At 62.4% G+C, this 55,594-nt stretch carries 51 protein-coding genes and 1 pseudogene (2 of these 52 running past the window's edge); 27 read left to right on the top strand and 25 right to left on the bottom strand.

Features of this window, described 5'->3' with window-relative positions; all coding sequences use genetic code 11:
* On the top strand, nucleotides 1-272 hold the 3' end of the coding sequence (locus ACF8SD_RS17175) for an MOSC domain-containing protein (RefSeq protein WP_392484818.1). The gene continues 532 nt to the left of window position 1, outside the view; 272 of the gene's 804 nt are visible here — the last part of the coding sequence; the start codon falls outside the window, past its left edge; it ends in the stop codon at nucleotides 270-272.
* Between the two features lie 66 nt (nucleotides 273-338).
* On the opposite strand, the gene ACF8SD_RS17170 is transcribed toward ACF8SD_RS17175, so the two are convergent.
* A complete protein-coding gene (locus ACF8SD_RS17170; protein ID WP_173890512.1) occupies nucleotides 339-2,264 on the bottom strand; it encodes a transglycosylase SLT domain-containing protein in 1,926 nt (641 codons plus the stop codon).
* 222 nt (nucleotides 2,265-2,486) lie between these two features.
* Here ACF8SD_RS17170 and ACF8SD_RS17165 point away from each other — a divergent pair, with 222 nt between their 5' ends.
* Nucleotides 2,487-4,415, top strand: a complete 1,929-nt coding sequence (locus tag ACF8SD_RS17165) for an ATP-binding cassette domain-containing protein (RefSeq protein ID WP_392484817.1) — start codon at nucleotides 2,487-2,489, stop codon at nucleotides 4,413-4,415.
* A gap of 125 nt (nucleotides 4,416-4,540) precedes the next feature.
* On the opposite strand, the gene ACF8SD_RS17160 is transcribed toward ACF8SD_RS17165, so the two are convergent.
* A complete protein-coding gene (locus tag ACF8SD_RS17160) occupies nucleotides 4,541-4,981 on the bottom strand; it encodes a universal stress protein (protein ID WP_392484816.1) in 441 nt (146 codons plus the stop codon).
* 110 nt (nucleotides 4,982-5,091) lie between these two features.
* On the opposite strand from ACF8SD_RS17160, the gene ACF8SD_RS17155 reads away from it, so the two are divergent.
* The 7 genes from ACF8SD_RS17155 (at nucleotide 5,092) to ACF8SD_RS17125 (ending at nucleotide 13,696) form a co-directional block, all read left to right on the top strand.
* Entirely contained in the window at nucleotides 5,092-5,529 is a 438-nt protein-coding gene (locus tag ACF8SD_RS17155; protein ID WP_173890507.1) for a hypothetical protein, read from the top strand.
* 884 nt (nucleotides 5,530-6,413) lie between these two features.
* Nucleotides 6,414-8,561, top strand: coding sequence for a fatty acid oxidation complex subunit alpha FadB (fadB, locus tag ACF8SD_RS17150; RefSeq protein WP_029887012.1), 2,148 nt, complete (start codon nucleotides 6,414-6,416; stop codon nucleotides 8,559-8,561).
* A 31-nt stretch (nucleotides 8,562-8,592) separates the two neighbouring features.
* Complete coding sequence (gene fadA / locus ACF8SD_RS17145; RefSeq protein ID WP_003248768.1) at nucleotides 8,593-9,768, top strand: acetyl-CoA C-acyltransferase FadA; 1,176 nt, start codon at nucleotides 8,593-8,595, stop codon at nucleotides 9,766-9,768.
* Nucleotides 9,769-9,844: 76 nt separating this feature from the next.
* Nucleotides 9,845-10,096 carry a DUF1653 domain-containing protein gene (locus ACF8SD_RS17140; protein ID WP_025754461.1) on the top strand — a complete coding sequence of 84 codons (252 nt, stop codon included), beginning with the start codon at nucleotides 9,845-9,847 and terminating at the stop codon, nucleotides 10,094-10,096.
* A gap of 101 nt (nucleotides 10,097-10,197) precedes the next feature.
* Complete coding sequence (topA, locus tag ACF8SD_RS17135) at nucleotides 10,198-12,807, top strand: type I DNA topoisomerase (RefSeq protein WP_173890505.1); 2,610 nt, start codon at nucleotides 10,198-10,200, stop codon at nucleotides 12,805-12,807.
* A gap of 89 nt (nucleotides 12,808-12,896) precedes the next feature.
* On the top strand, nucleotides 12,897-13,412 hold the full coding sequence (locus ACF8SD_RS17130) for a DUF6586 family protein (RefSeq protein WP_392484815.1): 516 nt from the start codon (nucleotides 12,897-12,899) through the stop codon (nucleotides 13,410-13,412).
* A gap of 50 nt (nucleotides 13,413-13,462) precedes the next feature.
* Nucleotides 13,463-13,696, top strand: a complete 234-nt coding sequence (locus ACF8SD_RS17125; protein ID WP_173890501.1) for a hypothetical protein — start codon at nucleotides 13,463-13,465, stop codon at nucleotides 13,694-13,696.
* A 56-nt stretch (nucleotides 13,697-13,752) separates the two neighbouring features.
* Here the strand turns inward: ACF8SD_RS17125 and sulA are convergent, their stop codons facing one another.
* On the bottom strand, nucleotides 13,753-14,229 hold the full coding sequence (gene sulA / locus ACF8SD_RS17120; protein ID WP_009686281.1) for an SOS-induced cell division inhibitor SulA: 477 nt from the start codon (nucleotides 14,227-14,229) through the stop codon (nucleotides 13,753-13,755).
* 13 nt (nucleotides 14,230-14,242) lie between these two features.
* On the bottom strand, nucleotides 14,243-14,851 hold the full coding sequence (gene lexA, locus ACF8SD_RS17115; RefSeq protein ID WP_029887015.1) for a transcriptional repressor LexA: 609 nt from the start codon (nucleotides 14,849-14,851) through the stop codon (nucleotides 14,243-14,245).
* 217 nt (nucleotides 14,852-15,068) lie between these two features.
* Between lexA and ACF8SD_RS17110 the strand changes: the two genes are divergently transcribed.
* Nucleotides 15,069-15,776: a TetR/AcrR family transcriptional regulator gene (locus ACF8SD_RS17110; RefSeq protein WP_009686283.1), complete on the top strand. Its 708-nt coding sequence runs from the start codon at nucleotides 15,069-15,071 to the stop codon at nucleotides 15,774-15,776.
* A gap of 83 nt (nucleotides 15,777-15,859) precedes the next feature.
* On the top strand, nucleotides 15,860-16,858 hold the full coding sequence (gene nagZ, locus ACF8SD_RS17105) for a beta-N-acetylhexosaminidase (protein ID WP_172828394.1): 999 nt from the start codon (nucleotides 15,860-15,862) through the stop codon (nucleotides 16,856-16,858).
* Nucleotides 16,859-16,958: 100 nt separating this feature from the next.
* Here the strand turns inward: nagZ and ACF8SD_RS17100 are convergent, their stop codons facing one another.
* From ACF8SD_RS17100 to mfd, 3 genes are read right to left on the bottom strand one after another with little or no spacing between them, the layout of a single operon-like run.
* Nucleotides 16,959-20,276, bottom strand: a complete 3,318-nt coding sequence (locus tag ACF8SD_RS17100) for an SNF2-related protein (RefSeq protein ID WP_392484814.1) — start codon at nucleotides 20,274-20,276, stop codon at nucleotides 16,959-16,961.
* A gap of 4 nt (nucleotides 20,277-20,280) precedes the next feature.
* Entirely contained in the window at nucleotides 20,281-20,853 is a 573-nt protein-coding gene (locus tag ACF8SD_RS17095) for a CsiV family protein (RefSeq protein ID WP_173890496.1), read from the bottom strand.
* Nucleotides 20,854-20,862: 9 nt separating this feature from the next.
* The gene (gene mfd, locus ACF8SD_RS17090) at nucleotides 20,863-24,312 is read right to left on the bottom strand and encodes a transcription-repair coupling factor (RefSeq protein ID WP_392484813.1); all 3,450 of its coding nucleotides are present in this window, start codon (nucleotides 24,310-24,312) and stop codon (nucleotides 20,863-20,865) included.
* A gap of 167 nt (nucleotides 24,313-24,479) precedes the next feature.
* Between mfd and ACF8SD_RS17085 the strand changes: the two genes are divergently transcribed.
* From ACF8SD_RS17085 to sthA, 3 genes and pseudogenes are all read left to right on the top strand, one after another.
* Nucleotides 24,480-25,943 (top strand): glyceraldehyde-3-phosphate dehydrogenase, encoded by a 1,464-nt coding sequence (locus ACF8SD_RS17085; RefSeq protein WP_173890495.1) that lies wholly within the window; start codon nucleotides 24,480-24,482, stop codon nucleotides 25,941-25,943.
* An 82-nt stretch (nucleotides 25,944-26,025) separates the two neighbouring features.
* Nucleotides 26,026-26,233, top strand: a pseudogene (locus ACF8SD_RS17080) (FAD:protein FMN transferase); the annotation flags it as partial.
* Nucleotides 26,234-26,436: 203 nt separating this feature from the next.
* Entirely contained in the window at nucleotides 26,437-27,831 is a 1,395-nt protein-coding gene (sthA, locus tag ACF8SD_RS17075; protein WP_173890493.1) for a Si-specific NAD(P)(+) transhydrogenase, read from the top strand.
* A gap of 42 nt (nucleotides 27,832-27,873) precedes the next feature.
* On the opposite strand, the gene ACF8SD_RS17070 is transcribed toward sthA, so the two are convergent.
* Complete coding sequence (locus ACF8SD_RS17070; RefSeq protein ID WP_173890491.1) at nucleotides 27,874-28,596, bottom strand: glycerophosphodiester phosphodiesterase; 723 nt, start codon at nucleotides 28,594-28,596, stop codon at nucleotides 27,874-27,876.
* Nucleotides 28,597-28,626: 30 nt separating this feature from the next.
* Nucleotides 28,627-29,211: a PilZ domain-containing protein gene (locus ACF8SD_RS17065; RefSeq protein ID WP_173890489.1), complete on the bottom strand. Its 585-nt coding sequence runs from the start codon at nucleotides 29,209-29,211 to the stop codon at nucleotides 28,627-28,629.
* 93 nt (nucleotides 29,212-29,304) lie between these two features.
* Between ACF8SD_RS17065 and ACF8SD_RS17060 the strand changes: the two genes are divergently transcribed.
* From ACF8SD_RS17060 to ACF8SD_RS17050, 3 genes are all read left to right on the top strand, one after another.
* Entirely contained in the window at nucleotides 29,305-30,555 is a 1,251-nt protein-coding gene (locus ACF8SD_RS17060; protein ID WP_392484812.1) for a lipoprotein-releasing ABC transporter permease subunit, read from the top strand.
* Nucleotides 30,556-30,562: 7 nt separating this feature from the next.
* Nucleotides 30,563-31,246, top strand: coding sequence for a lipoprotein-releasing ABC transporter ATP-binding protein LolD (gene lolD / locus ACF8SD_RS17055; protein ID WP_172828393.1), 684 nt, complete (start codon nucleotides 30,563-30,565; stop codon nucleotides 31,244-31,246).
* A 61-nt stretch (nucleotides 31,247-31,307) separates the two neighbouring features.
* The gene (locus ACF8SD_RS17050; protein WP_392484811.1) at nucleotides 31,308-32,549 is read left to right on the top strand and encodes a lipoprotein-releasing ABC transporter permease subunit; all 1,242 of its coding nucleotides are present in this window, start codon (nucleotides 31,308-31,310) and stop codon (nucleotides 32,547-32,549) included.
* A 42-nt stretch (nucleotides 32,550-32,591) separates the two neighbouring features.
* Here ACF8SD_RS17050 and ACF8SD_RS17045 read toward each other — a convergent pair whose 3' ends face one another.
* On the bottom strand, nucleotides 32,592-33,944 hold the full coding sequence (locus ACF8SD_RS17045) for a heavy metal sensor histidine kinase (protein WP_392484826.1): 1,353 nt from the start codon (nucleotides 33,942-33,944) through the stop codon (nucleotides 32,592-32,594).
* Nucleotides 33,941-34,621, bottom strand: a complete 681-nt coding sequence (gene cinR / locus ACF8SD_RS17040; RefSeq protein ID WP_392484810.1) for a two-component system response regulator CinR — start codon at nucleotides 34,619-34,621, stop codon at nucleotides 33,941-33,943. Before cinR ends, ACF8SD_RS17045 begins: the two co-directional genes overlap by 4 nt.
* 200 nt (nucleotides 34,622-34,821) lie before the next feature.
* Here cinR and ACF8SD_RS17035 point away from each other — a divergent pair, with 200 nt between their 5' ends.
* Together ACF8SD_RS17035 and queF are read left to right on the top strand one after the other, a co-directional pair.
* Nucleotides 34,822-35,349 (top strand): plastocyanin/azurin family copper-binding protein, encoded by a 528-nt coding sequence (locus ACF8SD_RS17035; RefSeq protein ID WP_392484809.1) that lies wholly within the window; start codon nucleotides 34,822-34,824, stop codon nucleotides 35,347-35,349.
* 68 nt (nucleotides 35,350-35,417) lie between these two features.
* On the top strand, nucleotides 35,418-36,248 hold the full coding sequence (gene queF / locus ACF8SD_RS17030; RefSeq protein ID WP_173890476.1) for an NADPH-dependent 7-cyano-7-deazaguanine reductase QueF: 831 nt from the start codon (nucleotides 35,418-35,420) through the stop codon (nucleotides 36,246-36,248).
* A 43-nt stretch (nucleotides 36,249-36,291) separates the two neighbouring features.
* Here the strand turns inward: queF and ACF8SD_RS17025 are convergent, their stop codons facing one another.
* Nucleotides 36,292-36,555 carry a DUF4404 family protein gene (locus ACF8SD_RS17025; protein ID WP_009686300.1) on the bottom strand — a complete coding sequence of 88 codons (264 nt, stop codon included), beginning with the start codon at nucleotides 36,553-36,555 and terminating at the stop codon, nucleotides 36,292-36,294.
* A gap of 122 nt (nucleotides 36,556-36,677) precedes the next feature.
* Complete coding sequence (locus ACF8SD_RS17020) at nucleotides 36,678-37,241, bottom strand: phosphonoacetaldehyde phosphonohydrolase-related protein (protein ID WP_392484808.1); 564 nt, start codon at nucleotides 37,239-37,241, stop codon at nucleotides 36,678-36,680.
* Between the two features lie 200 nt (nucleotides 37,242-37,441).
* Between ACF8SD_RS17020 and ACF8SD_RS17015 the strand changes: the two genes are divergently transcribed.
* Nucleotides 37,442-38,149, top strand: coding sequence for a VacJ family lipoprotein (locus ACF8SD_RS17015; protein WP_173890472.1), 708 nt, complete (start codon nucleotides 37,442-37,444; stop codon nucleotides 38,147-38,149).
* A gap of 60 nt (nucleotides 38,150-38,209) precedes the next feature.
* Here the strand turns inward: ACF8SD_RS17015 and ACF8SD_RS17010 are convergent, their stop codons facing one another.
* Nucleotides 38,210-38,509 carry a PilZ domain-containing protein gene (locus ACF8SD_RS17010; RefSeq protein ID WP_392484807.1) on the bottom strand — a complete coding sequence of 100 codons (300 nt, stop codon included), beginning with the start codon at nucleotides 38,507-38,509 and terminating at the stop codon, nucleotides 38,210-38,212.
* Between the two features lie 280 nt (nucleotides 38,510-38,789).
* Here ACF8SD_RS17010 and rssB point away from each other — a divergent pair, with 280 nt between their 5' ends.
* Together rssB and rssC are read left to right on the top strand one after the other, a co-directional pair.
* Nucleotides 38,790-39,971 (top strand): two-component system response regulator RssB, encoded by a 1,182-nt coding sequence (gene rssB / locus ACF8SD_RS17005; RefSeq protein WP_392484825.1) that lies wholly within the window; start codon nucleotides 38,790-38,792, stop codon nucleotides 39,969-39,971.
* A complete protein-coding gene (rssC, locus tag ACF8SD_RS17000) occupies nucleotides 39,968-40,450 on the top strand; it encodes an anti-sigma factor antagonist RssC (RefSeq protein ID WP_009686305.1) in 483 nt (160 codons plus the stop codon). Before rssB ends, rssC begins: the two co-directional genes overlap by 4 nt.
* A 77-nt stretch (nucleotides 40,451-40,527) precedes the next feature.
* Here the strand turns inward: rssC and ACF8SD_RS16995 are convergent, their stop codons facing one another.
* The 5 genes from ACF8SD_RS16995 to ACF8SD_RS16975 form a co-directional block, all read right to left on the bottom strand.
* Nucleotides 40,528-42,378: an alkaline phosphatase D family protein gene (locus ACF8SD_RS16995; protein ID WP_392484806.1), complete on the bottom strand. Its 1,851-nt coding sequence runs from the start codon at nucleotides 42,376-42,378 to the stop codon at nucleotides 40,528-40,530.
* 180 nt (nucleotides 42,379-42,558) lie between these two features.
* Nucleotides 42,559-43,485 carry a transaldolase gene (gene tal, locus ACF8SD_RS16990; protein ID WP_392484805.1) on the bottom strand — a complete coding sequence of 309 codons (927 nt, stop codon included), beginning with the start codon at nucleotides 43,483-43,485 and terminating at the stop codon, nucleotides 42,559-42,561.
* A 195-nt stretch (nucleotides 43,486-43,680) separates the two neighbouring features.
* A complete protein-coding gene (gene dusA / locus ACF8SD_RS16985) occupies nucleotides 43,681-44,691 on the bottom strand; it encodes a tRNA dihydrouridine(20/20a) synthase DusA (protein ID WP_392484804.1) in 1,011 nt (336 codons plus the stop codon).
* 960 nt (nucleotides 44,692-45,651) lie between these two features.
* Entirely contained in the window at nucleotides 45,652-46,215 is a 564-nt protein-coding gene (locus ACF8SD_RS16980; RefSeq protein ID WP_392484803.1) for a hypothetical protein, read from the bottom strand.
* Nucleotides 46,212-46,523, bottom strand: a complete 312-nt coding sequence (locus ACF8SD_RS16975; protein ID WP_392484802.1) for a hypothetical protein — start codon at nucleotides 46,521-46,523, stop codon at nucleotides 46,212-46,214. Before ACF8SD_RS16975 ends, ACF8SD_RS16980 begins: the two co-directional genes overlap by 4 nt.
* A gap of 486 nt (nucleotides 46,524-47,009) precedes the next feature.
* On the opposite strand from ACF8SD_RS16975, the gene ACF8SD_RS16970 reads away from it, so the two are divergent.
* Nucleotides 47,010-47,198: a DUF1737 domain-containing protein gene (locus ACF8SD_RS16970; protein WP_054911639.1), complete on the top strand. Its 189-nt coding sequence runs from the start codon at nucleotides 47,010-47,012 to the stop codon at nucleotides 47,196-47,198.
* A 24-nt stretch (nucleotides 47,199-47,222) separates the two neighbouring features.
* Here the strand turns inward: ACF8SD_RS16970 and ACF8SD_RS16965 are convergent, their stop codons facing one another.
* From ACF8SD_RS16965 to ACF8SD_RS16940, 6 genes are all read right to left on the bottom strand, one after another.
* Nucleotides 47,223-47,531, bottom strand: a complete 309-nt coding sequence (locus ACF8SD_RS16965; protein ID WP_392484801.1) for a chorismate mutase — start codon at nucleotides 47,529-47,531, stop codon at nucleotides 47,223-47,225.
* A gap of 188 nt (nucleotides 47,532-47,719) precedes the next feature.
* Entirely contained in the window at nucleotides 47,720-48,418 is a 699-nt protein-coding gene (locus ACF8SD_RS16960; RefSeq protein WP_392484800.1) for an anti-sigma factor domain-containing protein, read from the bottom strand.
* The gene (locus ACF8SD_RS16955) at nucleotides 48,415-48,963 is read right to left on the bottom strand and encodes a sigma-70 family RNA polymerase sigma factor (RefSeq protein ID WP_249414281.1); all 549 of its coding nucleotides are present in this window, start codon (nucleotides 48,961-48,963) and stop codon (nucleotides 48,415-48,417) included. The genes ACF8SD_RS16960 and ACF8SD_RS16955 overlap by 4 nt, the downstream gene beginning before the upstream one ends.
* A gap of 103 nt (nucleotides 48,964-49,066) precedes the next feature.
* Nucleotides 49,067-49,594 carry a DUF3455 domain-containing protein gene (locus ACF8SD_RS16950; protein ID WP_009686314.1) on the bottom strand — a complete coding sequence of 176 codons (528 nt, stop codon included), beginning with the start codon at nucleotides 49,592-49,594 and terminating at the stop codon, nucleotides 49,067-49,069.
* Between the two features lie 331 nt (nucleotides 49,595-49,925).
* Nucleotides 49,926-51,446 carry an NCS1 family nucleobase:cation symporter-1 gene (locus tag ACF8SD_RS16945; protein WP_173890347.1) on the bottom strand — a complete coding sequence of 507 codons (1,521 nt, stop codon included), beginning with the start codon at nucleotides 51,444-51,446 and terminating at the stop codon, nucleotides 49,926-49,928.
* Between the two features lie 279 nt (nucleotides 51,447-51,725).
* Nucleotides 51,726-52,430: an SDR family oxidoreductase gene (locus ACF8SD_RS16940; protein WP_392484799.1), complete on the bottom strand. Its 705-nt coding sequence runs from the start codon at nucleotides 52,428-52,430 to the stop codon at nucleotides 51,726-51,728.
* Between the two features lie 203 nt (nucleotides 52,431-52,633).
* Here ACF8SD_RS16940 and ACF8SD_RS16935 point away from each other — a divergent pair, with 203 nt between their 5' ends.
* From ACF8SD_RS16935 to ACF8SD_RS16920, 4 genes are all read left to right on the top strand, one after another.
* Entirely contained in the window at nucleotides 52,634-52,771 is a 138-nt protein-coding gene (locus tag ACF8SD_RS16935) for a hypothetical protein (RefSeq protein ID WP_392484798.1), read from the top strand.
* Nucleotides 52,768-54,114: a glutamine synthetase family protein gene (locus ACF8SD_RS16930; protein ID WP_392484797.1), complete on the top strand. Its 1,347-nt coding sequence runs from the start codon at nucleotides 52,768-52,770 to the stop codon at nucleotides 54,112-54,114. Before ACF8SD_RS16935 ends, ACF8SD_RS16930 begins: the two co-directional genes overlap by 4 nt.
* Nucleotides 54,115-54,181: 67 nt before the next feature.
* Nucleotides 54,182-54,976: a gamma-glutamyl-gamma-aminobutyrate hydrolase family protein gene (locus ACF8SD_RS16925; protein WP_392484796.1), complete on the top strand. Its 795-nt coding sequence runs from the start codon at nucleotides 54,182-54,184 to the stop codon at nucleotides 54,974-54,976.
* A 13-nt stretch (nucleotides 54,977-54,989) separates the two neighbouring features.
* Nucleotides 54,990-55,594, top strand: partial view of an aspartate aminotransferase family protein gene (locus ACF8SD_RS16920; RefSeq protein ID WP_392484795.1) — the 5' end (the start) only. The gene runs 754 nt beyond the window's last position; only the first 605 of its 1,359 coding nucleotides appear in the window; it begins with the start codon at nucleotides 54,990-54,992; its stop codon lies beyond the right edge, outside the window.

The following is a 55,594-nucleotide window of genomic DNA, read 5'->3' as shown; positions in this document are numbered from 1 at the left end:
ACCTGGTGGTGCAGGGGGCCGAGCCTTTCGCCGAGGATGGCTGGAAGCGTATCCGCATTGGCACCCTCGAATTCCGGCTGCTCAAACCGAGTGTAAGGTGTATTTTTACCACCATCGACCCCGCCACCGGCGAGCGCAGTGAAGACCGCGAACCGATGGCCACGCTCAGGACCTTCCGCGAAAAGGAAGGCGATATCCTGTTCGGGCAGAACCTGGCGGTGGATGGCAGCGGGTGGCTTGAGGTCGGGATGGGCGTGGAAATCCTGGAATAGCTGCATGCTGACACTGGCCTGCTCACAGGGTTACCCGCGAACAGGCCGTCAAGCGCTCAGCGAACCTTACATGTCGTCGAAATACCGCTCATGCCAATCCACCAGCGGCTGCGGTGAGTTCAGTTTCTGCCCGTAGATCACCGAATACGACAGCACGTTCTGCACGTATTGGCGGGTTTCGTCGAACGGGATCGACTCCACCCACACATCGAAACTCAGGTGCTTGGCGCCCCTCAGCCACTGGCGCACGCGCCCGGGCCCCGCATTGTAGGCTGCTGAGGCCAGGACCCGGTTGCCGTTGAACTGGCTGTGCACCTGGCTCAGGTAGGCGGCGCCCAGCTGGATGTTCTTGTCCGGGTTGAGCACCTGTGCCGGTGAGGCAAGGGGAATGCTGAACTTGCGCGCAGTTTCCTTGGCGGTAGCCGGCATAAGCTGCATCAGGCCGCTGGCGCCTACCGGGGAGCGTGCGTCTTCCATGAACGCGCTTTCCTGGCGGGTAATGGCGAATACCCAGCTCGAATGCAGGCCGCGCACATTGGCTTCGCGCACCAGGGTATCGCGGTGGGCCATCGGGAAGCGGATGTCCAGGTCGTCCCAGTATTGGGCCTGGCTGATGGTGCGGATGGCCGGGAAGTACCAGCGCAATTCATAACCCAGGCGCGCCTGGGCCACCATTTCATCGCGGGTGAAGTGCCGGCTGACGTGGTACCACTCGCGGCGGCCTTCGACGATCTGGCCGCGGGCATGGAATTCCAGTGCCCGCTGGATGCCGGGTGTATTGCGTACTTTCTTCACCAGTTGCGGGCTCAGCAACAGGGGTTTGTTGTTCAGCTGGTACGGTGTCTTGGCCCGGTCGGCGGCGAGGAAACCATAGAAGTCACGCTCGCGCGCCACGGTCTTGTACAGCAGCGGGATCTGCGGGTTGTTCGGCTGTGCCAGCTCCAGGCTGCGCGCTTGCCAGTACTTCCAGCGGCTGCTGCTGGCCAGGTCCTGAGGCAGGCGCCGGGTCAGCTCGTAGGCATCTTCCCAGCGGCCCAGGCGCAGCAGCAGGCGCAGGCGCCATTCACTGACGGTGTTGTCGCGCAGCTCAGGGTCGTAGCGGGTCATCAGGTCGAGCGCCCGCGGGTCGTAGCGGCGGGCCATGGTCAGGCCTATTTCGCGGGCGATGGCCACCTTTTCTTCGCGGGAGAAATGCATGCGCTGGGCGTAGTCGTCCAGCAGCGCCATGGCCCGCTCCGGGTCCTGGCGGGCCAGGCGGCGCAGGCCCAGGCTGACCACATCGGCCATCGCCTCGTTGGCCGGGGCAAAGCGTGATGGCTGGTTGAGCAGCTCAGGCTTCTGTGCCACGTCGACCAGCAGCCGGCCTTGCGGGCCGAGGGTGGTCAGGCCGTTGACCAGGCTATTGGCCAGGCTGTAATTGCGCGCCTGGGCCGCCAGCTTGGTGCGCTGCCAGCGCTTGCTCTCGGTCAGTTGGCCTTCAGCGGCCCACATGCCGAACAGTGTGTCGCACGCGGCAGGTTGCGACTTGCCCACGTTCCACAGCTTTTCGGCGGTGGCGTTGCCTTCGGCACGCAGGCCATGGCTGAGCTGGTACTGGCCGTTGAGGCAATCGAGCTCGGTGAAATTGAGCTTGGGGTCGTAGTACTTGACGAAGGTGTCCCACTCGCCGCGTTCGGCCAGCCAGCGCAACCAGCGCAGTTTCATCCAGTTGGCCTGGGGCAGGTCGCCATGCTTGGCGAGGAACGCCTCGATTTCCTGGTTGCTGGCGCTTTTCAGGCGGGCGGTGAGCTCGTCGTAGGCCAGGTACGGGGTCAGCGGGTAGTCACTCAGAGCCTGGGCATAGCGCAGGTAAGGGCCTTTGTCGCCCTTGGCCAGCGCGCGCTTGGCTTCGTCGTAGTACTGGCGCTGCAGGGTGAGGTCGGTGGCCTGTGCCGCGCTGGTGGCAGCGGTCAGCAGCAGGCAGGAAGCAATTTGTAACAGGCGGCTGCGCATGATACGTCCGGGCAGTTGAACCATGGGGAAGTGACGGCGGAGCCAGCACTGTTGGAAGCTATTGCCTTAGCTTAGCCGTTTGCCGGCAGCGGGTGAAAGCACTGTGCTTGTATCGGCATATTAACGTCGACCGGATGTCGCCACGCGTGCATCGATTGGCCTGGCTGCTGCCGTCGGGGGCCCAAGTCAGGTAGAATGCGCGCCCGATTTATGGAGACCAACATGACCCTGCTCAAATTCAGCGATGTGTCCCTCGCATTCGGCGCCATGCCGCTGCTGGACAAAGTGTCCTGGCAGATCGCTCGTGGCGAGCGGGTGTGTATCATCGGCCGCAACGGCACCGGCAAGTCGAGCATGCTGCGCCTGGTCAAGGGCGAGCAAAAGGGCGACGACGGGGAAATCTGGCGTGCCCCGGGCCTGAAGATCGGCGAACTGCCGCAGGAACTGCCGGTGGCCGATGAGCGCACGGTGTTCGACGTGGTCGCGGCCGGCCTCGACGGCGTGGGTGAACTGCTGGCGCAGTTCCACCACCTGAGCATGAACATCCAGGGCGACGATGACCTGGAAAAGCTCATGCATGTTCAGCACGAACTGGAAGCCCGCGACGGCTGGCGCCTGCAGCAGGTGGTGGAAAGCACCCTCAGCCGCCTGCAACTGCCTGCCGACAAGACCCTGGCCGAGCTGTCCGGTGGCTGGCGCCGCCGGGTGCTGCTGGCCCAGGCGCTGGTGTCGGAGCCCGACCTGCTGCTGCTCGACGAGCCGACCAACCACCTGGACATCGGCGCCATTGCCTGGCTCGAGGAGGCCCTGCGCGGCTTCAACGGCGCGGTACTGTTCATTACCCACGACCGTTCGTTCCTGCAGAACCTGGCCACCCGCATCCTTGAACTGGACCGTGGCGGCCTGATCGACTGGAACGGCGACTACGCCAGCTTCCTGGTACACAAGGAGGCCGCACTGGCCGCCGAAGAAACCGCCAACGCGCTGTTCGACAAGCGCCTGGCCCAAGAGGAAGTGTGGATTCGCCAGGGCATCAAGGCCCGCCGTACCCGCAACGAAGGTCGCGTGCGTGCCTTGAAGGCCCTGCGGGTAGAGCGTGGTGAGCGCCGCGAACGCCAGGGCAAGGCCAACATCCAGATCGAGGCAGCGGAAAAGTCCGGCAAGCAGGTCATGGTGCTGGAAAACGTGAGTTTCCATCATGCCGAAGGGCCGATGCTGGTCAAGGACTTCTCCATGGTCCTGCAGCGCGAAGACCGTATCGGCCTGCTGGGTGCCAACGGTACCGGCAAGACCACCTTGCTGAAGTTGATGCTCGGTGACCTGGAGCCCACTTCAGGCAAGGTCGAGCGCGGCACCAAGCTGGAAGTGGCCTATTTCGACCAGATGCGCCACCAGCTCGAGCTGGAAAAGACGGTGATCGACAACCTCGCCGAAGGCCGTGACTTCATCGAGATCGATGGGCAGAACCGCCATGTGCTCAGTTACCTGGGCGACTTCCTGTTCAGCCCCCAGCGTGCGCGCACACCCGTCAAGGCGCTGTCGGGGGGTGAGCGTGCCCGCCTGCTGCTGGCCAAGCTGTTCAGCAAGCCGGCCAACCTGCTGGTGCTCGACGAACCGACCAACGATCTGGACGTGGAAACCCTCGAACTGCTCGAAGAGGTGCTGTCCAACTACAAGGGCACCGTGCTGATCGTCAGCCACGACCGGGCCTTCCTCGACAACGTCGTCACCAGCACCCTGGTGTTCGAAGGCGAGGGCAAGGTGCGCGAGTATGTAGGGGGTTATGAGGACTGGATTCGCCAGGGTGGCTCGCCGAGGCTGCTGGGCGTGACCGAGAGCAAAGGCGGCAAGTCGGCCCTCAACAGCGCGGTGGTGGAGAAGGTCGAGGCCAAGCCTGCGCCTGTTGCTGCGCCGGTAGTGGAGGAGGCATCGAAGAAGAAGCTCAGCTACAAGCTGCAGCGTGAGCTGGAAATGCTGCCGGGGCAGATCGACGCGCTGGAGCAGCGCATGGCTGAAGCTCAGGAAGAGGTGAATGCGGCGGGCTTCTATCAGCGGCCGATTGCGGAAACTTCGGCAGTGCTGGCCAGGATCGAGAAGCTGCAGGGTGAGCTGGATGTATTGGTAGAGCGCTGGGCTGAGCTGGAAGGCTGATAGTTGTTAGCCTGCTCCGGCCCTATCGCCGGCAAGCCAGCTCCCACAGAGGCACCATGGATTTCAAACCTTATGGTGGCCCTGTGGGAGCTGGCATGCCGGCGATAGGGCCGAACCAGGTTGAATCAGTCCTTCTTCTGCAAGCGTACCGCCAGCACGTCACACGGCGCACCGTGCAACACGTCATTGGCAGTTGACCCTAACAGCAACGCCAGACCATGGCGGCCATGGCTGCCGACCACGATCAGATCGCACTTCTGGTCCTTGGCCAGCTGGTGGATTTCCTGGCGCGGTTGGCCGTAAGTCAGGTGGGAGTCGCCCCGATTAATGTCTCGGTACTTGTTGAACAACCGGTCCATGCGTTCTTTAGCCTGGTCGAACTGCTGTTGTTGCAGTTGCGACAGGTCCATCGGCACATCGCCGCCAAAAGCCATGGCCATTGGCTCGACGATATGCACCAGCGATACCTTGGCCTTCGATGGGGCTGCCAAGGCCATGGCGCGCTTGATCACCGGGTCGCATTCTTCGGTCAGGTCGACCGCGACCAACAAATGTTCGTAGGGCATGAGCAGTACTCCTGACAATCGCGATAAAGGAAGTATGGTCGCTTTCGGGCGGGTCTTCCGTGAAAAATGGCTAACCAGCTCATTTGCAACGCTTTATGGAATCTACTGATATGACGGTATTGCTGGTGGTGTCAATCCTTGCGCTGATTCTCAGCCCATTTTCCTGGTTGCGCAGTTCGCGCAAGCAGAGCGAGCAGATGAAGCTGCGCCTGGAAGCCCGACGTATGGGGTTGGCCATGCAGCTGGCGCCGCAACAGTGGCCGCACTGGCTGGAGAAGGAGCCGCCAAGTCCTTGCCCGCAGTACCACCGGGCGCGCCGCCATGGGCACCAGAACAGCTTCAGCTACTGGCAGGTCAGCCCGGGGGTGTGGTGGAACCAGTACCGCGAACCCTGCGAAGACCCGCGTTACGTGGAGGCGCTGGCGCGCTTGCCGGCGAGCGTTTACAAGGTCGAAGCGGATGCTCAGATGATCGCGTTGTACTGGACTGAACGGGGCGATACGGCTGTATTGCAGGATGTTGCCTACGTCCTCGAAGTCCTCGCCTGAGTTCAGTTAAACACGATCCCTTTAGGAGCAATTGTCTTTCTCAAAATTTGAAAAGCCAGCGCGATTCATTGTGGGAGCGGGCTTGCCCGCGAAGCAGGCGACGCGGTGGATGGCACCGGCTTTGCCGGTGTTCGCGGGCATGCCCGCTCCCACAGGGCCTGCGCTGGCTTGGATTGCCGCCGTACTTGCAGGAGCAACTGTCTTTCTCAAAATTTGAAAAGCCTGCGCGATTCACCTGTGGGAGCGGGCAAGCCCGCGAAGCAGGCGACGCGGTGTCTGGCACCGGCTGCGCCGGTGTTCGCGTTCATGCCCGCTCCCACAGGGCCTGCGCTGGCTTGGACGTGTCGCCGTACTTGCAGGAGCAACTGTGTCTAATCCCCTCTCAAGACACAATACCGCGCCTACAACGACAAAGCGGCGGCTTGGCAAACCCCTGAAGGGGTGGGGTGCCAAGTCGCCGCTTTGCGTTCTGCTTTCGCAGAAAAGGCCAGGCAGGCCGGGTATTCATTCACGCAAGTGGCAGTGTAGCCATACCCGGTCGGCGCGCAAGCGAAAATGTGCAGCGCTGTGCAATCGCGGGGGTTGATCGCTGGCATGAATGACCGGTGATCACTGTCATCATGGTTTGCTGCGCGCACGGTACACAATGACCGGAAAGTCGCGTTTTCTTCGTGCTCGTGAGCATTTGACAACGCAGATCTTTTCGGAGAATGTGTGCACACCCAAATCAAACGGGCGTATGAATTGAGCGTTTGTATGTCACCACGCCAAGCCATACTTCCGACTAGCGCGCTGACGGGTGTGCCTGGGCGGGGCAGCTAGGCCTGCTTCCGCTGCAGCGATCGGCGTGTACAGTTCAGCTTCCATATCGTGGAGATCAGTTGATGATTTACGAAGGTAAAGCCATCACGGTTAAGGCTCTTGAAAGTGGCATCGTCGAGCTCAAGTTCGACCTCAAGGGTGAGTCCGTCAACAAGTTCAACCGCCTGACCCTGAACGAGCTGCGCGAGGCCGTAGGCGCCATCCAGGCCGACGCCTCGGTCAAGGGCGTTATCGTCAGCAGTGGCAAGGACGTGTTCATCGTCGGCGCCGACATCACCGAGTTCGTCGACAACTTCAAGCTGCCCGAGGCCGAACTGGTCGCCGGCAACCTGGAAGCCAACCGCATCTTCAACGCCTTCGAAGACCTCGAAGTGCCGACCGTCGCGGCCATCAATGGCATCGCCTTGGGTGGCGGCCTGGAAATGTGCCTTGCCGCCGATTACCGTGTCATGTCCAGCAGCGCCAAGATCGGCCTGCCGGAAGTCAAGCTGGGCATCTACCCGGGCTTTGGCGGCACCGTGCGCCTGCCGCGCCTGATCGGTTCGGACAATGCCATCGAGTGGATCGCTGCCGGCAAGGAAAACCGCGCCGAAGACGCCCTCAAAGTCGGCGCCGTCGATGCCGTGGTTGCGCCCGAGCTGCTGCAGGCTGGCGCCATCGACCTGATCAAGCGCGCCATCAGCGGTGAGCTCGACTACAAGGCCAAACGCCAACCCAAGCTGGAAAAACTCAAGCTCAACGCCATCGAACAGATGATGGCGTTCGAAACTGCCAAGGGCTTCGTAGCCGGGCAGGCCGGGCCGAACTACCCGGCCCCGGTCGAAGCCATCAAGAGCATCCAGAAGGCCGCCAACTTCGGCCGCGACAAGGCACTGGAAGTCGAAGCGGCCGGGTTTGCCAAACTGGCCAAGACCTCGGTTGCCGAGAGCCTGATCGGCCTGTTCCTGAACGACCAGGAGCTCAAGCGCAAGGCCAAGGCGCACGACGAAATCGCCCACGACGTGAAGCAGGCTGCCGTGCTTGGCGCCGGGATCATGGGTGGCGGCATCGCCTACCAGTCCGCGGTCAAGGGCACCCCGATCCTGATGAAGGACATCCGCGAGGAAGCCATCCAGCTGGGCTTGAACGAGGCCTCCAAGCTGCTTGGCAACCGCGTTGAAAAGGGCCGCCTGACCCCGGCCAAGATGGCCGAGGCGCTCAATGCCATTCGCCCGACCCTGTCCTATGGCGACTTTGCCAATGTCGACATCGTGGTCGAGGCCGTGGTCGAGAACCCGAAAGTCAAACAGGCGGTGCTGGCGGAAGTGGAAGGGCAGGTCAAGGACGATGCGATCCTGGCCTCCAATACCTCGACCATCTCCATCAACCTGCTGGCCAAGGCGCTCAAGCGCCCGGAAAACTTCGTCGGCATGCACTTCTTCAACCCGGTGCATATGATGCCGCTGGTGGAAGTGATCCGTGGCGAGAAGTCCAGTGAAGTGGCTGTGGCTACCACCGTGGCCTATGCCAAGAAAATGGGCAAGAACCCGATCGTGGTCAACGACTGCCCGGGCTTCCTGGTCAACCGCGTGCTGTTCCCGTACTTCGGCGGCTTTGCCAAGCTGGTCAGCGCCGGTGTCGACTTCGTGCGCATCGACAAGGTCATGGAAAAGTTCGGCTGGCCAATGGGCCCGGCCTACCTGATGGACGTGGTGGGTATCGACACCGGCCACCACGGCCGTGACGTGATGGCCGAAGGTTTCCCTGACCGCATGAAGGACGAGCGCCGCTCGGCGGTGGATGCCCTGTACGAGGCCAACCGCCTGGGGCAGAAGAATGGCAAAGGCTTCTACGCCTACGAAACCGATAAGCGTGGCAAGCCGAAGAAAGTGTTCGACGCCACCGTGCTCGACGTGCTCAAGCCGATCGTGTTCGAACAGCGCGAAGTCACCGATGAAGACATCGTCAACTGGATGATGGTGCCGCTGTGCCTGGAGACCGTGCGCTGCCTGGAAGACGGCATCGTCGAGACCGCTGCCGAAGCCGACATGGGTCTGGTCTACGGCATTGGTTTCCCGCCCTTCCGCGGTGGTGCGCTGCGCTACATCGACTCGATCGGTGTCGCCGAATTCGTTGCCCTGGCCGATCGCTATGCCGACCTGGGGCCGCTGTACCACCCGACCGCCAAGCTGCGTGAAATGGCCAAGAATGGCCAGCGCTTCTTTAACTGAGCGGTCAACGAGCTAGAGCGAGAGATTTGATATGAGCCTGAATCCAAGAGACGTGGTGATTGTCGACTTCGGTCGCACGCCAATGGGCCGCTCCAAGGGTGGCATGCACCGCAACACCCGCGCCGAGGACATGTCGGCGCACCTGATCAGCAAGCTGCTGGAGCGCAACGGCAAGGTCGACCCCAAAGAGGTCGAGGACGTGATCTGGGGCTGCGTCAACCAGACCCTGGAGCAGGGCTGGAACATCGCCCGCATGGCTTCGCTGATGACGCAGATCCCGCACACCTCCGCGGCGCAAACCGTCAGCCGCCTGTGCGGCTCGTCGATGAGCGCGCTGCACACCGCCGCCCAGGCCATCATGACCGGCAACGGCGATGTGTTCGTGGTCGGCGGCGTGGAGCACATGGGCCATGTCAGCATGATGCACGGCGTGGACCCTAACCCGCACCTGTCCTTGCATGCCGCCAAGGCTTCCGGGATGATGGGCCTCACTGCAGAAATGCTCGGCAAGATGCATGGCATCACCCGTGAGCAGCAGGACCTGTTTGGCCTGCGTTCGCACCAGTTGGCACACAAGGCCACGGTCGAAGGCAAGTTCAAGGATGAGATCATCCCGATGCAGGGCTACGACGAGAACGGCTTCCTGAAGGTGTTCGATTTCGACGAAACCATTCGCCCGGAAACCACCCTCGAAGGCCTGGCGTCGCTCAAGCCGGCATTCAACCCCAAAGGGGGCACGGTCACGGCCGGTACCTCGTCGCAGATCACCGACGGCGCGTCGTGCATGATCGTCATGTCTGGCCAGCGCGCCATGGACCTGGGTATCCAGCCGTTGGCGGTGATCCGCTCGATGGCGGTGGCCGGTGTGGACCCGGCGATCATGGGCTACGGCCCGGTGCCATCGACCCAGAAAGCCCTCAAGCGTGCCGGGCTGACCATGGCCGACATCGACTTCATCGAGCTCAACGAAGCCTTCGCTGCACAGGCCTTGCCAGTGCTGAAAGATTTGAAAGTGCTCGACAAGATGGATGAGAAGGTTAACCTGCACGGCGGCGCCATCGCTTTGGGCCACCCGTTCGGTTGCTCTGGGGCACGTATTTCCGGCACCCTGCTCAATGTCATGAAGCAAAATGGCGGTACCCTGGGGGTGGCGACCATGTGCGTCGGCCTCGGCCAAGGTATCACCACTGTCTTCGAACGCGTCTGATCGCGCCGCTGGACAGCAACCGGGGCCTTGTGCCCCGGTTTTGTTTTTTCAGGTTTTATTCAGGAGGGTGTGCAACATGCAGATACAGCCAGGCGTCTACCGGCATTACAAAGGGCCTGAGTACCGTGTCTTCAGCGTTGCGCGGCACTCCGAGAGCGAAGAGTGGATGGTTTTCTACCAGTGCCTGTATGGTGACTACAGCTTCTGGGTAAGGCCACTTTCGATGTTCCAGGAGTCCGTCGAGGTTGACGGCGAGCAGGTGCCACGCTTTGCTTTGGTCAAGGCCGAAGAGGGGCTGCCCGGGTTGCTGGGCAAGTCGCACGCATGATCGTTCGAACTTGACCTCACACTTTTGCCACTATATATAGCGGTGCCGCGTGTCGGCACCTGACGCGTTTTTCATCTTCAGATTCAGGAATACTCCGATCCATGGGCAAATCGCTGGTCATTGTGGAATCCCCGGCCAAGGCCAAGACCATCAACAAGTACCTGGGCAACCAGTACGTGGTGAAGTCGAGTATCGGCCATATCCGAGACCTCCCCACCAGCGGTTCGGCCAGCGCAAGCAAAGAGCCGGCCGCCAAGCGTGGTAAGGCTGCGGGTGAGGCCCCGGCGCTTTCACCCAAGGAAAAGGCCCGTCGCCAGCTGGTGTCGCGCATGGGTGTCGACCCCGACCACGGCTGGAAAGCCAAGTACGAGATCCTGCCTGGCAAGGAAAAGGTGATCGAAGAGCTGCGCCGCCTGGCCAAGGATGCCGACACCATCTATCTCGCAACCGACTTGGACCGCGAAGGGGAAGCCATTGCCTGGCACCTGCGCGAGGCCATTGGTGGTGACGACGCCCGCTACAAGCGCGTGGTGTTCAACGAAATTACCAAGAAGGCGATTCAGGAAGCCTTCTCGCAACCGGGCGAGCTGGACATCGATCGGGTCAACGCCCAGCAGGCTCGGCGTTTCCTTGACCGTGTGGTTGGCTACATGGTGTCGCCGCTGCTGTGGGCCAAGATTGCCCGTGGCCTGTCTGCCGGTCGCGTGCAGTCGGTAGCGGTCAAGCTGGTGGTAGAGCGCGAGCGTGAAATTCGCGCGTTCATCCCCGAAGAATACTGGGAAATCCACGCCGACCTCGGCACCGCGAAAAACGCCAAGGTGCGTTTCGAGGTGGCGCGTGAAAATGGCGAGGCGTTCAAGCCGCTGAACGAAGCCCAGGCCATGGCCGCGCTGGAGAAGCTCAAAGCTTCCAGCTACAGCGTGGTCAAGCGCGAAGATCGCCCGACCAGCAGCAAGCCGTCGGCGCCGTTCATTACCTCCACCCTGCAGCAGGCCGCCAGCAACCGCCTGGGCTTTGGTGTGAAGAAGACCATGATGATGGCCCAGCGCTTGTACGAAGCTGGCTACATCACGTATATGCGTACCGACTCGACCAACCTGTCGGCCGATGCCCTGGACATGGCCCGCAGCTACATCGAGCGTGAGTTCGGCAAGGAGTACCTGCCGGACGCGCCGCTGGTCTACGGCAGCAAAGAAGGCGCCCAGGAGGCGCACGAAGCAATTCGCCCGTCGGACGTGAATACACACCCGACCAAGCTCAGTGGCATGGAGCGCGACGCCGAGCGCCTGTACGAGCTGATCTGGCGCCAGTTCCTGGCTTGCCAGATGCCGCCGGCGCAGTACCTGTCTACCAGTGTTACCGTGGCTGCCGGCGACTTCGAGCTGCGCGCCAAGGGCCGTATCCTGAAGTTCGACGGTTATACCCGTGTGCTGCCACAACAGAGCAAGCCCGGTGAAGACGACGTACTGCCGGAAATGGTCCAGGGCGAAGCGCTGAAGTTGCTGCAGATCGACCCGAGCCAGCACTTCACCAAACCGCCGGCACGCTTCACCGAAGCCAGCCTGGTCAAGGAAATGGAAAAGCGCGGCATCGGTCGCCCGTCGACCTATGCGGCGATCATTTCCACCATCCAGGACCGGGGTTATGTGACCCTGCACAACCGCCGCTTCTACTCCGAGAAAATGGGCGACATCGTCACCGAGCGCCTGTCGGAAAGCTTCTCCAACCTGATGGACTACGGCTTTACGGCAGACATGGAGGAGAACCTCGACGACGTGGCCCAGGGCGAGCGTGACTGGAAAAACGTGCTCGACGAGTTCTATGGTGACTTCAGCAAGAAGCTGCAGACGGCCGAGTCGAGCGAAGACGGCATGCGCGCCAACCAGCCGACCATGACTAACATTCCGTGCAAGGAATGTGGCCGGCCAATGATGATTCGTACTGCTTCCACTGGCGTATTCCTTGGCTGCTCTGGCTACAGCCTGCCGCCGAAAGAGCGCTGCAAGGCGACCGTCAACCTGGTGCCCGGCGATGAAATCGCTGCGGACGACGAGGGTGAGTCCGAGTCGCGGGTGCTGTTGGGCAAGCACCGTTGCCCGATCTGCGCCACGGCGATGGATGCCTACTTGCTGGATGAGAAGCACAAGCTGCACATCTGCGGTAACAACCCGGACTGCGCTGGTTACGAAATCGAAGAAGGCAACTACCGCATCAAGGGTTACGAAGGGCCAAGCCTGGAATGCGACAAGTGCGGTAGCGAGATGCAACTGAAGACCGGCCGGTTCGGCAAATTCTTCGGCTGCACCAACCCGGCTTGCAAGAACACCCGCAAACTGCTGAAAAACGGCGAGGCGGCGCCACCGAAGATGGACAAGGTGGACATGCCTGAGCTCAAGTGCGAAAAGGTGGACGACACCTACGTGCTGCGCGATGGCGCCTCGGGGTTGTTCCTGGCGGCCAGCCAGTTCCCCAAGAACCGCGAAACCCGGGCACCACTGGTCATGGAAATCGTGCCGCACAAGCACGAGATCGACCCGAAATACCACTTCCTGTGCGATGCGCCGCAGAAAGACCCGGACGGGCGCCCAGCAGTCATCCGCTACAGCCGCAAAACCAAGGAGCAGTACGTGCAGTCCGAGGTCGATGGCAAACCGACCGGCTGGAAGGCGTTCTACGACGGTGGCGCCTGGAAGGTAGAAGACAAGCGCTGAGCCTTCAGTGCTGTAATTGGGGCCGCTTTGCGGCCCCAATCATTTATGATGCAGAAACTTGCCTTGCAGCCTGAAGGGAGGGCACAGAAATGGCCCAGGAAACCTACACCCGCACCAACCAGAAACTGTTCTTTGCCGGGCTCGCCCTCGAGGCCATGGCCAAGGCCGAGCAGAGCCAGGCCATGAATGCCCAAGGCCTGGTACAAGCCGAGCGCGAGTCTGCGCTGTTTCACCTGTACGGCGCGCTACTGGGCATGTGCCATGAAATTGGTGCTTTCTACCGCCTGCCGGTTGTGGCAACTGTGGAGCAGGCGCTGGCCGACGACAGCCTGAACGGCATCGCCATCCCCGAGGTGGCCGAGCTGCTGGAGCTGGCGCGCCAACGTGAAACCTGGCTGGCGCAAATGCTCAGTGCTTATGCCGATTTGTTCCGACCACCTGTCGCCAGGAAAGCGCCAAAAACCGATGTTACCCAGCCGCTGATTCAGGCCGTGAACCTTGACGAGCCCGAGCATCCAGCGCTGTCCCGTGCCGAGCTGGAAAGCTGGCGCAATAACCTCAAAGGCCTGGTCAGGCGTTTTCGCGACGCGTTGAGTGAGTGCTGATCGCGGCAACGGCTGATACAATACTGGCCTTTCGCGGAGAACTGCCATTTATGTCTACGTCTTTTCTGGAAATTGTCGAGTTGCCTGATGGCCGCATCGAACTGCGTCGCGCCGAGGATGAAGGCTCACTGGTAACCTTGGATTTCTCGGAAGACGCCAAGGTATTCCTGCAGGGTCAACATGTTGAAGTGGCCAAGGCTATGCTCAGCGTGGGCGTGCAGATGGCCGGTCGCCTGATGGAAGGTGAGGTTGAGCGTGACGAAGGGCCGCGGGTGCTGCACTGAACCCTAAGGGTGCAGCAGGTGCCTGGCGTTTTGAAGTAACAGGCAAAGCCTGAACATCAGCCGAGGCGGATGTTCAGGCTTTGTGCATTTCCGGTAGTGGCTGCCCGTAGCAGTTGCTGGCGGGCAGTGGCATTCACGCTACCCAGCCAGCTGACCACTGTGTGGCTAAGGCCCAGGCGCAGGGCTTCGCAGGCCAGCTGCAATGGGCTCTGATTGCTACGGGGTTGCAGCAGCAGGATCCGTTCACGGTTGAGGCCTGCGTCGCGCAGCCAGGCCTGGGTCAGGCTCGACGGCGGCGCGATCAGGGTCAGCCAGCGGGTTTCGTCTTCTTCGCTCAGCTCACGCAGTACGGGTGCCAGCAGGTTTTGGCAGTGCCCTTGGGCGCCACGCAGCGACAGTTCGCTGAAAAGCTCGGGGTCGCTGTGCTTGCGTGCCAGTTCGCTGGCCTTTAAGCCAGGAAGTACGGGTTGGGCAAGGAATGCTTCGAACAACGGCAACTGGGCTTGCTCGGGTACGTGAATGAACTGCTGCATGACGCCTCCTGGATCAGCGGCGAATGACGCCGACGCTCAAGCCCTCGATCACCAGTTCCTGTTCTTTCAGGTCGACTTCGATGGGGGCGAATTCGGGGTTTTCGGCCAGCAGCCAGACTTTGCTGCCTTCGCGCTTGAAGCGCTTGACGGTCACTTCGTCGCCGATGCGGGCCACCACGATCTGGCCGTTGCGTGCTTCACGGCAGGTGTGTACTGCCAGCAGGTCGCCGTCCAGGATACCGACGTCCTTCATGCTCATGCCGTGCACGCGCAGTAAATAGTCGGCCTGGGGGTGGAAGAACGCGGGGTTGATGTTGCACGATTGCTCGATGTGCTGCTCGGCAAGGATCGGTGCACCGGCAGCCACACGGCCGATGATGGGCAGGCCGCTTTCTTCGGCCTTGGCTTCGAAGCCCGGGATGCGGATGCCGCGGGATGCACCTGGGGTCATTTCGATGGCACCCTTGCGGGCGAGGGCCTTGAGGTGTTCTTCGGCAGCGTTGGGCGATTTGAAGCCCAGTTCCTGAGCGATCTCGGCACGTGTGGGCGGGAAACCGTTGTCTTCCAGGCAACGCTTGATGAACGCGAGAATTTCGGCTTGGCGTGGCGTCAGTTTCAGCATGTTGGGCGCTCTGGCTTTTTGTACAGTGACTGGGATTATATACAGTACTGGATAAGCTTCAAGCCACACGTTGCAAGAAAAGTCGAACGCCCCCTCCCGGAGGCACGACGCGCGCTGTTTTCCAACGGCGACCGCCCGGTCACCGAGCCTTGACAGATGCAGGGCTGAAACGTATGTTTCAAACAACTGTTTGTCTGGCGGAGTAGTCGGAGTAGTCATGGCCCAATCGGAAACCGTTGAACGCATTCTCGATGCTGCCGAGCAGCTGTTCGCGGAAAGGGGGTTCGCTGAAACCTCGCTGCGGCTGATTACCAGCAAGGCCGGGGTCAACCTGGCGGCGGTCAACTATCACTTCGGTTCCAAAAAAGCGCTTATCCAGGCTGTGTTCTCGCGCTTCCTGGGCCCGTTCTGCGCCAGCCTCGAGCGTGAACTGGAACGCCGCCAGGCCAAGCCCGAGCACAAGCCAAGCCTGGAAGAGCTGCTGGAAATGCTGGTGGAGCAGGCATTGGCCGTGCAGCCGCGCAGCAACAACGACCTGTCGATCTTCATGCGGCTGCTGGGCCTTGCCTTCAGCCAGAGCCAAGGGCACTTGCGGCGCTACCTGGAAGACATGTACGGCAAGGTGTTCCGCCGCTACATGCTGTTGGTCAACGAGGCGGCTCCCCGTATTCCGCCGCTGGAGCTGTTCTGGCGCGTGCACTTCATGCTGGGGGCGGCCGCGTTCAGCATGTCCGGCATCAAGGCCCTGCGGGCCATCGCCGAAACCGACTTCGGTATCAATACGTCCATCGAACAGGTCATGCGCCTGATGGTGCCGTTCCTGGCGGCCGGCATGCGGGCGGACAGTGGCGTCACCGACCCGGCCATGGCCACTGCACAGCTGCGCCCACGCACCAAGAGCAGCGCCGCCACGGCCAAGGCCTGAAGGCTGGGCGCGGCGGGGCGCTTGGGCTAAGCTAGCGCCGCTTCTGTTCAGTCTTCAATTAAGGAATACCCATGACCGTCAGTCTGCAAGGCTCCCTGATGGTGGACATCGCCGGTAAATGGCTGACCGCCGAAGACCGTCACCTGCTGCGCCAGCCCGAAGTGGCCGGCCTGATCATCTTCGCCCGCAATATCGACAGCCCGCGCCAGGTGCGTGAGCTATGCGCATCCATCCGCGCCATACGCCCCGATCTGATTCTGGCGGTGGACCAGGAGGGCGGCCGTGTGCAACGCCTGCGCCAGGGCTTTGTACGCCTGCCCGCCATGCGCGCGCTGGCCGACAACGACAACGCTGAATACCTGGCCGAGCAGTGTGGCTGGCTGATGGCGACTGAAGTGCTGGCAGTGGGCCTGGACCTGAGCTTCGCTCCGGTGCTTGACCTTGATCACCAGCGCAGTGCCGTGGTGGGCAGCCGCGCCTTCGAGGGCGACCCGCTGCGTGCGACGCAGTTGGCCGGGGCGTTCATCCGCGGTATGAATGCCGCAGGCATGGCGGCCTGCGGCAAGCATTTCCCGGGGCATGGCTGGGCCGAGGCCGATTCGCACGTGGCCATTCCCACCGATGAGCGCAGCCTTGCGCAACTGCGCCAGGCCGACCTTGTACCGTTCAGCCGCCTGAGCGGGCAATTGGCGGCGGTGATGCCGGCGCATGTCATCTACCCGCAGGTGGACGACCAGCCGGCCGGCTTCTCGCGCCGCTGGCTGCAGGACATTCTGCGTGGCGAGCTGGGCTTTGACGGAGTGATCTTCAGTGATGACCTGTCGATGGCCGGTGCCCATGTGGTGGGCGATGCGGCCAGCCGTATCGAGGCGGCATTGTCTGCCGGCTGCGACATGGGCCTGGTTTGCAATGACCGCGCGGCGGCAGAGCTGGCACTGAGCGCAGCGCAGCGCATGCAGGTCAGGCCCTCGCCGCGTATCGCCCGGATGCGCGGGCAGGGCTTTGCACGTACCGACTATCGCCAGCAGCCACGCTGGCTGGCGGCGTTGGGCGCGTTGAAAGAGGCGCAGCTGGTCGACTGACCTGTCGCCGCTGTAGCGGGTTTCTGGTTGCCAGTGAGATCGCCGCCGGCGCGGCGCTCGGCCTCACTGCCAGCCAACCCTCACGGCCGACCCGAGGGCATCAGCGCCCACGCTTGCCCGGCAACGGTGCAAACAGGGCATCGATCTCTTCATCCCCCAGCCGCCACTGCCCAGCCTGGCCGCCATCGAGCAGGCTCGCCGCCAGCGCGGCCTTCTCCTGCTGCAGTGCCTGTATTTTTTCTTCCACCGTGCCGCGGGTAATCAGCTTGAACACGAACACGGGTTTGTCCTGGCCTATGCGGTAGGCGCGGTCGGTGGCCTGGTTTTCGCTAGCCGGGTTCCACCAGGGGTCGAAGTGGATCACCGTGTCTGCCGCCGTCAGGTTCAGGCCCACGCCGCCGGCCTTCAGGCTGATCAGGAACACCTCGCTGTCACCCTGCTGGAACTGCTGCACTGGCGTACGCCGGTCGCGGGTATCGCCGGTGAGCAGGCTGTAGCGGATCTGGCGCTTTTGCAGTTCCTGCTCGATCAGTGCAAGCATCGAGGTGAACTGCGAAAACAGCAGTACCCGGCGGCCTTCGCTGAGCAGCTCATCGAGCATTTGCAGCAGTGCCCCCAGCTTGCCCTTGTCGGCCTGGTTACCCTTGCTCTCCACGCCTTTTACCAGGCGCAGGTCGCAGCACACCTGGCGCAGCTTGAGCAGCGCGTCGAGGATCACGATCTGGCTGCGCGCGGCACCGTTGCGGGCAATTTCATCGCGGACTTTCTTGTCCATGGCCACGCGTACCGCTTCGTAGGTGTCACGCTGGGCGTCGCTGAGCTCGACCCAGTGCACCATCTCGGTTTTGGCCGGCAGCTCGGTGGCCACCTGCTCCTTGGTGCGGCGCAACAGAAACGGCCGGACGCGGTTGGCCAGGTGGGCCATGCGCTCGCTGTCACCGTGGCGCTCGATCGGCGTGCGGTAGTCCTGGTTGAAGCGCTTCAGTTCACCTAGCCAGCCGGGCATCAGGAAGTGGAAGATCGACCACAGTTCGCCCAGGTTGTTTTCCATCGGCGTGCCGGTCAGGCACAGGCGCTGGGTGGCCTGCAGTTCGCAGGCGGCCAGGGCCGCCTTGCTGGTGCTGCTTTTGATGTTCTGTGCCTCGTCCAGCACCAGTACGTGCCACGCGTGAGCGCGCAGGTGCTGCAGGTCGCGGGGCAGCAGCGCATAGGTGGTGAGGACCAGGTCGTAGTCGCCCAGCTTGGCAAAATGCTGGCTGCGCCCTGGCCCGTGCAGGGCCAGTACACGAAGGTCGGGGGCGAAGCGCGCGGCTTCGTCCAGCCAGTTCGGTATGAGGCTGGTCGGCATTACCGCCAGGGCTGGGCTGACGAGGCGCCCGCCTTCCTTTTCCAGCAGCAGGTGAGCCAAGGCCTGCAGGGTCTTGCCCAAGCCCATGTCGTCGCCAAGAATGCCGCCGGTACCCATTTCGCGCAGGGCCTGCAGCCAGTTCAGGCCTTGCTGCTGGTAGGGGCGCAAGCTGGCCTGCAGCGCGACTGGCGGTGCGACCTGCAGGTCACGCGCGTCACGCAGGCGGCGGCCCAGGTCGCGCACATGCTCGCCACCTTCCCAATGCAGCGGCATGCCTTCGATCTGGTTCAGGCGCGCGGCGTCGGCGCGGTCCAGGCGCAGGGCCGGGCCTACGCTGCCTTCGTGCAGGTACAGCTCGCCCAGGGTGCCCATCACCGCCTTGATACGGCCATAGGGCAGGGCGACGCGCAAGGGCGGGGCATCCAGGCGGCCGCGGTTCAGGTCGATCAGCAGGTGCTCGTCATCACTGCGTCGGGCCAGTTCGCTGGGGCGTAACAACTCTGGGCTGCTGCGCAGCAATTGCAGCACGATCGGCAACAGGCTATGGCGCTGGCCATCGACCACGATGCCCAGTTCCAGGTCGAACCATTCATGGCCCGGCGCTTCGTCGATGGTCGCGTACCAGTCTTCCACCTCTTGCAGGTTGAAGGCGAAATCGCGGTGGGTGTCGATGGCCCAGCCGGCTTCGCGCAGGCGTGGCAGGCCTTCGCGGGCAAAGTGCAGCCAGGCTTCGTCGTCGGGCAGTTGATACATTTCCCCGGCACTGTCGGGCAATGCCTTGCTCTGCCGGGTTGCAGGCCTGAAGCCGAAGTCCCGCAGCACTTTGCGCAGGGCTTGTTCAGCCTGGGGCTGGCGGCGGATGCGCTGGCTGGTGTTGCCTGCAAGGCGGGTCAGCGGCTTGTCGTCGCTACCGCTGGCTTGCAGGCCGTCATAGTCGAACGCCAATGCGGCGCGATGTTGCATCTGCCGTTGCATGCGCCCGGTTTTCGGCATGTAGGCGGTGTACTCGAGGCTGCCGAGGGCCAGAAGGGCCTGTGGCTGGATGTCCTCGATCACTTGCTCTCGCACGGGGGCTGGGGTCGGCACCTTGTGGCTCAGGGCATTGAGTTTGTGGCTCAGGGGCACGACCAGGTGTTCCGGCACATCGGGGGCGATGGTCAGCTGCACGGCCACGTGCGGGTCAAGGGTGTGTTCGACCTTGCCCACCTCTTGCGCCTGCACATCGAAGTAGTACAGCGGCAGCAGCGGGATGACGCAGCGCAGCGGTTCCTCACCGCTGTACCACAGCCCCCGGTAGTTGCCGTTGTCCTGGCGTACCCAGCGGAACTCGGCGGGGCGCGGCGGGCCTTCGTGCAGCAGGGGCATGTTGACGTCGAACAGCATGCGCCCGGTCTCCAGTGCGCGCTGGAACAGTTCGCCGCCTTCCTGGCCTTTGAGTTGGTAGCCGCGGTCCTGGCCGGCACCCTGGTTCAATGCCGCAAGCAGGCGCAGGATGCGCGTGTCCTGGTCGGTGACGAAGCGCGGCGGCTCGTAGAGAAAATCGTAAAGTGACTGCACCCGGCTGAAGCGGATGCCGTCCTCGCTGCGTGTGCCTTTGCGCACCAGCAGCGAACAGCCGGCAGCATCGGTCAGTTGCAGCTGGTAGCAGACCATGCGCCCGCGTTTGTCATCGGCTGCGCCGGTCTGGGCCGGCGGCTGCTCCAGGCCGCTCAGCCAGTGCTGCAGTTCGGCCGACAGCATACCCGGTGGGCTTTGCACAGGCTCGGTGCTGATGTCGGGGCCGCTGAGGGTGAACAGTACCGCAGCGCAATGCTTGCAGTTTTGTCGTACCGGGCAGTCGCACTCACCCTCGACGTGGCAGCGGCCGCCTGCAATGTGCAGTTCGATGGTTTGCTGGTAGACATTGTCGCCGCTGCCTTCGCACCGGGCGGTGATGGTCTGGCGGTAGATAGCGTCCAGTTCTACCCGGCCTTCATCGGCATAGCGTTCTGCGCGCTGCAGGGTGGCCTTGCTGAACGACTGGGTCCAGTTCGGGTATTGATTCACCAACTCGGCGGCATCTGGCTTCATGCGCTTACTGCTCCATCATCTCCGGGTCCATGGCCGGCATTTTCGGCGTGCCCGGTGGCGTGATCTTCAGCAGCACCGCCAGGTGCCCACCGTCGAGGAAGGTCAGCTGCCCACCTTTGACGTTACTGTTGCTTTGCTTGAACTGCTCGCTTTGCAGCACGCTGCCGTTGCCATCCAGCTGGTTGACCCAGAAGTTGGCCTCCACCGCGATAAAGCGCCCTTGGGCAATGCTCAGGTTGCCTTCGATAGGGAAATGGCCGAATTGCTCGGTGCCTTCGCCCAAGGCGATGCGGCTGGGTTGGTCGCCCACCTGTTGCCGCCAGGCCTTGTGCATCAGCACGGTGTAGTCTGCGGTCGCCTCCAGGCGGGTGGCTTCGTCTTCCAGCGCCGGGCGTTGCTCGGCGTCTTTGTGCAGGCGCGCAGCACCGCCGCTCCAGTCTTCCGGTGCGAACGGGCTGGTAAAGGCGGGCACGCTGTTCTGCCGCACCAGAATCATTTCTACCTGATACAGGCCTTCGGCGAAGGCGGCTGGCGCGAACAGCGCCAGCAGCAGGGTCAGGCAACGGATGGCACGCATGGATCTTCCTTAGGCAGGCTGTGGGGTCAGGCGCTCGAACAGCGCCTCCAAGGTGTTGAAGCGTTCGTCCGGGCGCTCCATCGGCACCAGGAAGCGGAACTGGGTCGCGCCTTCGAACTTGTAGCGTTTGGGCTGGCCCTGAATCAATTTGATCAAGGTCAGCGGGTCTACCGGGGTTTCAGCCTCGAACTCGAGCTTGCCGCCATTGGGGCCGGCATCGACTTTCTTGATGCCGAGCTTTTCCGCCTGCAGCTTGAGCGACGTCAGGCGCATGAGGTTCTTGGTGGGTTCCGGTAGCAGGCCGAAGCGGTCGATCATTTCGACCTGCAGGTCCTTGAGGCCCTCTTCGTCAGCCGCCGAGGCAATGCGCTTGTACAGGATCAGCCTGGCATGCACATCGGGCAGGTAGTCTTCGGGGATCAGCGCCGGCAGGCGCAGGTTGATCTCCGGGCCGCCGCCCAGTGGCTGTTCCAGGTTGGGCTGGGTGCCTTTGCGAATGGCCTTGACTGCGCGCTCGAGCATTTCCATGTACAGGGTGAAGCCAACGGCCTGGATCTGCCCGCTCTGGCCTTCGCCCAGCAGCTCGCCGGCCCCGCGGATTTCCAGGTCGTTGGTCGCCAGCACGAAGCCGGCGCCAAGGTCCTGGGTGTTGGCGATCGCTTCCAGGCGCTTTTCGGCGTCGGCGCTGACCTTCTGCCGGGTAGGCGTGAGCAGGTAGGCGTAAGCCTGGTGGTGGCTGCGGCCAACCCGGCCGCGCAGCTGGTGCAACTGGGCCAGGCCGAACTTGTCGGCGCGTTCGATGACGATGGTGTTGGCGCTGGGCACGTCGATACCGGTTTCGATGATGGTCGACGCCACCAGCACGTTGAAGCGCTTGTGGTAGAAATCGCTCATCACCTGTTCCAGTTCACGCTCGCGCATTTGCCCATGGCCGATGCCGATGCGTGCCTCGGGTACCAGTTCGGCGAGGTCGGCTGCGCATTTCTCGATGGTTTTCACATCGTTGTGCAGGTAGTACACCTGACCGCCGCGCAGCAGTTCGCGCAGCAGCGCCTCTTTGACGGTGCTCTTGTTCTGCTCCATGACGAAGGTGCGCACCGACAGGCGGCGCGCCGGCGGCGTGGCGATGATGGACAGGTCGCGCATGCCTGCCACCGCCATGTTGAGCGTACGCGGGATGGGTGTGGCGGTGAGGGTGAGGATGTCGACTTCGCTGCGCAGGGCCTTGAGCTGCTCCTTCTGGCGTACGCCAAAACGGTGCTCTTCGTCGATGATTGCCAGGCCCAGGTCCTTGAAGCGTACGTCGTCCTGCAGCAGCTTGTGGGTGCCGATCAGGATGTCGATCTTGCCCTCGGCCAGGTCTGCAGCGGCGGCGGCGACTTCCTTGGCGGACTTGAAGCGGCTCATCACTTCCACGGTCACCGGCCAGTCGGCGAAGCGGTCGCGGAAGCTGTTGTAGTGCTGTTGGGCGAGCAGGGTGGTCGGCACCAGTACAGCCACTTGGCGGCCGCTGTGCACGGCAATGAACGCCGCCCGCATGGCCACTTCGGTTTTGCCGAAGCCCACGTCGCCACAGACCAGGCGGTCCATCGGCTTGGGCGCGAGCATGTCGGCGCGCACGGCTTCGATGGCGGCCTGCTGGTCGGGGGTTTCTTCGAACGGGAAGCCGGCGCTGAACGTGGCGTAGTCGGCCGACGGGTCGGCGAAGGCGTAGCCTTTGCGCGCGGCACGCCGGGCGTAGATGTCGAGCAGTTCGGCGGCCACGTCGCGGACTTGTTCGGCAGCCTTGCGCTTGGCCTTCTGCCAGGCTTCCGAACCCAGCCGGTGCAGCGGTGCCAGGGCGTCGTCGCTGCCGGTGTAGCGGGCGATCAGGTGCAGGTTGGCAACTGGCACGTAGAGCTTGGCGTTTTCGGCATATTCCAGGGTCAGGAACTCTGCAGCCTGGCCGTCGATTTCCAGCGTGGCCAGGCCCAGGTAGCGGCCTACGCCGTGGTCAATGTGCACCACCGGTGCGCCTTCGCGCAGTTCGGTAAGGTTCTTGATTACCGCGTCATTGGCGGTTTCGCCACGTTTGTCACGGCGCCGGCGCTGCATGACGCGCTGGCCGAACAGCGGGCTTTCGGCGACCAGGGCAATGGCCGGGTCGTCCAGCAGCAGGCCTTCGTCCAGTGGGGCAATGGTGATGGCCAGGCGCTCGGCACCGGTGATGAAATCGTGCCAGCCATCAACGGTGTGCGGGCGCAGCTTCAGCCGTTCGAGCAGCTCCAGCAATACCTCGCGTCGGCCGGCCGATTCAGCGGTGAACAGCACGCGGCCGAGGAACTGGTCGAGGAAGCTGGCCAGCTCGGCCAGTGGCTGGTTGGCCTTGGCCTCGATCGCCAGGTTGGGCAGGGCGCGCGCCGGGAAGCGCTCGCGCCCTGCGCCGGCTTCCAGGTCGTCGCTGCTGACCACCACCCGCGGCCACTGCTTGAGCCGGGCGAAGCAGTCTTCGACCGGCAGGAACAGCTCGGCCGGTGGCAGCAGTGGCCGGCTGAGGTCGCCACGGCGGTCTTCATAACGCCCGCGCACGTCGTTCCAGAAGTGTTCGGCGGCCTGTTCCACCCCCGGCAGCGAAAACACCTGGGTGTCCGCCGGCAGGTAGTCGAACAGGGTGGAGGTTTCTTCGAAGAACAGGGGCAGGTAGTACTCGATACCGGCGGGGATGATACCGCTGGCCAGGTCCTGGAAGATCGCGCTGCGGCGGAAGTCGACGTCGAAGCGTTCGCGAAAGCGTGCCTTGAAGCGGGTCACTTCGTCCTTTTGCATGGGGAATTCGCGCGCAGGCAGCAGGCGCACGGAATCCACCTTGTCTATCGAGCGCTGGGTCTCGGGGTCGAAGGTGCGCAGGGTCTCGATCTCGTCATCGAACAGGTCGATGCGGTAGGGCAGCTTGCTGCCCATGGGGAACAGGTCGATCAGTGCACCGCGCACGGCGAACTCGCCATGCTCATAGACCGTGTCGACGCAGCGGTAGCCGGTGGCTTCCAGCCGCGTGCGCATCTGCTCCACGTCGAGGGTCTGGCCCACGTCCAGCACCAGGCTGCTGCCCAGCAGAAAGCGCGTGGGTGCCAGGCGGTGCAGGGCAGTGGTCACCGGCACCACGAGGATGCCGTGGCTCAGCTCAGGCAAGCGGTAAAGGCTGGCGATGCGCTGGGAGATGATGTCCTGGTGCGGCGAGAACAGGTCGTAGGGCAGGGTTTCCCAATCGGGAAACGGCAGCACCGGCAGGTCGGGTGCGAAGAAACGCAGCTCCTGTTCCAGACGGTCGGCGGCCTGGCTGTCGGCCGTCAATAACAGGGTGAAGCGGCCAGCGCTGCTGGCGGCCTCGGCGATGGCAAGGCTGAGGGCGGCACCGGGCAGGTTGCCCCAGGTTTGTTTGCCGGCCGTGGCCGACATTTGCGGTAGGCGCAGAACTGACACGGGAGATTGCACTCCAAGCGTTGCGGCAAAGAGACCGATTGTACCGGTGACGGTGCCGGCTGTCAGGCTCCAAAGGGCATGAATGCTGGCTTGGCTCACTGCGACAGGCGCTCATTGCCGGTTCTGTGTTGGGGCGTCATAATGTAGCCCCTTTTTTCTGTCCCTACATGTGGAAGGTTCCCGTGACTCAGAAGCCCGACCAGTGTCTTGGTGAGTGGATCGATCGTGAAGCCCTGGCTGAAGCGATGATCCCGCTTATCGGTCAGCTCTACCGCAACAACAATGTGGTGAGCTCGATTTATGGCCGCAGCCTGATCAACCGTTCGGTTATCTCGATCCTCAAGGCGCACCGCTTTGCGCGTCATCGCCAAACCGACGAAACCGAACTGTCCGTCCACGAGACATTCCCCCTGCTCAAAGCCATGAGCGAGCTGAAACTGGGCGCCGCTTCGGTCGACCTGGGCAAGCTGGCCAACAAGTTCAAGCAGGAAGGCAATGGCCGCACTGCCGAGCAGTTCGTCCGTGAAGAGCTGGCCGAAGTGGTTGGCCAGCAGAACGCTTCGGCGCGCAAAGGCACTGATGTGGTGCTGTACGGCTTCGGCCGCATCGGCCGCCTGCTGGCGCGCATCCTGATCGAGAAGACCGGTGGCGGCGACGGCCTGCGCCTGCGCGCTATCGTTGTGCGCAAGGGCGCCGAAAACGACCTGGTCAAGCGTGCCAGCCTGCTGCGCCGTGACTCGGTGCATGGCCCGTTCGATGGCACCATCACCATCGATGAAGCCAACAACACCATCACCGCCAACGGCAACCTGATCCAGGTTATCTACGCCAAGAACCCCAGCGAAGTCGACTATACCCAGTACGGTATCGAAAACGCGCTGATCGTCGACAACACCGGCGTATGGCGTGATGCCGACGGTCTGGGCCAGCACCTGGCCTGCCCGGGCGCTGCCCGCGTGATCCTCACCGCGCCTGGCAAGGGCGCGCTGAAGAACATCGTGCATGGCATCAACCACGGCGATATCACGGCCGATGACAAGATCATCTCGGCGGCTTCCTGCACCACCAACGCCATCGTGCCGGTGCTCAAGGCCATCAACGATCAGTACGGCATCGTCAACGGCCACGTCGAAACCGTTCACTCGTTCACCAACGACCAGAACCTGATCGACAACTTCCACAAGGGCAGCCGCCGTGGCCGCGCCGCGCCGCTGAACATGGTCATCACCGAAACCGGTGCCGCCACCGCTGCTGCCAAGGCACTGCCAGTGCTCAAGGGCAAGCTGACCGGCAACGCCATCCGCGTACCTACGCCGAACGTTTCGATGGCCATCCTCAACCTGAACCTGGAAAAGGCCACTACTCGCGACGAAATCAACGAGTACCTGCGCCAGACCGCAATGCACTCGGAGCTGCACAAGCAGATCGACTACGTTGCCTCGCAGGAAGTGGTGTCGACCGACTTCGTGGGCTCGCGCCACGCCGGTGTGGTGGACGCTGAAGCGACCATCGCCAATGACAACCGTGTTGTTCTGTACGTGTGGTACGACAACGAATTCGGTTACAGCTGCCAGGTGGTTCGCGTGATGGAAGACATGGCCGGTGTGAACCCGCCTGCGTTCCCACGCTGATTCACGTGTAAGGCAATGAAGAAACGGGAACCTTCGGGTTCCCGTTTTTTTTGCCTGCTTTTCATGTTCCTGCGGCCGTTGCAGGTGCGTACGCCCGGTAAATCACTTGGGCTCGGATGACGAGCGGCACTATTTCGAGGACAATGGCCGGCGCTATTGGCACCCCCTTTCGATGCCCGTGTCCGGCGCCCGGTGCGCATGACCGTGCCGCCGTTCGGGTGACTCGGCCCGGGGGTGGCTGCGTCTTCCAAGCTACGCCCGCGTTTGCGCAGGCGGTGAAAGGCGAGTGAAAGCGCAAGCAGGGATGATTGCCGCCAGGGATCGGTAAAGCATATGTAGTGCGGGCGAAATTGGCCTACGACGCGACCAAGGGTTAATGTGCGCGGCGTTCACGCTTGATTAGACTGCACCCGAATTTTCTCATGGCGCCCCGGCGGCATGATCGCGTCCCGCGAGCGACCGTGGCTTGCGGGCCAGTTCTGAAGGAGTACGCATGGCTGTCTACAACTACGACGTAGTGGTGCTGGGTTCCGGCCCGGCCGGTGAGGGCGCGGCAATGAACGCCGCCAAAGCAGGGCGCAAGGTTGCGATGGTCGATGACCGTCGCCAGGTCGGTGGTAACTGCACCCACCTGGGCACCATCCCGTCCAAGGCACTGCGTCACTCGGTGCGGCAGATCATGCAGTTCAATACCAACCCCATGTTCCGTGCCATTGGCGAGCCGCGTTGGTTTTCGTTCCCGGACGTGCTGAAAAGCGCCGAGAAGGTCATCGCCAAGCAGGTGGCTTCGCGCACGGGCTACTACGCCCGCAACCGCGTTGACGTGTTCGTCGGTACCGGCAGTTTTGCCGACGAGCAGACCGTGGAAGTGGTGTGCTCGAACGGCGTGGTGGAAAAGCTCAATGCCAAGCACATCATCATCGCGACCGGTTCGCGCCCCTACCGCCCGGCCGACATCGACTTCCACCACCCGCGCGTCTACGACAGCGATACCATCCTCAGCCTCAGCCACACCCCGCGCAAGCTGATCGTTTACGGCGCCGGTGTGATCGGTTGCGAATACGCCTCGATCTTCAGTGGCCTGGGTGTGCTGGTAGAGCTGGTGGACAACCGCGGCCAGTTGCTGAGCTTCCTCGACTCGGAAATTTCCCAGGCGCTGAGCTACCACTTCAGCAACAACAACATCACCGTGCGCCACAACGAAGATTATGAGCGCGTCGAAGGCCTGGACAACGGTGTGATCCTGCACCTGAAGTCGGGCAAGAAGATCAAGGCCGACGCCTTGCTGTGGTGCAACGGCCGTACCGGCAACACTGACAAGCTGGGCCTGGAGAACATTGGCATCAAGGTCAACAGCCGGGGCCAGATCGAGGTCGACGAGGCCTACCGTACCACCGTGCCGAACATCTACGGCGCCGGTGACGTGATCGGCTGGCCAAGCCTGGCCAGTGCCGCCCATGACCAGGGCCGCTCGGCCGCTGGCAGCATCGTAGACAACGGCAGCTGGCGTTTCGTCAATGACGTGCCGACCGGCATCTATACCATTCCCGAAATCAGCTCGATCGGCAAGAACGAGCAGGAGCTGACCCAGGCCAAAGTGCCGTACGAAGTGGGCAAGGCGTTCTTCAAGAGCATGGCGCGAGCGCAGATTGCCGGCGAGCCGCAGGGCATGCTGAAGATCCTGTTCCACCGCGAAACCCTGGAAATCCTGGGTGTTCACTGCTTCGGCTACCAGGCCTCGGAGATCGTCCACATCGGCCAGGCGATCATGAACCAGCCAGGTGAGCAGAACAACCTGAAGTATTTCGTCAACACCACGTTCAACTACCCGACCATGGCCGAAGCCTACCGGGTAGCTGCCTACGACGGCCTGAACCGGCTTTTTTGAGCGGCTCCGACCGGTGGCCTGAGCCGGTCGGAGAGACCGATTTCAACCCTGCCCGAGGGTGGTCTTGGCCAAACCGGGAAAGTCTGTAATCAGGCTGTCCACGCCAAAGTCAGCCAGCCGGCGCATCAGTGCCGGCTCGTTGACCGTCCATACCGACACGTGCAAACCTTGGGCCTGTGCTTTGAGCAGGCGTTCTGGGGTGCATAGCGTCCAGTTCAGGGCCAGCAAGTCGCAGCCGTAGTTCTGGGCGACCTTCAACGGGTCGAGCCAGGCGTACTCCGCCACCAGCCCACGTTTCACGTCTGGCACCAGCTCCTGGGCTGCACCCAGTACTTCGCGCGAGCTGGAGGTGATGGTGACCTTGTCCAGCAAGCCGTACTGCTGGGCCAGCTCGCGGATGGCCAGAACGGTGGTGGCAGCCCGCGTGCGCGAGGCGCTTTTCACCTCCAGTTGCCAGTGCTCGAACGGGCATTTCTGGAACAGCTCTTCCAGCGTGGGAATCGGGCAGGGCTGCACGTGGCCTGGCCCGCCCTTGCGGGCATCGACCTTGACCAGGTCGGCGGCCGGGTGTTCGACCACCTTGCCGCGCCGGCCGGTGGTGCGCTTGAGGGTGGCGTCGTGGATCACCATCAGCTGGTTGTCGGCTGACAGGTGCAGGTCCAGTTCGCAGCGGGTCACGCCGTGTGCCAGGCATTGCTGGAAGCTGGTCAGGGTATTTTCGGGTGCTTCGCCCTTGGCGCCGCGATGGCCGTAGATCAGGGTCACGTTCGTTCCTTCAAATCAGAGAAAACAGGTTCAGGATGCAGGGCTGTTCTGTTCCAGTTGCTGGCGCCGTTGCTGCTGTTGGCGCTGCAGGATGTAACGGGCCAGCAGTTGCCGTTGGGCGTCGGTCATGTCGATGAACTCGGTGCCGACGTCGTAGCCGCCCCCCGGGCGCTGGTCGCAGTGGGTGACTTTACCGCGCAGCAGCAGGCCGTGGGCACGTGGCATCAGCACCATTTTCACCTTGACCCGGGTGCCGGGGGCAAGCGGGTTGTGCTGGGTAAATTCGATACCGCCTTCGGAAATGACCACTGGCTGGGGTTGCCCGACTGCGCCGAGCAGGGTCTGGGCAACCACTGCGCTGAGCAGGTCGAGGCGTTTGTTCTGCGCACGCAGGAAGGCGGCCAGCGTGCGGTCCTTGTCGCTCAGCTGGCGCAGCAGGTGCTGCGCCTCGAAGTCTGACAGGTGCAGCTCGCTGAGCAGGTTGAACAGTGGGGAATCATCTTGCAATACATCTGGGTCAAGGGCTTCGGCCGCGCTGAGGGGGCTTATTTGAAGTGCGATTCGATCGTCGATGCGGTAGTATTCGCGGCGATCTTCTTCGTCTAATGTCGTCATGGCGAACCCAAGGTAGCGGCGGTGGTCCGAGTGTAAAGCCGCCGTAGGCGCCTCGCCACAAGGACGTTCCCTTTCATCCGAACAAGCCCCGACATGTTCAGACCTCTTTTCGCATTTATCGGTACGCGTTATACCCGTGCCAAACGTCGCAATCACTTCGTCTCGTTCATTTCCCTGACCTCGATGATCGGCCTCGCCCTGGGCGTGGTGGTGATGATCGTGGTGCTGTCGGTGATGAACGGTTTCGACCACGAGATGCGTACCCGCGTGTTGGGCATGATCCCGCATGCCACGCTGGAGAGCGGCCAACCCATTGCCGATTGGCAGGCCCTTGCCCAACAAGTAAAGCAGAATCCGCAGGTGGTGGCGGTTGCGCCGTTCACCCAGATGCAAGGCCTGCTGACCCATGATGGCAAGGTGCAGAAAGTGCTGCTCAATGGCATCGACCCGGCCCGCGAGCGCGAGGTGTCGATCATCGACAACTTTGTCTTGCAGGGGCGCCTGGACCAGTTGGCGCCGGGCGAGTGGGGGATCATGATCGGTGACAAGGCGGCGGCCAAGCTGGGTGTGGCCATCGGCGACAAGCTCACCTTCGTCGCCCCCGAGGTCAGCGTGACCCCGGCCGGCATGTTCCCGCGCATGAAGCGCTTCACTGTGGTCGGCACCTTCCACGTTGGCGCGGGCGAGATCGACGGCTACCTGGGCCTGACCAACATAAGCGACCTGTCGCGCCTGCACCGCTGGAAGCCCGACCAGGTACAGGGCCTGCGCCTGAAATTCGACGACCTGTTCCAGGCGCCGCGGGTGGCCTGGAGCATCGCCCAGCAGTTGGGTGACCAGGAGTTCTACAGCCGCGACTGGACCCGTACCCACGGTAACCTGTACCAGGCGATCCGCATGGAAAAAGCCATGATCGGCCTGCTGTTGCTGCTGATCGTGGCGGTGGCCGCGTTCAACATCATTTCCACGCTGGTGATGGTGGTCAACGACAAGCGTGGCGACATCGCCATCTTGCGCACCCTCGGCACGACGCCCGGGCAAATCATGCTCATCTTCATGGTCCAGGGCACGGTGATCGGGGTGATCGGTACCCTGATCGGCGCCGTAGTCGGCATTCTTGCCGCATTGAATGTCAGTGCCGCCATCGCCGGCATCGAGAAACTGATCGGGCACAAGTTCCTCAATGCCGACGTGTATTTCATCGATTACCTGCCATCGCAGATCCAGGCCCAGGACGTGTACATGGTCTGTGGCGCGGCGCTGGTCCTGAGTTTCTTCGCCACCTTGTACCCGGCCTGGCGTGCGGCCCGCACCCAGCCTGCCGAGGCGCTACGTTATGAGTGAGTCGCGCATGAGTGATAAAGCCGTTCTGAGTTGCCGCAACCTGGGCAAGTCCTACGACGAGGGCCCGGAGTCGGTACAGGTGCTGTCCGGCCTTAACCTGGAGCTGCACGCCGGTGAGCGCATTGCCATTGTCGGCAGCTCGGGCTCTGGCAAGAGCACCTTGCTGAACCTGTTGGGCGGCCTTGACCGGCCCACCCAAGGCAGCGTCTGGCTGGCGGGCGAAGAGCTGTCGGCGCTGGGTGAGCGTGCCCGCGGCCTGCTGCGCAACCGTGAGCTGGGCTTCGTCTACCAGTTTCACCATTTGCTGCCGGAATTCACCGCCATCGAAAACGTGTGCATGCCGTTGCTGATCGGCCGCACGCCCATCCCCGAGGCCCGCGAGCGGGCCGAAGCACTGCTCAAGCGCGTAGGCCTGGGCCACCGCCTGAACCACAAGCCGGCTGAGCTGTCGGGTGGCGAGCGCCAGCGTGTGGCCATTGCCCGGGCCTTGGTCAACCGCCCTGGCCTGGTCATGCTCGACGAGCCTACCGGCAACCTCGACCACCATACCGCCCAGGGTATTCAGGAGTTGATGCAGGAGCTGTCCAGTGCTTCGCGCACAGCGTTTCTGGTGGTAACGCACGACCTCAGCCTGGCGCGCCAGATGGACCGTGTATTGAAGCTCGACGACGGCCACCTGGTGGCGATCTGAGCGACTGTACGGGGTAACAGGCGTTGCCCCGTTTTCCTGTTTTCATTGGGTGATTTCGTACATGTTCAGACCCTTGCCCATTTTCATCGGCGCGCGCTACACCCGAGCCAAGCGCCGCAACCACTTCATCTCGTTCATCTCCATGACCTCGATGATCGGCCTGTCGCTGGGCGTGCTGGCGATGATCGTGGTGCTGTCGGTGATGAACGGCTTCCAGCGCGAAATGAGCTCGCGCATCCTGGGCCTGGTGCCGCATGCCGCCATCCTTGGTGTGCAGCCACTGGGCGACTGGCACCAGGTTGCCGATGCGGCGCTGCAGAACCCGGCAGTGATGGCCGCCGCGCCCATTACCGAAATGGAAGGCATGCTCTCGTACAAGGGCGCGATGCAGCCGATTCAGGTGAGTGGTATCGACCCGGCCGAGGAGAGCAAGGTCTCGATCGTCGGGCAGCACATCGTCCAGGGCCGCTTGCAGGACCTGCAGCCCGGTGAGTTCGGCGTGGTCATCGGTGAGCTCACGGCCCGCCGTTTCCGCCTGAATACCGGCGACAAGCTGACCTTGATCGTGCCGGAAATCAGCAAGGAGCCGGGCGGTATCACCCCGCGCATGCAGCGCCTGACCGTGGTCGGCATCTTCAAGGTCGGCGCCGAACTGGACGGCTCGCAGGCCTATATCCATGTGGCCGATGCTGGCCAGATGCAGCGCTGGGCGCCGGGCGAGGTTCAAGGCGTGCGCCTGAAGCTGCACGATCTGTACGCCGCGCCGCAGGTGTCCAAGGCCATCGCCGCCGGGCTGGGCGATGCCTACCGTGCCGATGACTGGTCGCACACCCAGGGCAGCCTGTTCAGTGCGATGAAGATGGAAAAGACCATGATCGGCCTGTTGCTGATGATGATCATTGCGGTGGCGGCGTTCAACATCATCGCCACCCTGGTGATGGTGGTGAACGATAAAGGCCCGGACATCGCCATTTTGCGCACCCTGGGCGCCACCCCGGCGCAGATCATGGGTACGTTCATGGTCCAGGGCAGCCTGATCGGTATTGTCGGCACGCTGATTGGCGGGGTGCTGGGCGTGATTGCCGCGCTGAACGTCAGCCAGATCGTCGGCTGGCTGGAGCGGGTGAGCGGGCAGCACATCTTCACCTCGGATGTGTACTTTGTCAGCAGTTTGCCGTCGCAGCTGGAGGGGAGCGATGTGCTGATGATCTGCACCGCTGGCCTGGTGATGAGCTTCCTGGCAACCATTTACCCGGCTTACCGGGCTTCGCAGGTGCAGCCGGCGATTGGCCTGGCGGTTTGAGCCACAGCGGAAGGCTTGCGCAGGGGCTGCAAGGCAGCCTTTTCACTGGCCTTCAGTGAATGCGATCACGAAGCGCGTCCACCCCTGCGAGCACTCTGCGCGAATGCTGCCGCCATGGGCCTGCACTATCGACTGGGTAATCGCCAGCCCCAGGCCGGCATGCTCGCTACTGCCTTGGCGCCGTGCCGGGTCTACCCGGTAGAAGCGGTCGAACAGCCGTGGCAGGGCCGCGGGCTCGATGGCCACGCCGGTATTGGCCACGCTGATGCTGGGCCCCGCTGCCAGGGCCACCCGTATCTGCCCGCCTGCCGGGGTAAAGCGCAGGGCGTTATCCAGCAGGTTGGACAGAGCCCGGCGTAGCATGTGCCGGTCGCCGTGCAGCATGGCCTCACCTTCGCGCAGCATCTGGACGTCGCCGTCTTCGGCCAGCGGTGCGTAGTATTCCAGCAGCGCATCCACTTCCTCATGCAGTGCCAGTGGCGCTTGCCCAGGCACGAGCAGCCCATGGTCGGCCTTGGCGAGGAACAGCATGTCATTGATCATCTGCGCCATCCATTGCAGCTCCTCCAGGTTGCCATGCAGGGCCTCACGGTATTCTTCCAGGCTGCGCGGGCGGGTGAGGGTGACCTGGGTGTGTGTCAGCAGGTTGGACAGCGGTGTGCGAAGCTCGTGGGCGATGTCGGCAGAGAACGCCGACAGGCGCTGAAACGCGTCGTCCAGGCGCTGCAGCATGGCGTTCATGGTGCTGGCCAGCTCGGCCAGTTCTTCGGGCATCTGGGCCACTGGCAGGCGGGTGGTGAGCGAGCGAGCCGACACGCCAGCGGCCACCTGGCCGATTTGCCGCAACGGCCGCAGACCGCTGCGGGCCGCCCAGGCGCCCAGCAGCGCGGTGGCCAGCGCCGACAGGCCGACGGTCAGCCAGATAAGCCGCTGCATGCCTTGCAGGAAATGCTGGTGGTGCGTGATATCAAGGTACAACGCCAGTTGTGGCGATGCGTGGCTGCCCGGCGCCAAGGGCGCGGTCAGGCTGCGGTAGTCCGCCCCTTGGGCATGCTGGGTGCCCAGCCCCGTCGGCAGCACTGCCGGCGGCAGGCCGCTGCGGCTGGTGAACCAGGGAGTGCCGTCGGCACCGCTGATGCGCATGCCCAGGTCGGCTTGATGGCTCAGCACTTCGCGCAGGGCGGGCAGGCGCGCCTTCAGCGCTTCGGCGGTATGGATGCCGGCCAGTTGCGTGCGCAGCAGCGACAGCCGTGAGGTGAGTAGTTGTTGATCAAGTTCGATGAAGTGCTGCTCACTGGCCCGGTTGAACAACAGGCCGGCGCCCAGCGAAACCGCGGCGGTGCACGCGGCGAACAGCAGCGCCAGGCGACTACCGAGGGATACCCGGCGCATCAGGCTGGCCGCTCTTCGAGTACATAGCCCATGCCGCGCACGGTGTGGATCAGCTTGTTGGGGTGCGGGTCGTCGATTTTCAGGCGCAGGCGGCGGATTGCCACTTCGATCACATTGGTGTCGCTGTCGAAGTTCATGTCCCACACTTGTGAGGCAATCAGCGACTTCGGCAGCACCTCGCCCTGGCGGCGCAGCAACAGTTCCAGCAGGGAAAATTCCTTGGCGGTCAGGTCGATGCGGCTGCCTGCGCGTTCGGCGCGGCGGCGGATCAGGTCCAGGCGCAAGTCGGCCAGGCTCAGGCTGGTGTCCTGGCTCGGGCTGGCGCCACGGCGCAGCAGGCTACGCACCCTCGCCAGCAGTTCGGAAAAGGCGAATGGCTTGACCAGGTAATCGTCTGCGCCCAGCTCCAGGCCATGCACCCGGTCCTCGACGGCATCGCGCGCGGTCAGGAACAGCACAGGCGTATCCCGACCGGCCTGGCGCACGGCCTGCAGGATCTGCCAACCGTCGCGACCGGGCAGCATCACATCGAGGATCAGCAGGTCGTGGTCGCCGCTCAGGGCAAGGAACTGGCCGGTTTCCCCGTCGCTGGCCAGTTCGGTGGCGAAGCCGGCCTCGTTCAGGCCCTGGCGCAAGTACTGGCCGGTACGGGTCTGGTCTTCGACGATCAGCAGTTTCATAGAGGTACCAAGGTTTCAGCTGGCTTGCGGTGGCGGTGGAAACGGGCGCGCCCAGTGCCTAGGCCGCAGGGGTGGCTGAAATGATACGTGACGATGTGTCTGCATGCCCAACCTGACAAAGTTGTAATCTTGCTGTCAGCCAGTTGCCAGTCAGCGGTGACTAATGTGGCGTCATCCTGTCGTGTATTCCCGGAGTCATCATGAAGCGCCTGTTCATCGCCGCCACCCTTGCCATGGCCAGCCTGCCGGCCCTAGCCGGCGAGGCCGGCACCTTTGCCTTCGGCGCGCCAGCCCCGGCGGCCAAGGCCACGCGCACCGTAGAGGTGGTACTCAAGGATATCGCCTTCGAGCCCAAGAGCCTGCAGGTTAAAGCTGGCGAAACCGTACGCTTCGTGCTTGTGAATGAAGGCAAGCTGCCACACGAATTCAACCTGGGCGACAAGGCCATGCACGCCGAACACCAGAAGGAAATGCTTGCCATGCAAGGCAAGCTGTTCAATGAAGGCATGAACCACCAGGGCATGGACCATGGGCAAATGATGGGCCATGAACAGATGAAGGATCAGGGCGGCGGGCACGCGCACGGCGGCGGCAACACGGTGCTGGTGATGCCTGGCCAGCGCGCCGAACTGACCTGGACCTTCCGCAAGTCGGCGCCTATCGAGTTCGCCTGTAATGTGCCGGGGCACTACCAGGCCGGCATGGTCGGGGCGCTGACCATCGAGTGACGGGGCCTGCAAGGCGGGGTGCAAAACCGGTAGACTAGGGGCAATTCCGAACCTCCAGGTCAGTTTACATGCATCCCGCTGCCGAACACTCCCCGCTGGGCAAAGCCAGCGAATACGTCGCTACCTACTCCCCGGAGCAACTGTTCCCGATCCCGCGTACCGCCAAGTGGGCCGAGCTGGGTGTTACCGCCCAGACTTTGCCGTGGCACGGTGTGGATTACTGGAACTGCTTTGAGCTGAGCTGGCTGCTGCCCTCTGGCAAGCCCGTGGTGGCCATTGGTGAATTCGCCATTCCGGCCGATTCGCCCAACATCATCGAGTCCAAGTCGTTCAAGCTGTACCTCAACTCGCTGAACCAGACAGTCTTCGCCACCCTCGACGAGCTGCAGGCATGCCTGGCGAAGGATCTGTCGGCAGCAGCGGGCAAGCCGGTTGGGGTGAAGGTGCGCACGTTGGCAGAGGTCGAGGCCCAGGGGGTGGTGGCGTTGCCCGGCCTGTGCATCGATGCGTTGGACGTTGCCATCAGCAACTACGCACGGCCGCAGCCAGAGCTGCTGCGCTGCAGCCCTGAGCGGGTGGTCGAAGAAACCGTACACAGCCACCTGCTCAAGTCCAACTGCCCGGTTACCGGGCAGCCAGACTGGGGCAGCGTGGTCGTCGAGTACAAGGGCAGGGCGCTGGACCACGCCAGCTTGCTGACCTACCTGATCAGCTTCCGCCAGCATGCCGACTTCCACGAGCAGTGTGTGGAGCGCATTTACCTGGACTTGAAGCACTTGCTGCAGCCGGAGCACCTGACCGTGTATGCACGGTATGTGCGCCGCGGGGGGCTGGATATCAACCCGTACCGCAGCACCGGTGCCATCAGCCCGGATAACCAGCGGCTGGTTCGCCAGTAAGGGCTGGTAACGCAGAAGGGGTGCAATGCACCCCTTCGTGGTGTCAGATCCCCATGCTGTGCAACGAGTTGGCAATGCTGCGCAGGGTGGCGGTAAGGTCGGGGTGTTCGGCCTCGAAGCGCTCGATCGCCAGGTTCACGCCATCCACCAGGTTGTTATCCGGGGTAGCTTCCTCCAGTTTCAGCTGAGCCTCGATCTGGCGCGCTTCTTCGTGCAGTGCGGCCAGCTCTTCTTCCGAGAGCGGTACGTTACGGTCCAGTTGCTCGCGCAAGGTGTTCAGGCGCTCTTGCAATTCGCGGGCAGGCATTGGCTTTTCTCCATCAATGGCTTGGCTAGCCATGGACCTCAGCGAAGCGGCAAAGGTTCTGGCCTGCTTTCAGCGTAATCCACCTGCCGGCGCTTTGCATGATCCGCGTCAACATGGCTGTATCAGGGTTTTTCACCTTTGGCCCGGCGCTGCGCGATGTCGTGCAGGCAGGTATCCAGCGCTTCCAGGTGGTCGATCACCGAATGCACGCCCAGGCTGAACAACGCCAGGGTCGCCTTGCCGCGCGCCAGGTCCTGCTCCGCAGGGGGTAGCGCTTGCCATTGGGCGGAACCGGGTTCGCACAGTGGGCTGCAGGCGGCCAGGCCGACCGTCCACAGCCCGGCGTTGAGCCCCGCCTGCAGCAACCGCGGGTCGCCACTGACCAGTACACAGCCTGCCAGGCGTTGGCTGCCCAGCTGCATCAGTGCTTGCCAGCAGGCATTGGGTGCTGGCAAGCCCGGGTCGGTCACCGTAAACCCTGGTAGCCACTCAGGCAGCACCTGGGTCATGCGCTGGCTTGGCGGGTCGGCAAGCTCATCCAGCCATATACAAGGTACGCGGCGCTGATGCAGGTTGGCGAGGATGGCCAGCGCACCGGGGGCCGGTGCGGGTGCGCCGTTGGCAGCCTGTACCAGGCAACCGCGCAGGCCGAACAGCACAGCGGTGAAGGCGGGTGTAGCGTGCATGGCGGCGTCCCCAAATACGCCGCAGGCTATTGGCTGATTGTTACCGCGCTGTGACAGTGGGGTCTGCTGCAACAGTTGTTCACAAAATATTGAGCAAAAATGTGTAAAGCTGTCTAACAGCCCGTAAGCCTCTATACTGCCGCCTTAACGCCACGCGCCCCGTTGCGCTGGCGGCCGAGAAACCCGATGGAGAGACATCTATGCGTAGGATCGGTGCCAGTGTGATCGATCGAGTCACCCAGGCCTGTGTCTGTGCCAGCATGCTGCTGGCGCCCGTGGCCGCCACCCAGGCGGCCACCGAGGAAGATCCCTGGGAAGCGGTCAACCGCCCGATCTTCCGTTTCAACGATACGGTAGACACCTATGCCCTCAAGCCATTGGCCAAGGGCTATGAGGCCGTTACCCCGCAGTTTCTCGAAGACGGTATCCACAACATCTTCCGTAACCTGGGCGATGTGACCAACCTGGCCAACAACATCCTTCAGCTCAAGCCCCACGCAGCCGGCGTGGACACTGCGCGGCTGATCGTCAACACCACCTTTGGCCTGGGTGGGTTCTTCGATGTGGGCACCAAGATGGGCCTGCAGCGCAGCGACGAAGACTTCGGCCAAACCCTGGGCTACTGGGGCGTGCCGAGTGGCCCGTACGTGGTCATCCCGCTGCTGGGCCCGAGCACCGTGCGTGATGGCGTGGCCAGGTACCCGGACACCTACACCAAGCCTTACCGTTACATAGACCACGTGCCGACCCGCAACTCGATCTTCGCCCTGGACGTGATCGACACCCGCGCCAGCCTGTTGTCGGCCGAGAAGCTGATCCAAGGCGACAAGTACATCTTCATTCGTAATGCCTACTTGCAGAACCGCGAGTTCAAGGTCAAGGATGGCGAAGTCGAAGACGACTTCTGACCGTTCACGCTGTGCAGGGGCGCCCGCGCTAGGCCGCCCCTGCTGGCTTCGGGCGCCGCTTCAATGCATTGCCAGAATCTTCAGGCCGAACTTCTGCTGGCCGCCTGGCTGGTCGGCGATCCACACCACCTCGGTGCTGGCGTGCAGCCCCTTCAAGGCCGGGTGGTCGGAGTCGATCCGTACTTCGAGCTGCAGACCTACCTGAAAATGCTCTGGCGCCTGCACCTGCATGCCGCCGCTGGACAGGTCCAGGCAGCGCGCCGCGATGACCTGGCCTTCGTGCAACAAGCTGACTTCGGCGTCGATGCGCATGCGGATGAAATCGCGTTTCTCGCTGTGACTGGAGGGCGTGTGGGACATGCTGCATCCTTCCCATCGGGTTGCGCTGGTCGACTTTCTTATAACTCCCGGTGATTTGCCCTGTAAAGAGCGATGAGGTCGAACCACGCATGCTTGAAACCCCTGGCGGATGGGAGTACCGTCTGCGCCTTACAAGGTTGCTCTCACAGTTGCCGACAGTTGCCGGGCAGGTGTTCTTGTCCTACAACTCAAGTAGAGTATGACCACAAAGAATTCCCGTAGCTGGCCGTCTGCCTTGCCGACACCGCTGCACCAACCTAAATCGGCGCCGTTCGCCCACATGCAGAATACCAGTGCAACGCTGCTGATCATCGATGACGACGACGTGGTCCGTGCGAGCCTCGCCGCGTATCTTGAAGACAGTGGTTTCAGCGTGCTCCAGGCCGGTAATGGCCAGCAGGGGCTTCAGGTCTTCGAAGAGCACCAGCCCGACCTCTTGATCTGCGACCTGCGCATGCCGCAGATGGGCGGGCTCGAACTGATCCGCCAGGTCAGCGAGCGTGCGCCGCAGGTGCCGGTGATCGTGGTGTCCGGTGCCGGCGTCATGAGTGATGCGGTGGAAGCGCTGCGCCTGGGGGCTGCGGATTACCTGATCAAGCCGCTGGAAGACCTGGCCGTACTGGAGCACTCGGTGCGCCGTGCCCTCGACCGCTCGCGCCTGGTGCTGGAAAACCAGCGCTACCGCGACAAGCTCGAAGCCGCCAACCGCGAACTGGAGGCCAGCCTGCACCTGCTGCAGGAAGACCAGACCGCCGGCCGCCAAGTACAGATGAACATGCTGCCGGAAAGCCCATGGGCTGCCGGCGAGTTTGCCTTCGAGCATCAGATCATTCCGTCGCTGTACCTGTCGGGTGATTTCGTCGACTACTTCCGCGTCGATGACCGGCGTATCGCCTTCTACCTTGCCGATGTTTCCGGGCATGGCGCGTCGTCGGCCTTTGTCACCGTGCTGTTGAAATTCATGACCACACGCCTCATGTTCGAACTCAAGCGCAACAAGATGCGTGAGTTCAAGCCGTCGGAAGTGCTCAGCCACATCAACCGCGGGCTGATCAACAGCAAGCTGGGCAAGCACGTGACCATGGTGGGTGGCGTGATAGACGAGGATTCGGGCCTGCTGACCTACGCCGTTGGCGGCCACTTGCCGCTGCCGGTGCTGTATACCCCAGGCAACGCCCGCTACCTGGAAGGCCGTGGCCTGCCGGTGGGGCTGTTTGACGAGGCCACTTACCAGGACCTGGTCGTGGAGCTGCCGCCGCAATTCAGCATCAGCCTCATGTCCGATGGCATTCTGGACCTTTTGCCGGGTGATACGCTCAAAGATAAAGAAGCCGCCTTGCCGGAGATCGTCAAGGCAGCAGGTGGTAGCCTGGATGGGCTGCGTCAACGTTTTGGATTGGCTACGCTTGGGGAGATGCCGGATGATATCGCCCTATTGGTGTTAAGCAGGAACCTTCAATGAGTACCGGTAGAATCCAGTTCGCCGAGCAGAGCGGTACCTTTGTACTGAAATTTGTCGGTGAAGTGCGCCTGACCTTGTGTTCGGCGCTGGATGCAACGATCGAGAAGATTTTCACGGCGCTGAACTTCTCGGCCATTGTCATCGACCTGACCGAAACCGAGAGCATCGACAGCACCACCTTGGGCCTGCTGGCCAAGCTGTCGATCCTGTCGCGGCAGAAGGTAGGCCTGCTGCCGACGGTAGTGACCACCAATCCGGACATCTCCCGGCTGTTGCAATCGATGGGCTTCGATCAGGTGTTCAACATCGTCGATCGGCCGATTCCCTGCCCCGAGTGCCTGACCGACCTGCCATCGCAGGACCAGAACGAAGACGTGGTGCGTTCCAAGGTGCTGGAGGCGCACAAGATCCTCATGGGCCTGAATGACTCCAACCGCGAAGCGTTCCATGACTTGGTGAATGCGCTGGAGCGCAGCTAGGTACTGTGCCGTGACGGGCGCGCGCGGTAGTAGCGGCGTCACTTCGCAAGAGGTTGGCCTGGCCACGCTCCGCCTGGCTACGGGGCCCTGACAAACTCGGTTGCCTGCGCGCCACCCGCATCCAACTGATACATGCGCTCTGGCCGCCCTTGCTGATCAAAAAACACCTGCCCCAGCCCTGCGCCGTTCCACAGCCGTTCCCCGGCCTTGCTGTGGCTGGGCGTGCGTGGCACGACCTCCATTTCCCGGCGTTTGGTAAACCAGTTAAGCGGCGAGCGCGGCGAGTACAGCCAGCGGTTAAGCCGGTCCAGCACATCCAGCAGGCGCCGGGGGAACTCATTCTTGATGCCGCTGCTGGTCACTTGCCACAAGTGCGGGCTGCGTTGGCGGTGGCGAATCAGCACTTCGTAGACGAATGAATAATGCACATCGCCCGACAGCACCACGTAGTGCCCGGGTGTGCGCGAGTGGCGGAATATATTGAGAATGACCTGCGCCGCCCCGCGGTGGGCCATCCAGTTTTCGGCGTCGACCAGCAAGGGGTAACCCAGCCAGCTGAAGACCTTCTGCACCGTCTCGATCAGCTTCACGCCGAAAATCGGCGCCGGTGAAACGATGACTGCCGATGGGTGGTCGAGCAGCGCCTGCTGCAGTTCACTCAACGCTTCCCAGTCAAGCAGGCCGGATGGCCTGGCCAGGTTGCTTTCGCTACGCCAGCGGCGGGTGCGGGTGTCCAGCACCAGCAAGGGTGGCTCGGTGGGCAGGCTGAACTGCCAGCCCTGAAAGCGCAGCAGCTCACCGATCACTGCATCCTGGTTCTCGCCGGTCAGTGCCTGGCACTGGCCGAGCAGCGGTTTGCAGGTGTCCGGGGCATTGCCCCAGGCCTGGCACAGCAGGTAGCCGAGCAGGGCATTGCCGATGATCCGCCGTGAGAACGGGTGGCCGTAGGCGGTCTGCTCCCATTGTGCCGACAGGTTCCAGTCGTCGGTGATGTCGTGGTCGTCGAAGATCATCAGGCAGGGCAGGTGGGCCATGGCCCTGGCCACTTGGCCAAGGTTGTCGGCAAACCCGCGGACTAGCGGCAGCTCGTGCTGGTAACGGGCCTGGTGCTGGTCGCTGAGCCCGGCTGGCATGGCCAGGTCGACCAGCTGCCACGGTACGGGTGACCACACCAGCAGGTACATGGCCATGACTTCGGCGAAGGTCACCAGGTGGTTGTCAGCGTTGCTGGAAGAGAAGATCGGTTTGCGCTTGCCACCGAAAAACCGCTCGCGCAGGGTTTCGTTGAGCTTCTGTGCTGGCAACAGGTCTGCGCGGTGATAGTAACTGGCCGGGTGCTGGTACAGCGCCTGGCTGTCGGTGACCACCGCACCTTCAAGTTGCTCGTCGAACAGGCCCAGGCGCGCGATCAGGCTGTGGATGGCACGCAGCATCGGCCCGGCCACGTCGTCGGCATACACCTGGTCGCCGGTCATCAGCAGCACGGCGGGGCGGTCTTGCGGGGTTGTGCAAGCCTGCAGCAGGCGGTCGGCGCACAGCAGGCCGTCGGCCGCAGGGTGGTGCGGTTTGCGGCAGGAGCCATGCAGCAGGTGGTCGAGGCGCTCGCGCAACACCAGGTTGGGGCGCTGGTTACCGGGGTAGAGCAGGTGAGGTGCCCAATCGGCGATGCCCCTGCCATCGATTAGCAGGTCATAGTCCAGCAGCTGGTTGCAGGGCAGCGGGTCGCTGAAATGGATGTCCAGCAAGTGAATGAAGGCCTGCTTGCCTACGGCTACCACCTGGCAGTCGACCTGGGCCTCGCTGGCGGTGCAGACGAATTGGGCGTGCAGCGGTTCGGTGGCAACCAGCCAGATAGCCAGGCGCTGGGGTTCCAGGCGCCGCAGGACCGGGCCGGCGAGTACGAGGGGCAGCAGTGTAGGGGCGGTCATCAACAGCTCGGGAAAAGTATGGGCCTGGTCGCAGGTAAAGCCGCCCCTGCATAAACCGATGCAGCAGCGGATGTACTCGCGATCAGGCCCTGGAATTCAAAACACGATCAGGTGCTCGGTAGAACGAATGGGGCGCAAGGTGCTTGCCACCTTACGCCCGCCTGGCAAGGCCGAGACTACTCAGGCCTTGTCAGCCATCAGTTTTTCCAGCTTTTCCTGGTCCCGGGCAAACTGGCGGATGCCTTCAGCCAGTTTCTCGGTGGCCATGGCATCTTCGTTCATTGCCCAACGGAACTGGCTTTCGTTCAGCACCTGCTTGGCTTCGCCAGCATTGCCTGGCTTGAGCATGCGCGGCAACTCACCTTGGTCGCTGCTCAATTGGTCGAGCAGGTCAGGGCTGATGGTCAGGCGATCGCAGCCCGCCAGTTGTTCGATCTGGCCGATGTTGCGGAAGCTGGCACCCATGACGACGGTGTCGTAGCCATTGGCCTTGTAGTAGTTGTAGATGCGCGTGACCGATTGCACACCCGGGTCTTCGGCGCCCACGTAGTCCTGGCCGGTGCTTTTCTTGTACCAGTCGTAGATCCGGCCCACGAACGGCGAAATCAGGAACACCCCGGCATCCGCACAGGCCTGGGCCTGGGCGAACGAGAACAGCAAGGTAAGGTTGGTCTGGATACCTTCCTTTTCCAGCTTCTCGGCAGCGCGAATGCCTTCCCAGGTCGAGGCCAGTTTGATCAGCACGCGGTCACGGCCGACGCCGGCTTTTTCATACAGGTCGATCAGCGCCCGGGCCTTGGCCAGCAGGGCCGGTTCGTCGAATGACAGGCGGGCATCCACCTCGGTGGAGATACGCCCGGGAATGACCTTGAGGATGCCCGAACCCACGGCCACGGCAAACTTGTCGCAGGCCAGGTCGACATTGCCCTTGGCGTCTGCCTTGACCTGCTTGAGCAGGTCCGCGTAACCCGTGATGGCGGCGGCTTTGAGCAGCAGCGACGGGTTGGTGGTGGCATCGACCGGTTTCAGGCGGGTGATGGCGTCCAGGTCTCCGGTATCGGCGACCACGGTGGTGAACTGCTTGAGTTGTTCCAGCTTGGAGGTCATGGGCGTGCTCTGTCCTGTGCAATGACTCGACATTACCCGAGCCCCGACGGCCGCTCAAGGGCCGGTAGGCGCGGGCCTGCCACGAAGGGTGGTGTGAAGATGATATTCGAGTCCGGCGCCACCCCGAGGTTCCGCACACCACCAAACCACCGCGCGCGCTGGCGTCATCTGCTACCGCTGTCGTTACACGGCGCATCAGCGCCCCTGAAGCAGCTCCATTGCCTGGTCGAACACGGCCAGCGGCTGCGCCGCCTTGTGAATGTCCGCCGACAGCAACTGACGGAAGCGCCGGGCGCCCTTGAACCCCTGGGCCAGCCCCAGAATGTGCCGGGTAACATGGTGCATCGCGCCACCACTTTCCATGTGCGCCACGATATACGGCCGTAGCTGCGCCAACGCCTCGCTGCGGCTGATCACGGCAGCTTCGCTGCCGAACAGTTGTTGATCCACTTCCGCCAGCAGGTACGGGTTGTGATAGGCCTCACGCCCCAGCATCACCCCGTCGAAGGTTTGCAGGTGCGCCTGGCACTCGCCGAGGGTTTTGATTCCGCCGTTCAGCACAATCTCCAGGTCCGGGAAGTCGGCCTTCAATTGTGCTGCCACGTCGTAGCGCAGCGGTGGAATCTCGCGGTTTTCCTTCGGCGAAAGCCCTTCCAGAATCGCGATGCGCGCATGCACGGTAAAGCTGCGGCAGCCCGCTTCGCGTACTTGGCCAACGAAGTCGCACAGCTCGGCGTAGCTGTCGCGCCCATTGATGCCGATGCGGTGCTTGACCGTCACCGGGGTGGCTACCGCATCGCGCATGGCCTTCACGCAATCGGCCACCAGCGCCGGGTGGGCCATCAGGCAGGCACCGATCATGTTGTTCTGCACCCGGTCGCTCGGGCAGCCGACGTTGAGGTTGACCTCGTCGTAGCCGGCTTGTTCGGCAAGGCGGGCACAGGCCGCCAGGTCGGCAGGCACGCTGCCGCCCAGCTGCAGGGCCAGCGGATGCTCGGAAACGTCATGGCGCAGGAAACGGTCGGCGTCGTTGTGCAGCAGGGCGCCGGTGGTGACCATTTCGGTGTAGAGCAAGGTTTGCTTGGACAGCAGGCGCAGGAAGAAGCGGCAATGGCGGTCTGTCCAGTCCATCATCGGTGCAACAGAAAACCTCCTGACTACCGTATCGCCTAAGGTTCCGGGGTTTTCTGCTTGTTTCTGGGGCATTTCTCTATCTCTGGTTGTTGCTGCTTTATTCCGGTTCTTGCTGGTTTTGCTACTGCAGTTGCTACAATGTAGCAACTCCAACCAGCCGTGTAGCAAATCATCGGAACCATCACGCAGCGCAAGCGCAAGGGCGGGTCATCGGGCTTCACCGCCCGAAAGGCAGTTTATCAGGAAAGCCGAGTTTTCGATCGAAAGGTGAAGGCGTAGGCCTTGAGCCACGCATGGAGCCAAGCTATTCAAATCCGGTGCTAACGCGAAGACAAACCTCAAGCGTTGGTGAACGCGCGACTTATTCGAAATAACGGGTGCAACCCAACGATAATGTCTCGATCAACCGCGCCGATCTGGACCGCGTCGCGTACAGCCACTCAATTGGTAGGATCTGAGTGAAGGGCTGCAGGATCGGGAACCCGACAATCTTCACTATCATGAATTATGCCATGGAGCCTGATCAGCTTTCTGGAAATGGATTGGGATGTAAGGATGGTTTCCAGAGTGGGCATCCCTCGTGATCGCAATTCACTGTGGCGGAGCTTTACACGGGTAAGGTCGTGTAGTCGCAACTGATTTGTCCAGGTGAGCACCAGCAGGTGTCGGTCCATTCGCGTGACTTCTGTTTGGGAGAATTGGTATGACCAACACACTGCGAGGAAGTGAGCGATGCCCAAATAGCGTAGAGTCGCCTGCTTGACAGGGTGCCAACGCTGATTTGCGGCTTTCATGCCTTCAAGGCGCCGCAACCCCTGCCACCCGCGGTTGTAACGAAGGGTGCGATAGGTAACCAGCACCGGAGGCCTGTTACATGAAGTCAAACGGGGCCAACTACATCCAGCGCTTGCTGAGCGTATTGTTGCTATCGCTGATAAAGGCGGTCGTGGGCTAATTTCATGAGGGCTTGCCAGGCTCGCCCAGCAAAACGACAGGGCCTAAAAAGCCCAGCATTGCGCTGGGCTTATTAAACTATGCAAAGTTGCGCCGCTCGTAAATTTCGTCAATCTCATTTCCGGCCACCTTGATAATGGCCATGCCATTTCTGACACTTTCTGGAAACCACTGAATTTTCAGAATCTTATGTTTTGCAGCGTAATAAGCTAGCCGCGTTAAGCTGCTATGCGATAAAACCATTTCCATGTAGGCCGAATAATACTCCTGAACCGTTAAGGCGACTTCATCGATCTCCAGTTCTTTGGATTTCAGGATACTTTCAGCTTCGCCTTGTGCCTTTTTTAATGCCTCGTCAAAGCTGGCTTTCTTGTTGTTGCTGAGAAATAAGAAGGCTTTGTAAGCTTGATCAAGACCAATGTTGGGGGCGAATTGGAGTAGCATATTTATACGTTTGTAGTAGTACTTGAACAGTGCTGACTCTTCATTGAGAAGGTCTTTTGATACCAATAAGACAAGGTTGTCTCTAACTGCGTAAAGGCGATAAGTCGCCTTCATTCGTCTGAGTCGGTTCATGATGATTGCGAAAATTATGGAAATCACCAATCCTAGTGATATGAAAATCAAGAAGATCTCGATCATGCTGACTTTCTCCCTTTTGACGAAATTCTACGTCTCAGCAGCTGAGCTTCCAGCTCCGTTTTAACTAAACACAATCTGTCGATTTCATCCTGTTTTAGCTGCTGGGCGTATCCACACGCCAGTATTCCCAAGTTGCTAACCAGCGCAAACAAGGTAACAGTGCATGCCCACACAAAGGGCTCCACCACGGGGTTGCTACCTGTCAGCTTCTCCATGATGTAGCCCATACTGGCGATGAGCGAACAATAGAAGCCGAAGGCTGCTACCACAGTCTTGACAGAAGCATGCTTGGTGATAAATCGCATCATTGCGAGAACGGCCGCCTTCCTGCGCGAAAAAATTGCCGCATCCTACCTTGATGGCTAAACGGCATCAAGGTACACCCAGTCCGTCCGTCGTCCATCGATGAGTCATTTGCTTACTACCAAGCCTAGACTTAAGGGTAACCTAGCATCAAATAGTTCCCGCCGATAGTGACTATCTGAGGGGCTCCCTTGACAAACCCACGTGTACCTGGCCTAGCAGCCGTAGATTTTTTGTTACTGGAGATAAAAAGGTGAGCGGCGAGGGCGCGAACATCCAGTCGTCGCCCTCCCAACCCGCTGGCGTCTCCAGCCGGTCTCGGCCGTGATCGCTGCAAGTAGCCAAGCCCTGTTAACCCGCATACAGTAGAACGCTGATGATTGATGCAACAGGGACCGAACCAATCCGGTCCTTGGTACTCACCGGTGTGTTTCGGGTAGCAGCAGGATCAACAACCACAACGCGCCCCGCGTGAACCAAGGAAGAAAGCGATGAGCCAACCACCCAATGATCTGCCCATCTACCGCGTGCTGACCGGCCCCGACAACGCCGCCTTCTGCCGGCGGGTCAGCGAGGCCTTGGAAATGGGGTACCAGTTACATGGCGCACCTGCCGTCACCTTCAATGGCAGCGATGTGATCGTGGCGCAGGCCGTGCTCTGGCCTCGAACCGGTGACTGATCATCGGCCGCCTTGCATGCCTTTTCAAGACGCCGAAGGTATAGTGGCCAGCTTCGCGTGGGTGGTCAGTTCTTCATTGATGAAGGCAGCGATCATCGCCCGGTAAACCTGCTCCACCACCTCGGCTGAAGCGCCGGTTTGCTCCGCCATTTCGCGAACCTTCGTTATCACCTGCTCGACCCGCGCAGGCGCCCGCACGTCATCGGTCGTCTTTTTGAAGGCGGCCGCTTGCGTCACGAGTCGGCCACGTTGGGCGAGAAGCGAAACCAGGCTGCGGTCAATTGCATCGATCCCTTGGCGGACTTCTTCCAGTGAGGTGCAACGTACTTCCATTTGCGCGACTTCCTTTTCATGAGACTGCGGTTGGTTGGGGGTATCACTTGCGCTTACCCGGGCCGGCCAGCGCTGCCGGCTACGGCAATTGAGCAAGGGCCATCATTAAACTAGCTACGGCCCATGATTCCCAGGCTTTCTGTGGCGTACGCCCGTCTCTGTTTCTCCCCGGCCGGCACGCAAACGGGTCAAATCACTTTCACCGCCCGGCCTATGAACTTGACCGGCCCCGTTGGCAGGCCGGTAGGCGAGCCGCCGGCTTTCTCCAGTGTCAGCTCGAACAACTGGTCGGCTTCCAGCGGTGGCAGGCTCTGCAGGGGGACCCGGTAGGGTTCGCCGGGTTTGACCAGGCCCAGGGATACTGGCGCCCCCCACTGCGGACCCTTGGTCCAGAACTGCAAGGCCATGCCTTCAGGGAGCGCATCCTTGCCGAGCGGGAGAAGCTCGATGGTGCGGCTGTCGCTGGTCTGCACCACCCAACCCGGGGCCTGGCTGCTCGGTGCCACCAGCACCACCACGAATTGCGTCGCGGGTGGGGGCGTTGTCAGCAAGGTGAACGCCAGCACTACACTGGCCGCCAACCCGGCGGCCGTGGTTGCTTGCCACAGGCCCAGGCGTTGCCACCACTTGGCTCGCCGCTCGCTGGCCGGGGGCGCCAGCTCGTTCAGGCTGCGCTGAATACGGCCCCACAGGCGCAGGCTCGGTGGCTGCGGCGCGGCCAGCGCGGCCAGTTCCAGCAGCCGCGACTCCCAGGCATCCACTGCGGCGCGCAGGGCTGAGTCGGTACGCAGGCGCTCAGCCACTGCCGTGTGTTGCTCCGGCGGCAAGGTGCCCAATACGAACTCGCCGGCGAGGGTGTCCAGCGCTTCGTCAGTCTCCGGCTTCATTCCAGGCACTCCCGCAGTGCTTTCAGGCTGCGCTTGATCCAAGCCTTGACGGTGCCAAGGGGGGCGCCCAGCAGAGTGGCGATTTCGGCGTGGCTGCAGCCGTCCACGTAAGCATGCAGGATGCAGTGCTGCGGGCCGGGCTGCAATTGTTCGAGGCAACGGTAAATCTTTGCCGAGCCTGACCACAGGGCCAGGTCATCCAGCCTGCCCGGCAAGGTGGGCACGGCAGCCATGTCGGCATCGTCCAGCACAGTTTCGCGCCGGGTATCGCGTATCGAATTCAATGCCAGATGGCGTGTGATGCTGTAGATCCAGCCGCGGGCCGAGCCGCGCGCGGGATCGTAGCTGGCAGCGCCAGTCCAGATGCGAATGAACGCATCGTGGACGATGTCTTCGGCCGTGGCGTTGTCACGCGCGATACGCCGGGCTACGCCCAGCAGGCGTGGCCCTTCGTGATCGTACAGCGCTTGCAGGGCTCGCCGGTCACCCTGTGCGCAGGCCTCCAGGCACTGGTGGAAGTCGAATGGGGTGACAGGCGAATTCAAGGTGTACGGCTTCCTTGTGTCTGGCGAGGTACCCCGGCCATCCAGCCGGGGGCTTGCCATCGAGCTTAGATCATCCGCTGCTGGATGTTGGCGCCGGCGCGCGTTACCTGGCTGTCCAGAACACATAGTCGGCCTGGTACTGGACGACCTGCCTGGCCCCCTTGTTCTGGGCCGTGCAGTCGCTGGTAGGGGCCACGCCGCCGCGGGTGGCCAGGCGCTGGATGTAGCTGACGCCTTGCATGGCGCCTTTACCTTCGGCCGGGTTGGCCTTGACCAGTTGATAAGGAATGGCGCCTTTGTCTGCCGGGGCCAGCGCCAACTGGTTGCCGGTGACTTTCGAGCCATCCTTCGCTTGCCAGGTGGCGGGAGGACCAAAGTAGTCGCCCACTTGTTTGCCGCTACGGTCATTGAGCACGGCCTTGGGCCCAACGAAGGTCCATTCGGTCTGGCCGGCCGCATCGGCTTTGTCGCGGCACTCATAGGTGATCTCGCCGACCCCGACGGTCTCCAGCATAACGCGATGCCCCTCGGGCACCTGGACGGCAGTGGGCACGGCGGTTTGCGCGTGGGCGGTCTGCAGCGCCAGGGCAAGGCTGCAGGCGAGCAGGCAAGCGGAGTAGGTATGGCTCATGGGTAATGCTCCTGACAGGTCATTTGGCTGGGCGGTCATGGTCCACCCATCAGCAATACCCACCACGGGGCCTATTGGATGCACGGGGACAAAAAAATAGTTGCCTGCAAATGGCCGGCCGGCAGCGGGCAACCAAAGCTTGGGAGTAGGGTGGTGTCGTTTGGCGCGGTTACGCGGGTGGCCCTGCGGGTCAGGCGGGTCGTGGGGCATGCGCGCCGGGAAGGTGCCAGGGGGCCGCGCAGTGGAGGTGCAGACCTCTTTACACGCATGCATCCGTGCGGGCTAAGGGCCAGCATCACTGGCCCTCATCAGTCGGCTGATCGTGCCCCGGTCAGTGATGCGCGCTATCCACCGCAATGCTCTCGCCGCTCACCGCGAGGTAGCTGGCGTTGCGGTTGGCGAGGGCGTAGTGGATCAGCCCACCCAGGCCGGCGCCGAAGAACCAGGAGAACTGCGACAAGGTGTCGAAGGCTGGCACCAGCGCCAGCACGATGGCGATCAGTGCCGCCGGCACGAATGCCGCGACGGCACGCAGGTTGACCCCGCCGCTGTAGTGGTAGGCCGCCTGCCTGCTTTCGCTGTAGAGCTGCGGCAGATTCACCCGGCTGCGGCGTACCAGGTAGTAGTCGGTAACGATGATGCCGTACAGCGGGCCGAGCAGGGCGCCCAGGCCACCGAGGAAGTACACGATCACTGAGGGGCTGTTGTAGAGGTGCCAGGGCAGGATCACGACCGCAATGGCAGCACTGAGCAAGCCTGCGCGGCGGAAGTTCAGCAGGTTGGGTGCCAGGTTGGTCAGCACGTAGGCCGGGGCGACGAAGTTGGCCATGATGTTCACTGCCACGGTCACGATCAGGAAAGCCAGGCAAGCCAATACCAGGCCGGCGGTGTTGGGGATGGCCGCAACGATTTCGGTCGGGCTCTGCACCAGCTTGCCATCGATGCTGAACTGCGCACCGGCCAGTACCACTGCAATCAGGGCAAAACCAAGCATGTTCACCGGCAGGCCCCAGAAGTTGCCTACGCTGATGGTGCGCCGGTCCGGGCAATTGCGGGTGAAGTCACAGAAGTTGAGGATCATGGTGCCGTACAGCGAGACCCACAGCGCAGCCGCGCCGAGCACCTTCAGCCACATGGCCGAACCGGTAGGGGCGTTGCCGCTGGACCAGGCGATCGACAAGCCGCTGCGCCAGTACATCCAGCCGGCCAGGCTGGCGAAGGCGACCAGAATGATCGGCCCGGCCAACGACTCGAAGCGGCGCACCATTTCCATACCGTAGGCGAAGATCGCCACCTGCACGCACCAGATGCCGAGGAAGGTGACCCAGCCCAGGCTCGACAGCCCGAGGATGCTGTTCTGGTCGTAGGCCTTGAGGTCTGGGGCGATGGCGGTGAGCAATACACGCAGCACCACCGAAGCCAGGTAGGTCTGGATGCCGAACCAGGCAATGGCGATCACCGCGCGGATCAGTGCCGGAACCTGGGCGCCATGGATGCCGAAGCTGATCCGGCACATGACCGGGTAGGGCAGGCCGGTTTTCTGACCCATGTAGCCGGACAGGTTCATCAGGCCGTAGATCACCAAGGCACCGAGGGCGAAGGCGGCCAGAATCTGCGCCCCGCTCATGCCCAGGGCGAACAACCCGATGGCGAACGAGTAGTTGGCCATGTTGTGCACGTCATTGGTCCACAGCGCGAACAGGCTGTAGCGACCCCAGGTGCGCTTGGCGGCACGGGTCGGGGCCAGGTCGGCACTGTACAGGCGCGGGCTCAATGTGACCTGGCCGGCGTCGGCCGTGGCGGTGGGGCATGCATCAAGCTGGCTAACATCGGAACGCGAAATCGACGCCATCGGGACTCCATGATGGTTGTGTACTTTTGTTTTTGGATTTGTATACAAACAAGATTCGTACCAATCGATCAGGCGCAGGTAGTTGCAAGGGGTTCGTGGTGGATCGCCAACGCCTGCCTAGCGGGCGAGTACATGAGTTGGGAATTTTGTGCACATTTCAGGTGCGCAGTTGTTACCTCGTGCGCCAGCGCGAAGCGCTTGCCTGGTGGCCGCCCCGGTGTGGAGCAGTTGGTTACTCGACCACCAGCAAGTGAGCAAGCGCTTGTCTCGTCAGCTGTCTCAGACGCTACGCGTCAGGCCGCCATCGACCTTGATGTTCTGCCCGGTTATGTAAGCAGCACCCTCGCTGGCAAGAAACGCGATGGTGGCGGCAATTTCTTCGCAGGTGCCGTAACGTTTGAGCGGTACGCTGTCGCGGCGTTGCTCGGTGGCCGGCAAGCTGTCTATCCAGCCCGGCAGCACGTTGTTGATGCGCACGTTATCGGCGGCGTAGGTGTCGGCGAAGATCTTGCTGAAGGCCGCCAGCCCCGAGCGGAACACCGCAGAAGTGGGGAACAAGTCGCTCGGCTCGAAGGCCCAGGCGGTAGAGATGTTGATGATCACGCCACCCTTTTGCCGCTGCATGTGGGGCGTCACCAGGCGTGTCGGGCGAATGACATTGAGCAGGTAAGTGTCCATGCCTTTGTGCCAGTCCTCGTCGCTGATCTCCAGGATAGGCGCACGTGGGCCGTGCCCCGCGCTATTGACCAGCACATCGATGCGGCCCCATTTGCCGACCACAGCGTCTACCAGGCGCTGCAGGTCTTCAACGGATTGGTTGCTACCAGTGACGCCGATGCCGCCAAGCTCGGCCGCCAGGGCCTCGCCCTTGCCCGATGAAGAAAGAATGCCCACGTTAAAACCATCCGCGGCCAGGCGCCGGGCAGCGGCGGCACCCATGCCGCTGCCACCGGCCGTGATAATCGCAACTTTGTCTACTGTCATGCTGCCTCCCAGGTTGGCGTTCATTTGATTGCGTAAGTGCTTCCACCATAACAGCGCCATCGCGTGGCAAGGGAGACAGTCAAGCTTCTCATAGCCAGTAGTTCAGCTACTGGCTTGTTGCGCTTTGCTGGGCCCAACTCGCGCAGACGCAGACCGGCGGCACGAGATGATCTTGACGCGTGAAATTTTTAATGTATTTTTTCATGAAAAATATCTACGAAAATTTCACGAGCGCCCAGGCTATTGAAGGCGTGCCAGAGGTTGAAGCCCTTGCAAACGCGGCGGCATTCAAGGGCGAGTCTTCACTTGAGTTGGTTCACCTCACAAGGACAAGAACATGAGTGCCCCCTCTGCGGATTTGCTGCTTGAAGTGCGTGCGTTTCGGGCGCAGCACCCGGCCATACGTTATGTCGACTTGATTGCGCTGGACATTCCCGGGCATTTCTACGGCAAGCGCTACCCCATCGACATGCTGGAAAAGGTTGCAGCTGGTGCACCGCTGAAGCTGCCGCAGAACTGCGTGCTGCTGGGTACCCAGGGCGGTCTTTACCCGATAGGTGACTACTGCTTTGCCGACGGTGACCCGGATGCCGTACGGCGGCTGGTGCCAGGTACGCTGAAGCCGGTGCGCTGGGAAAAAGAACCAAGCGCCCAGATGCTGATCACTTCCGACGGCACCGCCAAACCGATCGAGTTCGAGCCACGGGAAGTGCTGGCCCGCGTGCTGCAGCGCCTGGCCAGGCGTGGCATACGCCCGGTGGTGGCGTTCGAACTGGAGTTCTACCTGTTCGATCGCGCGCTGGACAACGGCTTGCCCCGTTACCCGCGTGACCCTGCCACCGGCGACGCAGACGACCAGCCGAACATGCACATCGAGCGCCTCTCGCGTTTTTCCTCGGTGCTGCATGAAATGGTCGACGGCGCCAATGAGCAAGGCGTGCCGGCGAACGTGATCACTGCCGAACTGGGCCCAGGCCAGTTCGAGATCAACTTCTCGCACAGCGACGATGCCCTTGCCGCGGCAGACTGGTCGGCACTGTTCTGCCGCAGTACCCGGGGCATTGCGCTGAAGCACGGTTACCGTGCCAGCTTCATGAGCAAGCCTTACCTGGATGCGCCGGGCAGCGGCATGCACGTGCATGTCAGCCTATACGACAACGCCGGCGACAACCTGCTTGCCGCTGCCGAACAGCGCAAGCTGCGCCATGCGGTGGCGGGGTGCCTTGAGCTGCTGCCGCACTGTATGCCGATTTTTGCCCCCAACCACAACGCCTACCGCCGTTACGGTGCCATGGTCAACGCTGCGAGCAAGGCTAGCTGGGGGTTCGAGGACCGTGATGCGTGCATTCGCATCCCCGAGTCCGACACGCGCAACCTGCGCATCGAGCACCGCCTGGCAGGCGCAGATGCCAACCCTTACCTGGTGCTGGCGGCCATTCTCACCGGTATGGAGTACGGCCTGGAGCGGGGCGTCGAGCCCATCGCCCCGCTGAACGACGACCGCCAGAGCGGCATCGACTTCCCCAAGGATCCGCTCAGCGGCCTGGCCGCGATGCGTCATCACCCGGTGCTGGAGCAAGGTCTGGGCAGCGAGTTCGTGATGGTCTATTGCGAAAACAAGTACCAGGAGCAACTGGACTTCATGCGTCACATCGATGCCCGCGAGTATCGCTGGTTCCTGTAGCGCCTGCAGTTCGCCCCCATCCCTTGCCAACCTAAACCACGCGCAATTCCCATTGCCGGAGGACGCTATGCCACGTGTGCCCGTGATCGGCATCACCGCTTGCACCACCATGAGCGGGCAGCATGCCACCCAGACCATTGCCGAGAAGTATGCACGTGCGGCAGCCAAGGCTGCGTGCGGCCTGCCCATCGTGATACCCAGCCTGGGCGAGCTGCTCGACAGCGCCGACATCCTTGAGGTGGTGGACGGGCTGATCTTTACCGGTTCGCCGTCCAATATCGAGCCGTTTCACTACCACGGCGCGGCCAGTGCCGAGGGCACCCAACACGACCGGCTGCGGGACGCCACCACATTACCGCTGATGCGCGCGGCGATCGCTGCCGGCGTGCCGGTGCTGGGCATCTGCCGTGGTTTTCAGGAAATGAACGTGGCGCTGGGCGGCACCCTGCACCAGAACGTGCATGAGGCTGGCGCATTCATGGACCACCGCGAAGGCGCGGGCGAGCCAATTGCCAAGCAATACGGCCCGCGCCACACCATGCATGTGCAACCAGGCGGTTTGCTCGAACGCCTGGGCTTGCCGGCAGTGTTCGAGGTCAACTCCATCCACGGCCAGGGCATCGATGTGCTGGCGCCGGGGTTGAGGGTGGAGGCATTGGCGCCCGACGGCCTGGTGGAGGCGATCTCGCTGGACAACGGCCAGGGCTTCAGCCTGGCCGTGCAATGGCACCCCGAGTACCAGGTCATGGACAACCCGCAGTACCTGACCCTTTTCCAGGCGTTCGGCGCGGCTTGCCGCCAGCGCTGGCTGCTGCGCCAGAACCGCAAGCAACCCACCGCGCAGCGCGCCTGCGCGACCTGATGGAGTGAAGACAATGAGTGCACAGAATTCGCAGACCCAGGCTTGGCAAGCGCTTAGCCGCGACCACCACCTGGCGCCGTTCAGCGATGCTAAACAGTTGGCCGAGAAAGGCCCGCGCATCATCACCCAGGCCAAGGGCGTATACCTGTGGGATAGCGAGGGCAACAAGATCCTCGATGCCATGGCTGGCCTGTGGTGCGTGGCGGTCGGCTATGGCCGCGATGAGCTGGCGGAGGTCGCCAGCCAGCAAATGAAGCAGCTGCCGTACTACAACCTGTTCTTCCAGACCGCGCACCCACCGGCGCTGGAGCTGGCCAAGGCGATCGCCGACCTGGCCCCGCCAGGCATGAACCATGTGTTCTTCACCGGCTCCGGTTCCGAAGGCAATGACACCGTGCTGCGCATGGTGCGCCACTACTGGGCGCTGAAAGGCCAGCCCGACAAGAAGGTGATCATCGGCCGCATCAACGGCTACCACGGCTCTACCGTGGCAGGCGCTGCCCTGGGGGGCATGAGCGGCATGCACCAGCAGGGCGGGGTGATCCCGGATATCGTGCATATCCCGCAGCCGTACTGGTTCGGCGAGGGCGGCGACATGACCGAGGCCGACTTCGGTGT

It is taken from the genome of Pseudomonas sp. CJQ_9, assembly GCF_043106615.1.
Lineage (GTDB): Bacteria > Pseudomonadota > Gammaproteobacteria > Pseudomonadales > Pseudomonadaceae > Aquipseudomonas > Aquipseudomonas juntendi.
The sequence above is the reverse complement of the archived record's forward strand: the minus strand, read 5'-3'. Positions and strand labels throughout refer to the sequence as shown.

What these genes read in the sequence shown, in the direction of transcription:
- ACF8SD_RS17170 (WP_173890512.1), bottom strand. Translation starts at nt 2,264, where the DNA reads ATGCGCAGCCGCCTGTTACAAATTGCTTCCTGCCTGCTGCTGACCGCT.
- ACF8SD_RS17165 (WP_392484817.1), top strand. Translation starts at nt 2,487, where the DNA reads ATGACCCTGCTCAAATTCAGCGATGTGTCCCTCGCATTCGGCGCCATG.
- ACF8SD_RS17160 (WP_392484816.1), bottom strand. Translation starts at nt 4,981, where the DNA reads ATGCCCTACGAACATTTGTTGGTCGCGGTCGACCTGACCGAAGAATGC.
- ACF8SD_RS17155 (WP_173890507.1), top strand. Translation starts at nt 5,092, where the DNA reads ATGACGGTATTGCTGGTGGTGTCAATCCTTGCGCTGATTCTCAGCCCA.
- fadB (WP_029887012.1), top strand. Translation starts at nt 6,414, where the DNA reads ATGATTTACGAAGGTAAAGCCATCACGGTTAAGGCTCTTGAAAGTGGC.
- fadA (WP_003248768.1), top strand. Translation starts at nt 8,593, where the DNA reads ATGAGCCTGAATCCAAGAGACGTGGTGATTGTCGACTTCGGTCGCACG.
- ACF8SD_RS17140 (WP_025754461.1), top strand. Translation starts at nt 9,845, where the DNA reads ATGCAGATACAGCCAGGCGTCTACCGGCATTACAAAGGGCCTGAGTAC.
- topA (WP_173890505.1), top strand. Translation starts at nt 10,198, where the DNA reads ATGGGCAAATCGCTGGTCATTGTGGAATCCCCGGCCAAGGCCAAGACC.
- ACF8SD_RS17130 (WP_392484815.1), top strand. Translation starts at nt 12,897, where the DNA reads ATGGCCCAGGAAACCTACACCCGCACCAACCAGAAACTGTTCTTTGCC.
- ACF8SD_RS17125 (WP_173890501.1), top strand. Translation starts at nt 13,463, where the DNA reads ATGTCTACGTCTTTTCTGGAAATTGTCGAGTTGCCTGATGGCCGCATC.
- sulA (WP_009686281.1), bottom strand. Translation starts at nt 14,229, where the DNA reads ATGCAGCAGTTCATTCACGTACCCGAGCAAGCCCAGTTGCCGTTGTTC.
- lexA (WP_029887015.1), bottom strand. Translation starts at nt 14,851, where the DNA reads ATGCTGAAACTGACGCCACGCCAAGCCGAAATTCTCGCGTTCATCAAG.
- ACF8SD_RS17110 (WP_009686283.1), top strand. Translation starts at nt 15,069, where the DNA reads ATGGCCCAATCGGAAACCGTTGAACGCATTCTCGATGCTGCCGAGCAG.
- ACF8SD_RS17100 (WP_392484814.1), bottom strand. Translation starts at nt 20,276, where the DNA reads ATGAAGCCAGATGCCGCCGAGTTGGTGAATCAATACCCGAACTGGACC.
- ACF8SD_RS17095 (WP_173890496.1), bottom strand. Translation starts at nt 20,853, where the DNA reads ATGCGTGCCATCCGTTGCCTGACCCTGCTGCTGGCGCTGTTCGCGCCA.
- ACF8SD_RS17085 (WP_173890495.1), top strand. Translation starts at nt 24,480, where the DNA reads ATGTGGAAGGTTCCCGTGACTCAGAAGCCCGACCAGTGTCTTGGTGAG.
- sthA (WP_173890493.1), top strand. Translation starts at nt 26,437, where the DNA reads ATGGCTGTCTACAACTACGACGTAGTGGTGCTGGGTTCCGGCCCGGCC.
- ACF8SD_RS17065 (WP_173890489.1), bottom strand. Translation starts at nt 29,211, where the DNA reads ATGACGACATTAGACGAAGAAGATCGCCGCGAATACTACCGCATCGAC.
- ACF8SD_RS17060 (WP_392484812.1), top strand. Translation starts at nt 29,305, where the DNA reads ATGTTCAGACCTCTTTTCGCATTTATCGGTACGCGTTATACCCGTGCC.
- lolD (WP_172828393.1), top strand. Translation starts at nt 30,563, where the DNA reads ATGAGTGATAAAGCCGTTCTGAGTTGCCGCAACCTGGGCAAGTCCTAC.
- ACF8SD_RS17050 (WP_392484811.1), top strand. Translation starts at nt 31,308, where the DNA reads ATGTTCAGACCCTTGCCCATTTTCATCGGCGCGCGCTACACCCGAGCC.
- cinR (WP_392484810.1), bottom strand. Translation starts at nt 34,621, where the DNA reads ATGAAACTGCTGATCGTCGAAGACCAGACCCGTACCGGCCAGTACTTG.
- ACF8SD_RS17035 (WP_392484809.1), top strand. Translation starts at nt 34,822, where the DNA reads ATGAAGCGCCTGTTCATCGCCGCCACCCTTGCCATGGCCAGCCTGCCG.
- queF (WP_173890476.1), top strand. Translation starts at nt 35,418, where the DNA reads ATGCATCCCGCTGCCGAACACTCCCCGCTGGGCAAAGCCAGCGAATAC.
- ACF8SD_RS17025 (WP_009686300.1), bottom strand. Translation starts at nt 36,555, where the DNA reads ATGCCTGCCCGCGAATTGCAAGAGCGCCTGAACACCTTGCGCGAGCAA.
- ACF8SD_RS17020 (WP_392484808.1), bottom strand. Translation starts at nt 37,241, where the DNA reads ATGCACGCTACACCCGCCTTCACCGCTGTGCTGTTCGGCCTGCGCGGT.
- ACF8SD_RS17015 (WP_173890472.1), top strand. Translation starts at nt 37,442, where the DNA reads ATGCGTAGGATCGGTGCCAGTGTGATCGATCGAGTCACCCAGGCCTGT.
- ACF8SD_RS17010 (WP_392484807.1), bottom strand. Translation starts at nt 38,509, where the DNA reads ATGTCCCACACGCCCTCCAGTCACAGCGAGAAACGCGATTTCATCCGC.
- rssB (WP_392484825.1), top strand. Translation starts at nt 38,790, where the DNA reads ATGCAGAATACCAGTGCAACGCTGCTGATCATCGATGACGACGACGTG.
- rssC (WP_009686305.1), top strand. Translation starts at nt 39,968, where the DNA reads ATGAGTACCGGTAGAATCCAGTTCGCCGAGCAGAGCGGTACCTTTGTA.
- ACF8SD_RS16995 (WP_392484806.1), bottom strand. Translation starts at nt 42,378, where the DNA reads ATGACCGCCCCTACACTGCTGCCCCTCGTACTCGCCGGCCCGGTCCTG.
- tal (WP_392484805.1), bottom strand. Translation starts at nt 43,485, where the DNA reads ATGACCTCCAAGCTGGAACAACTCAAGCAGTTCACCACCGTGGTCGCC.
- dusA (WP_392484804.1), bottom strand. Translation starts at nt 44,691, where the DNA reads ATGCCCCAGAAACAAGCAGAAAACCCCGGAACCTTAGGCGATACGGTA.
- ACF8SD_RS16980 (WP_392484803.1), bottom strand. Translation starts at nt 46,215, where the DNA reads ATGATCGAGATCTTCTTGATTTTCATATCACTAGGATTGGTGATTTCC.
- ACF8SD_RS16975 (WP_392484802.1), bottom strand. Translation starts at nt 46,523, where the DNA reads ATGATGCGATTTATCACCAAGCATGCTTCTGTCAAGACTGTGGTAGCA.
- ACF8SD_RS16970 (WP_054911639.1), top strand. Translation starts at nt 47,010, where the DNA reads ATGAGCCAACCACCCAATGATCTGCCCATCTACCGCGTGCTGACCGGC.
- ACF8SD_RS16965 (WP_392484801.1), bottom strand. Translation starts at nt 47,531, where the DNA reads ATGGAAGTACGTTGCACCTCACTGGAAGAAGTCCGCCAAGGGATCGAT.
- ACF8SD_RS16960 (WP_392484800.1), bottom strand. Translation starts at nt 48,418, where the DNA reads ATGAAGCCGGAGACTGACGAAGCGCTGGACACCCTCGCCGGCGAGTTC.
- ACF8SD_RS16950 (WP_009686314.1), bottom strand. Translation starts at nt 49,594, where the DNA reads ATGAGCCATACCTACTCCGCTTGCCTGCTCGCCTGCAGCCTTGCCCTG.
- ACF8SD_RS16945 (WP_173890347.1), bottom strand. Translation starts at nt 51,446, where the DNA reads ATGGCGTCGATTTCGCGTTCCGATGTTAGCCAGCTTGATGCATGCCCC.
- ACF8SD_RS16940 (WP_392484799.1), bottom strand. Translation starts at nt 52,430, where the DNA reads ATGACAGTAGACAAAGTTGCGATTATCACGGCCGGTGGCAGCGGCATG.
- ACF8SD_RS16935 (WP_392484798.1), top strand. Translation starts at nt 52,634, where the DNA reads ATGAAAAATATCTACGAAAATTTCACGAGCGCCCAGGCTATTGAAGGC.
- ACF8SD_RS16930 (WP_392484797.1), top strand. Translation starts at nt 52,768, where the DNA reads ATGAGTGCCCCCTCTGCGGATTTGCTGCTTGAAGTGCGTGCGTTTCGG.
- ACF8SD_RS16925 (WP_392484796.1), top strand. Translation starts at nt 54,182, where the DNA reads ATGCCACGTGTGCCCGTGATCGGCATCACCGCTTGCACCACCATGAGC.